Source organism: Rhodococcus sp. IEGM 1366 (assembly GCF_033142425.1).
Taxonomy (GTDB): domain Bacteria; phylum Actinomycetota; class Actinomycetes; order Mycobacteriales; family Mycobacteriaceae; genus Rhodococcus_F; species Rhodococcus_F globerula.
Genome location: NZ_JAWLRZ010000004.1, coordinates 57,672 through 115,342, shown reverse-complemented (window position 1 = coordinate 115,342; position 57,671 = coordinate 57,672). Strand labels below are relative to the sequence as shown.

Sequence of the window (57,671 nt, the reverse complement as noted above, 5' to 3'; positions counted from 1 at the left end):
TCGTGGTCGGTCAGTGAAGAGTCCGTCGCAGCGGCTGATCGTTTCCTCGAGGGCGACATTCCTCCCGCGCTACGTCGCCTTGTCGTGGAGGGCCAGGCCGGTGTAGTTCGATCGCTCACCGCCCGAAAGTTCGACGCCAGCTGATACAAAAGGCCGGTGCCCGCCTCGAGGAAATCGAGGCGGGCACCGGCCCTACTGCAAGGACTGCGAACTACGGCGCAGAGATTGCTGCTGCCATGACACGGATTCCGCTGATCAGTCCGTCGATCAGGTTTCCTTCACTGATGGAGCTCACTGCTGCGGTTGCGCCGAGCTGCGCAACGCGGTCGGTGACCCGATCGGCAACGACGCGGCCACTGCGGACCTCGACGACACGCTGGTTGGGCGATACGGCGATGAGAACCGAACGCTCCGCCTCAGGTGTGGTCGGGAACAGTGCGTCGGCACCGGCGGCCGGGTCTGCGCCCAGGTCGCCGACGTACGCATTGAAACGCACCTTGGTGGAACGGGTGGCCTCGGTCAGCGCGACGTCGAGGGCTACCAGGTCCTTGGTCGTGAACGGAAGGTCGTCAACGAACGGCTCTCCCACACGATGCACGCCGGAGATACGGCCACTGGTCGTGATGACGCTGCCGACGGGCAGGTTTTCGGGCGCTACTGCGACCGCTGTCGAATGATCACCACTTGCCACTTGCGGTTCCTCCAATCAGATCAGCCGAGCCGGCTTCGATCGCGTGTGCGCTGCCGTGGTGACCGCCGCGAACGGTCACTTCGTCGACAGCACTCCACAGGATGGGGGCGTGATCCCACGACTCACCCAGATGGAACGCCGGCGGAACCGGACCCGGCGTCTTCTTCCCGAGGAAGGACGCACCCGCGAAGAAGGCGGTGATCAGGGCCGGGATCCCAACGTATATCAGTACTACCTCGAGAATGCTCACACCAGATAACGTAGCCCAGAACGCCAGGAAGGACAGCGTCAGGGCCACAAATTATCGAGCAATTTGTTCCGGGCAGTTCGAGTCAGGCGGCACCGACACCGAGATACGGCACCCACGACGGGTGCAGTTCCTTGGTTGCGGCCAACAATCGCCAGTGCGGACCGGAGGGCGGAACCAATTCCGCGCGCAGTGTCCACCCCAGTTCGCTGAGCATCTTGTCGGCTTTGCGGTGGTTGCACGGCGCGCAGCACGCCACACAGTTCTCCCATGAATGCCCGCCGCCGCGACTGCGCGGTACCACGTGATCGATGGTCTCGGCCTTTGCGCCGCAGTACGCACATCGGAAATGGTCACGATGCATCAGTGCCGCGCGGGTCATGGGAATACGGGCGCGGTACGGGACGCGCACATAAGTTCGTAGGCGAATGACCGATGGCACCTGCACCGACCAGTCCGCAGAGTGGACTATGGGTCCGAATTCGTCTTCGTGAACCGTGTCGGCTTTACCGCAGGCCATCAAGACCACGGCCCGTCGTGCCGGCAGGGCCGTCAGCGGTTCGTAGGTGACATTGAGTAGTAGCACTCGGCGTTTGATCCACTCGGGGACCACGTGATCCGTGGCGAACTCGGTGGTCTGACCGAATCCGTCAGGAACAACTTCCAGAACAGCCCCTGACGCGTGCTCATGCCGCGCGTCTGCGCGAGCGATGGCACCACGGCCGCCAGCGGGCTGAAGTTGTCGGTGATTTCGTGCAGCGTGTCGGTTCTTCATAGGACCTCCGGGAGACTGCCCCCAAGTTGACCACGGATATTCCGGTTACGCACTCCCATTTCGCACAAAATTGCTCGGATTGCCGGTGAATTTCGGGTGAACGGACCTCCGGTCGACCCGGAAACCGACCACGCCCGCCGTCAGGCACAATGGAACACGCCATGAATGACGTACAGCAGACCTTCTACGACGCCGTCGGCGGAGCCGAGACGTTTCACAAGCTCACCGCGCGGTTTTACGAGGAAGTCGCGAAGGACGAGGTTGTTCGCCCGCTGTATCCGGAAGAGGATCTCGGTCCAGCCGAGCGCCGCATGCGGATGTTTCTCGAGCAGTACTGGGGCGGCCCGCACACCTACTCCGACGAGCGCGGACACCCTCGCTTGCGGATGCGGCACAATCCGTTCGTGATCGGCCCGATCGAGCGGGACGCGTGGCTACGCTGCATGCACGTTGCGATCGCGTCCATCGACGAGAAGACCTTGGACGCCGCACATCGCCAACAGTTGATCGATTACATGGAGATGGCTGCAGCGTCCATGGTCAATTCCGCCATCTGAACCGCTAGCGTCTGACCATTCGTCCGAGCTTGCGGACAGCCCGAACACCGAACGACACGCTCGGGTGCAGCGGCACGCTCAGAATCGCGTGTTTGCGGACGTAATCCTCGACGTGCCATTCCGACCAACTGCCGGCGCGGAAGAGCGCGGCGTCACCGACAGACAGAGTGCGCTTCTCGACCCCCGCGGACTCGACCGTCACCGATCCTTCGAGGATCTGAACGATCTCGTCGGCGCTGAAGTACCACCGGAACCGCCCTTTGGTGCAGTCCCACACGTGCGTTGTCGTGGTGCCGTCCTTGCTGGCAGACCATTGCGCGGCGCGGGCGACCGGATCCCCGGAAATGATCCAGTCCGCGTTGATCGGATCGTCGTTCAACGGAAGTTGGTCCAGACTCACTGCTTCGATTGCCGACAAACTCATGATTTTCCCCCCTCGAGAAATCGGTAGCGCAAAGATTGCCGACGGCAGAGTCTTCGCTCCTGGAAAGTACACCAAGGTGAGGTAAAGAACCACCAAACAGCCGTGTCCAAGTCGTGCGAGTGCTCGAGGTTTGGCACTATGAGAACTTGTGAGTAGCCCCGCGGATTCGACCGTTACCAACCCGTCCACTCCGCCTTGGTGGAACGAGGCAGTTTTCTACCAGATCTATCCGCGATCTTTTGCCGATTCCAACGGCGACGGCATCGGTGACCTCGGCGGAATCGAGGACAAACTCGGGTACCTGGAACTGCTGGGCGTCGACGCCCTCTGGTTGAGTCCGGTCATGCGCTCGCCGATGGCCGATCACGGGTACGACGTCTCAGACCCGCGTGACATCGATCCCCTGTTCGGCGACATTGCCGCGATGGATTCACTGATCAGCGCCGCACATGAGCGCGATATCAAGATCACGATGGACTTGGTCCCCAACCACACCAGCGACCAGCACGAATGGTTCCAAGCTGCGCTGGACTCCGCACCAGGTTCCCCGGAACGATCCCGCTACATCTTCCGCGACGGCAAGGGCGAGAACGGCACCGAACCACCCAACAACTGGCCAAGCATCTTCGGCGGTCCGGCGTGGACCCGCATCAGCGGTGCCGACGGAAAACCGGAGCAGTGGTACCTCCACATCTTCGCGAAGGAACAGCCTGATCTGAACTGGGACAACCCGGAGGTTTTCGAGGATCTGGCCAAGACTCTGCGCTTCTGGCTCAGCCGGGGTATCGACGGATTTCGGATCGATGTCGCCCACGGAATGGCCAAGCCGGAGGGTTTGCCGGACCATGACTGGGACCTCAACGAACTCATGCGCAACGACGACGACGACCCGCGATTCAACAATCCGGAGGTCCACCAGATCCACCGCGGAATCCGCAAGGTCATGAACGAATTCCCCGAGGCTATGACCGTGGGAGAGATCTGGGTTCGCGACAACGAGCGCTTCGGTGAGTACATCCGTCCGGACGAGCTTCACCTCGGATTCAACTTCCGGTTGGCAGAAACCGAGTTCGCGGCGGAATCCGTGCGGGCAGCGGTGGAGAACTCCCTCGCCGCCGTAGCCGAGGTCGGCGGTGTTCCCACGTGGACGCTCTCCAATCACGATGTCGAACGTGAGGTCACCCGCTACGGCGGAGGCCAGATCGGAACTCTGCGCGCACGGGCGATGGCCTTGGTCGAGCTTGCACTGCCCGGTGCCGCCTTCATCTACAACGGCGCCGAACTCGGACTGCCCAACGTCGATCTTCCCGACGACGCCCTGCAGGATCCGGTGTGGGAACGCTCCGGTCACGCCGAGCGTGGTCGCGACGGATGCCGAGTGCCGTTGCCGTGGGAAGGAGCCGCTCCGCCCTTCGGATTCACCACAGCCTCGAGCACGTGGTTGCCGATGCCACCCGAGTGGTCGACGCTGACGGTCGAGGCTCAACTCGAGGACGTCGATTCGATGCTCTCGCTGTACCGCAGCGCCCTCGAATTGCGTTCGTCCCGGCCGGAGATCTCGGGTGCCGACATCGACTGGTACGGGAGCCCTCCCGGGTGCCTGGCGTTTCGTCGACGGGGCGGTCTGATCTGTGCCCTCAACACGTCGGATGTGCCTATTTCCCTGCCCGCCGGCGACGTCATCCTCAGCAGCGCTCCCCTGGTCGACGGTCTGTTGCCCGTCAACACCGCTGCGTGGCTGATCTGAGTCGGACCTCAACTCACCGGGGATCGGTCCTGGCCGTTGTAGCCGCGGCCGTGCTGTTCGGAACCACAGGAACCGCACAGGCCTTGGCCTCGGAAAGCCTCGGATACGACCTCGATCCCCTGGCCGTCGGTTCCGCGCGGGTGGTTCTCGCAGGCCTGATCCTCGCGGTGTTTGCGTACGCGCGCGGCGGCCTCGGGTTCACTCGCTCGACCAGCCAATCCGCGCTCACGGGCGGATTCGGTGTCGCCGCATATCAATTGGGGTTCTTCACCGGAGTGCAGGCAGCGGGAGTTGCGGCAGGCACGATGATCGCACTGGGATCAGGTCCGGCGTTCACCGGCGTACTGCAGTACCTGGTGGACCGCCGCATGCCCGGCCCGCTGTGGTTCCTCTCGACCCTGGTCGCCGTCGCCGGTATGACGCTCATCGTCGCCGGCCAACCCGGCGACGGATCGGCGAACGTACTCGCCGGCGCGGTGCCGGCACTCATCGCCGGACTGGGCTACGCGATCTACACCGTTGCCGGCGCACACATGATCACGGCGGGAGTGTCCACGCAGGGCGCGATGGGTCAGATGTTCGGCATCGGCGGGATCCTCCTACTACCGATCCTGATCTGGCAGTGGCCAGGTGGGCTCGATACCGGCGCCGGGACAACCGCGGTGGTGTACCTCGTTGTGGTTCCGACCGTGTTGGCCTACCTGCTCTTCGCGGCGGCACTGCGGCACCTCAACCCGGCAACCGTCGCAACGCTGACGCTGCTCGAGCCGGTAGTCGCAGCTATTCTCGGCGCAGTGGTTCTCGGCGAGACCATCACCACAGTGGCCATGCTCGGCATGGCCACCGTCGTCGCGGCCCTCGGCTTGTTGACGGCAGGGACACTGCGTAACAGCTAGCTAGCGAGCCACCATCAACGGAATCGACCCGCCGCGGTGGCGATAGATCGAACCGAAGCGCGCGTCGAGACGAATCCACGATCTACTGGCCCGAACCCGCACCAACTCCGTCTCATTGATTCGGTTCACATCGACGAATCCCATTGCGGTCAGCGCAAATATCGCCCGCATCGAGATCCCGGCCGTGATGCTCGGCCCACTGACCTCGAGCACCTCTTGATCGAGCAACGAGACGGGCGGTCCCGAACTGCTGCCGTGCTCCTGCGCCAAAGCATTTCCGCGCTGGGCCAATTCGATCAAGACGTGCGCCGGGACATCGTCGAGGTGCTCGAATCCTTCGGCCGGCGGCAGCGCTCCACGCCACGCCGAGTCCATCGAGAATCCCGGATCGATCAGTTCACCGGACGCGTGGGACAGTGCAGCCAACAAGGTATCCCCGGCCGCCGAGGTGTCGTCGGGATTGACGGTGCCGACGATAGTGCGCGTCGCCAGGGCGTCGAACCCTGTTGCTGCCCACACACTCACGTGATCCGGGCCGCGTCGACGCATCCTGATGACGGCCGATTCGTCCAACCGCAACGCGTGCCCGATGAAGCCGGCCAAGTTCTTGCGCTCGGCTTCATCGGGCACGGTCAGCATTCGCTCATGCACGCTGCCAACGCTCCAGGTACCCACGCTCGGGACCACTGAGCCGCCGCAGTCGTTGCGTATCGATATCGAACGCCGCGATCTGCGTCGACGCGACTATGGACGGCGCGACCGAGAGTCCCGCCGACTTGGGGCGCACCTCGTATCCGATCGTAAAGTCCACGGCTCGAATCTTTTCCACCCACATCAACACGTCGAGCGGTGAATCGTCGTGCCGCAGCTGCCCCCGATACCGCACATGCAGATCCGCGACAACCGCACCGTCACGCAATGACACCGTCGGACATCCGTCGTGGAACAGCCACGGAATCCGAGCTTCTTCGAGCAGTGTCACCATGCGCGCATGGTTGACGTGTTGGAAGACGTCCATGTCGGACCATCGAACCGCCACGTCGGCATGAAATCCTTCGCTCAACGCCCTACCTCCGATCGGGTGCCCATGCTGCGCACCATGCTGCGAACCTGCCGCGCCGCTACCGAGAGCGTCGCGAGGTCAAGCGTCCCAGACTCGAAGATCTCACCGAGAGCGGCCCTCGCCCGGCTCAGCCTCGACGCGTTGGTCGCTTCCCATTCGTCGATCTTTTCCTGCGGCGATTCTCCCGGCTCACCGCCGACGAGCACTTCCATCGTGAGCTGCCGCAACGAGCTGTACAGATCGTCACGCAACGCCAGCCGGGCCAGTGAATGCCAGCGATCCCCACGCTCGAGTCCGGACACGGCCGTGAGCAGCCAGTCGATTCCGAGATGCGCGTCAAGCGCGTAGTAGAGCTGCGCGACTTCCGCGATGTCGTGCTCGGCGATGTCGGCGATATCCGCGATGTCGAGGAGGCAGTACACGTCCAGGAGCCGGAAGACTTCGAGCGCCAGAGCTTCGGGGGCCCCACGGTCGATGACTGATTGGGCTCGGGAAAGCAGATCCGTCAATTGATGGCCGGCAAGCAAATCGGGAACAAGGGGCGCCGTCGAACGGTAGGCCGCGGAGTAGCGAGACACTTCTGCCCCCACCGCGATGGGCTGTGGCCGATTGGCGAGAAACCACCGCGAGGCTCGGTCGAGGAGTCTGCACGTTTCCACGATCAGATCGTTCTCGAGATCAGCTGCGAGTCCGGCCGAACGAATCCGCCCCCACACGTCGTCGAGCGCAAACACCTCACGGACGGCTGCGTACGCCCGAATCGAATCCGTACTGCTGGCGCCGGTTTCCTCCGCAAGCCGGTACGCGTAGGTGATTCCGCCGTTGTCGATGACCTCGTTGACCAGCATGGTCGCCACGATCTGTCGGCGCAGTGGGTGGTCCTTGATCTGTGCGGCAAACCGATCGCGCACCGCACTCGGGAAATATCCGGGAATCTGTTGCGCGAAGTACTCGTTGTCCGGCAACTCCGTGGCGAGCAGATCGTCCTTGAGCGCGAGCTTCACATGCGCGGTGAGAGTCGCCAATTCCGGTGACGTCAAACCGGATCCGATAGACAGGCGCCGATCGATTTCCTTGTTGGACGGTAGTGCCTCCAGTGCGCGATCGAGTCCGCGCGAGGAGCTCAGATCGCTGATCTGCCGCCGGTGGACGGCAAGCATTTGAGGGGCGGTGACCCGCGAAATGCCCAGCAGAGCATTCTGGGCGATGTTGTCCGCCAGAACGAGGCGCGCAACATCGTCGGTCATCAAGGCCAACAACGGGTTCCGCTCATCTGCGGGGAGCGCGCCCGAGCGAACCAACGTGTCGAGCAGGATCTTGATATTGACCTCGTGGTCGGAGCAGTCCACCCCCGCCGAGTTGTCGATCGCGTCGGTATTGATGTGTCCGCCGTTGGCACTGAACTCGATTCGCCCCAGCGCCGTCACACCGAGATTGCCGCCCTCGCCGACCACCTTGACCCGTAGGTCAGCGCCGTCGACACGGACCGCATCGTTGCTTTTGTCGCCGACCTGCGCGTTGGTTTCGGCCGACGCCTTGATATAGGTACCGATGCCGCCGTTCCACAGCAGATCCACCGGTGCGGACAGGATCGCGCGCATCAATTCGGGCGGCGAGAGTTTGGTGACTCCCTCGTCCAACCCCAGGGCAACGCGCACACTTTCGGCGATGGGGACGGACTTGACGGTACGGTCCCACACACCGCCGCCGTCGCTGATCAGGCTGGCGTCGTAATCCGCCCACGACGATCGCGGAAGTTCGAAGAGTCGGCCACGCTCGACAAATGATCGCGCGGCATCCGGGTTGGGGTCGAGGAAGATGTGCCGGTGATCGAATGCCCCGACCAGTCGGATGTGACGGCTCAGCAACATACCGTTGCCGAATACGTCGCCGCTCATGTCCCCGACTCCGACTACGGTGAAGTCCTCGGACTGCGTGTCGACACCGATTTCCCGGAAGTGCCGCTTGACGCTTTCCCACGCGCCGCGAGCGGTGATCCCCATTCCCTTGTGGTCGTATCCCACCGAACCACCCGAGGCAAATGCGTCGCCGAGCCAGAAGTTGTACTGCGCAGCAACGGAATTCGCCAGGTCCGAGAATGATGCCGTCCCCTTGTCCGCGGCGACGACCAGGTATCGATCCTCGTCGTCGAGTCGCACGACCCGATCCGGCGTCACCACTTCCCCGGTCTCAGGATGAACGTTGTCCGTGATGTCGAGCAGACCCGAGATGAAAGTCCGGTAGCAGGCTTTGCCGGATTCGAGTGTGGCACTGCGATCGGTTGCCGGATCTCCGGTCGGGACCGGCGGGTTCTTCACGACAAATCCGCCCTTGGCACCAACGGGGACGATGACCGCGTTCTTGACCGCCTGCGCCTTCACGAGGCCAAGCACTTCGGTCCGGAAATCTTCCCGACGGTCCGACCACCGCAGACCACCACGGGCCACCGCGCCGAACCGCAGGTGCACTCCCTCAACCTCCGGCGAGTACACAAAGATCTCGAAAGCCGGCCTGGGCTTGGGCAATTCACTGATCCGAGAAGGATCAAGCTTGATCGACAGATACCCGCGCGAGCGCCCATCCGTATCCAGGACATAGAAGTTGGTGCGCAGGGTTGCCTTCACCAGCGAGAACATTCCCCGCAGGATGCGGTCGGCATCGAGGCTGAGAACTTCGTCGATCGAGGCTCGCAGTTGCGCCTCCAACTCCTCGATACGCTTCCCACCAGTCAAGTTCGGATCGAACTTCGCTTCGAAAAGTTCCACCAGCGCCGCCGCAGTCCGCGGGTGCGACAGTGCGATCCCCTCGATATGAAACTGACTGTACGGAAAAGTAGCCTGCCGCAAGTATTTTGCGTAAGCCCGCAGGATGACTGCCTGCCGCCACGTCAATCCTGCCCGCAGTACCAGTTCGTTGAACCGGTCAGCCTCGGCGCGCCCGAACCACACCGCACCGAACGCCGCGGTGAACCGCTTCTGCACCTCTGTCAGCGCTACCGTGCTGGTTTCGAGTGGTACTTGGGTGTCGAGGTCCGACTGCACGGATGCCCGCAATTCCGCCGGTACAGACAACCCGAAATCGTAGATCCAGCACTTCACCCCGTCGAGTCGCTGGACCACGTGTGGCCGTTCGTCGAGCACCTCGACACCGAGCGACTGCAGTACCGGGAGAACCTGGCTCAGCGAAATGGCGTCGCCGCCGACGAACAGCGTGAACCGCCACTGACCTGGTTCGGAATCCTCACCGCGATAGAGCAACACGTCGATCGAACCGGGAGCCAACGCTTCGAGCCGAGAGATATCGGACAACGCGCGAGAGGGCTCGAAGTCCTCCTTGTATCCGTCGGGAAGAACCCGGATGTACCGCTGCACCAATTCCAGATCGAGGTCGGAGCGCTCACGGACGAGATCGGTGATGCGGTCGTCCCAACTACGACTGACTTCGGTCAGCAGCGCCTGAACGCGTTCACGGTTTTCTTCGGACACATCGAGTCGAATCGGTGCGCTGCCAGGCTCACGCCGGATCGTCACATGCAGCAAAGCAAGGTCGTTCTCACTCACCCTGGCTGTGTAATCCACTGTGCCTGGACCGAATTCACTCCAGAGCGTGTGCTGCATCGCCAACCGGACACGCGTTGTGTAGCGGTCGCGTGGCAGGTACACCAGGCAGGAGACAAACCGACCGAACGTGTCTTCGCGAACGAACAGCCGCACCTGACGACGCAGGCCGATGCTGTGCACCGCGTGAACAGTCTCGAACAAGGTGTCGGTGTCGCTGGAGAACAACTCCGTGCGGGGGAAGGACTGAATGACCTCGAGCATCGCCTGGCCGGAGTACGAATCGAGGTCGACACCGGCGCGGCTGATCACCTCGCGCACCCGGCGCTCGATCAGCGGAATGGCAAGAACGTTTTCGTGGAGGGCCACCACGGTGAAGACGCCGAGGAACCTGTGCTCCCCCACGATGTTTCCGTCGTCGTCGAGTATCGACACCCCGACGAAGTACGGATACACGGCGCGGTGAACGGTGGCGGGGAACGACCCCTGGGTCAGGACGAGCAGCGGCCGATCTGGGAGATCGGCAACGGGCGGCAGGCTCATCGGACCGTCGGTGACGGCGTCGGATCGCAGTACACCGAGTCCACTACCGTCCACCGTGCGGGAGCCGTCCGCGGTGCCGACGAACCGTCGATAGCCGAGCACGGCGTAGTTGCCGGCAGCCATCCACCGCAGGAGGCCTGCCGTGTCGGAGAATTCTTCCGACGAGACGCGGCCGGTAGCCGAGGCTGCCGACGCCTCGAGTTCGTCGGCGATACTCAATTGCAGGGCAGTCATGGACGGGGTGTCGTCGGCGACGACGCGGACATCGGCCAACACCTTGCCCAGGTGTTCTTCGATGGCGTCGAGTTCGAAATCCTGCGCTGCCGCGTCCAACTGCACGTGCATCCAGGATTCCTGGATACCGGTGTCTCCCAAAGACTTCAAATTGCCCGAATTGTCCCGATCCGCTCGAAGGATCGGATGGGCGTACTGACTGATACCCACACCTAGGCGATTGAGCAGCGCGGTGATGGATTCGACCAACAGCGACATGTCGTCGTTGACGATCTGGATCGCCGCACCCAACTTCGCCGGATCCCAGGGCCGATAGACCCGCCACACCGCCGTGCCCGGCACCCGAGTGCGCCCGAGTTCGAGATGCGCTTTCAGTACGCGATTGGATCGGCCGTTGATCACATCGCCGCTGTCACCCTCGTCGATATGTGTGAAAAAAGCCTCGCGAAGGCGCGTGAGTAACGTCGCTTCGTCGAGGCTTTCGGAATTGTGTGGTGCTCGGTCGGTCATTCCTGGCTCACATCCTGTGGGTTCTGATCACCGCGGCCAATCTCATGCTCGAGACTAGCCGCGGTGACCGCTACCTAGGGTGAACTACGCCGGAACAAGCGCTGCTTCCAGCACCAAACGCTCGCTGTCAGCGAGGGGTCTGGACTTTTCGGACACAGTGTCGAATCCGACCATCAATGCGTCACCGGATGCGCACTCCGCTCCGGTGTTGTCGCGGACGACGTGCCGGACCGTGAACGAGGAAGTCCCGACATGAGTCGTGAAGATCTCGACATTCAAAGGACCCGAACGATCCGTCACCGGCTTGAGGAACTCGATGGACATCTTCCGGACAACGACGTATCCCGGACGGCCACCATGGGCGGCAAGCTTCGACGTCAGGAACTGAATGCGAGCTTCCTGCATGTACTCGGCATACCTGGTGTTGTTGACGTGGCCCAACCGGTCGGAATCACCCCACCGAACCTGAACCTCACACGTGAATACGTCCGACACCGATCAGTCCCTCGTGAGCTTGCGGTGCGTGACGCGGTGCGGACGCGCTGCGTCGGGGCCGAGACGCTCGACCTTGTTCGCCTCGTAGCCCTCGAAGTTGCCTTCGTACCAGTACCACGCAGCTTCGTTGTCGCCGAAGCCGCCTTCCCACGCGAGGATGTGAGTACACGTGCGGTCCAGGAACCAGCGATCGTGCGAGATCACGACGGCGCAGCCGGGGAACTCTTCGAGAGCGTTCTCCAGCGAACCGAGGGTTTCGACGTCGAGGTCGTTGGTGGGCTCATCGAGCAGGATCAGGTTGCCGCCCTGCTTGAGCGTCATCGCCAGGTTGAGGCGGTTGCGCTCACCACCGGAGAGAACTCCGGCCGGCTTCTGCTGATCGTGGCCCTTGAATCCGAACGAGCTGATGTACGCACGCGACGGGAATTCGGTCTGACCGACAACGATGAAATCGAGCCCGTCGGACACGGTCTCCCAGACCGTCTTCTTCGGGTCGATGCCGGATCGGTTCTGGTCGACGTAGCTCAGCTTGACCGTCTGACCGATCTTGACCTCACCGGCGTCTGGCTCTTCGAGGCCGACGATGGTCTTGAACAGCGTCGTCTTACCGACACCGTTGGGGCCGATGACGCCGACGATGCCGTTGCGCGGCAGGGTGAACGAAAGGTCCTTGATCAGGACACGGCCGTCGAAGCCCTTGTCGAGGTTCTTGACCTCGACGACGACGTCACCGAGACGCGGCGGTGCCGGGATCTGGATCTCGTCGAAGTCGAGCTTGCGGGTCTTCTCGGCCTCGTTCGCCATTTCCTCGTAGCGATCGAGACGAGCCTTGTTCTTGGCCTGACGAGCCTTGGCACCGGAACGAACCCACGCGAGTTCGTCCTTGAGGCGCTTCTGCAGCTTTTGGTCCTTCTTGCCGGCAACCTCGAGGCGTGCGGCCTTCTGCTCCAGGTAGGTGGAGTAGTTGCCCTCGTACGGGTAGAGGCGACCGCGGTCGACCTCACAGATCCACTGCGCCACGTGATCGAGGAAGTAGCGATCGTGGGTGACGGCGAGGATAGCGCCGGGGTATGCAGCGAGGTGCTGCTCCAACCACAGAACCGACTCGGCGTCGAGGTGGTTGGTGGGCTCATCGAGGAGCAGGAGGTCGGGCTTGCTCAGCAACAGCTTGCACAGCGCGACGCGACGCTTCTCACCACCGGAGAGGTGGGTGACCATATCTTCCGGCGGCGGGCAACGAAGCGCGTCCATGGCCTGCTCGAGCTGGGAGTCGATCTCCCAGGCGTCAGCATGGTCGAGCTTCTCCTGAAGCTCACCCATCTCTTCCATGAGCTCGTCGGAGTAGTCCGTAGCCATGAGCTCGGCGATCTCGTTGTATCGCTTGAGCTGAACCATGGTCTCGCCGAGGCCTTCTTCGACGTTCTCGCGAACGGTCTTGGTCTCGTCGAGCTGCGGCTCCTGCATGAGGATGCCGACGGATGCGCCGGGGGCAAGGAAGGCCTCGCCGTTGCCCGGCTGATCCAGCCCGGCCATGATCTTGAGGATGCTGGACTTACCAGCGCCATTGGGTCCGACGACACCGATCTTCGCGCCGGGGTAAAAGCTCATCGTGACGTCATCGAGGATGACCTTGTCACCGTGCGCCTTGCGCACCTTCTTCATCGTGTAAATGAACTCAGCCATGACCGCCAGCCTATCGGTGTTTGTCGCATTACCCACATTGCGTCGACGGGTTCACACGCTCTGCAGTTCGGTCGGCAGTTCCAAGGCTTCGCTGGAAGAAGCTGCGAGAAGCTGCGCGTACCGTCCGCCTTGTTGCACCAGTTGGTCGTGTGTGCCCTTCTCGACGACAAGACCCTGATCCAGAACAGCGATCAGATCCGCGTCACGGACCGTGGAAAGCCTGTGCGCCACAACCAAAGTGGTGCGTCCGACCATCAGTTCGTCGAGTGCGTCCTGCAGCGCGCGCTCGGTGCGGTTGTCCAACGCACTCGTCGCTTCGTCGAGAACGAGAATCGGCGGATTCCGCAGGACTGTCCGTGCGATGGCGATGCGTTGCTTCTCACCTCCGGAGAAGCGGTAACCGCGCTCACCCACCATGGTGTCGTAACCGTCATCCAGGCCGGAGATGAACTCGTGAATCTGGGCGATCCGCGCAGCTTGCTCGATCTCCTCATCGGTTGCATCCGGCTTTGCGAACCGCAGATTCTCGCGAATCGTCGTGTGGAACAGATATGTCTCCTGCGATACGACGCCGACCAGATCCGAGACCGTCGCCAGATCGAGGTCCCGCAGATCGACGTCGTCGATCCTGACCGATCCCGCCGTCGGGTCGTACAGCCGCGCGGCCAGGTAACCAAGGGTGGTCTTGCCAGAACCGGTGGAGCCGACAAGCGCCAGTGTTCCGCCGGCCGGGACTGTGAGGTCGATGTTGTCGAGAGTCTTGCGCTCTGTTCCCGGATATGAGAAGTCGACATGATCGAATCGCAGTTCGCCCGACAGTGCCGATACGTCGAACTCCTTCGACTCTTCCGGATCAGCGATGTCGATCGGCAGGTCCAGGTACTCGAACACGCGACTGAACAATGCCATGGAACTCTGCACCTCGACGCCCGTGTTGAGCAGCATCATGGTGGGCCGGAACAACTGAGTCTGCAAGGTCGTGAACGCGACCAGCGTGCCGACGGTGATGGTGTTGCCGTGGTCGAGCGTGAATCCCGCAAACCAGTAGACCAGTGCCGGCATGGCCGCAAACGTGATCGACATCGACGCCATGCGCCACTTACCGGCCATCATCGCTCGGAGTTCGACGTCGGCGACCTCGGCCGAGCGTTCGGCGAAGCGGTCGGTCAACGCGGACTTCGCACCGGTTGTCTTTCCCAGCAGAATGCCGCTGACCGAGAGTGATTCCTCAACTTGAACGGACAGATCGCTGAGCAACTTCTGCCGCTTGCCTGAGATCTTGCGGCGCTCGTTACCGATCTTGCGGGCGATCCGGATGAACACCGGCAGGATCGCCAGCGAGAAGATCGCCAGTCGCCAGTCGAGCAGGAAGAGCGCAACTATCGTCGCTGCAACGGTGGTCGCGTTCTGCGCAATCGACGTGGCTGTGTTGGTGACAACCGATTGCATTCCGCCGATATCGTTGGCGATACGTGACTGCACCTCACCGGTCCTGGTTCTCGCGAAGAACCCCAGCGACTGATTCTGCAGGTGCGTGTACACCCGGACACGCAGTTGGTGCATCAGTTTCTGGCCGATGCTGTTGGACATCCACGTCTGCACAACACCGAGGCAACTGGTGATCACGGCAATCGCGATCATGCCGATTGCCAGGATGCTGACCAGTCCGAGGTCCTTGTCCGGGATTGCCTTGTCGAGCATTTCGCGCAGGAGCAGTGGGCTACCCAAGGCCACAATGGCGCTGAGCGTGATGACCGCCGTGACGATGGCGATCTGTGTCCGATACGGCGTGAACAGCTCGAGGACACGTCGTGGTGATACGGGGTCCGCCGGAGTGGTCTCGACAGCGGAATTTTCGAAATCTCTGATGTGATCTGGTTTCACGTTTACCTCCTGGAGGCTTTCTCACCTTAATTTCATATTGATGAGGTTACCTCACTATGAGGCTGACACCAACAACGCTAGACTGACGCCATGCATTCCCGAGAGCGCGAACTCACCGATGTCGTGTTGTCCGTGGCGCGAACCATTCGACGACGCCAGGTCGCGGCCCTCGAGCCATTCGGACTCTCCCCGTCACAGAGTCGTGCTCTGAGAGTGCTCACCCGAGTAGGCGAACCGGTCCGATTGGGCTTTCTCGCGGAAAAGCTGCGCATCGTTCCCCGCTCCGCCACGGATGTCGTGGATTCCCTCGAAGCGGCGGGATGGGTGAAGCGAACTCCCGACCCCCATGACCGACGAGCAGTGCTCCTCGAACTCACCGATGCCGGCGCTGCCCTGGCAGCCGAGGTCGCCCGGGCGCAACGGCGAGAATCCTCGGATATCTTCGACGACCTCGACAAATCCGAACGAGCTGTTCTCACCGAATTGCTCGAGCGAGTAGACGCGGGGCACGACCACGGCCGCCCCCGCGACTGCCCGAAAACTCGCGCCTAAACCTACGCCGCCGCAGTCTCTGTCTCTGTCGGTTCGTCCCCTGACACAGGTTTGCTGTGCCGCTCGATTTTTGCGATGCACCGGGCAAGATCGGGCCCCACTGCAGTTGCTCTCATCTCCAGATCGGAACGAGCAATCCCCTCCTTCGTGGTGTATTCGTTGGTGCGCAACTCCCCCGTCGCCATCACCGGATCACCCTTCATGATGGATGCGCCGACGCCGGTGACCAGCCGCCGCCAACACGTGACCGTGAGGTAGAGCGTCGCGCCGTCGGTCCATTCCCCGGTCACCGCATCCTTACGTCGTGCGTTGCTGGCCATCCGAAAGCTCAGCACCTCTTCACCATTGGCGGTTTGCCGCTTCACCGGATTGGTGATGACGGTGCCGACAACCGTTGCAGATGTCTCGTACATGTTGATCCCCTCGAATCCCATAAGCCACGCGCCGATCGATCGTCGGCCCTTCGAGTCTGGATCAGGAATTGCGGACTGCGCGGAACCAATTTCCATCTGTGCATGAATGAGGTTGCTGTGGAGAAACAGCACTGCCCGGGCCTTGTGGCCCGGGCAGTGTCGGTGCCGGATGTTAGAAGCCCCGCGAGCTACAGTCCGAGCGCATCCTCCATCTTGTCGGCGGTATTCCAGTCGGGAATATCGGAACCGGGCGCCCACGTCGAATGCGTTCCGCTCGAGACCCGTTCGGGTAGTCGCACCCGGGCTATGGGACCATCGCTCAGTCGTTGCGCGTCGAATACCAGACATTCCGAGATGTCCCTGTTCATATCGGAGATGATGGTGATCAGGTAGCCGTCGTCTTCGCAGGTCGAACCGATGCGCGGCGCCATCGCGGTTTCACTGCCGTAGATGCCTTCCCCGAAGGAATACGTCTCTTCTTTACCTGTCAGAGTGTCGTGTTTGACCAGTCCACTGAACAGGAACCAGCCCGGAACCGCCTGTGCCGCATAGGTGTACCGATGCTTGATACCCCCCTGGTTGGCGTTGATCATGCCGAATTCGGTTACGAGATCCGAAAGGTGCTCTTCCCGAGTCGTTCCTGTTCGCATGTTCAGTCGCCAGCGATGCAGACGTGTTCCCATCCGTTCCTGTGACAGGAACCGGAATGCACGTTGATACGCGGAACCGATGCCGTCGTCCGCCGGCTCGGGGTTGTCCTCGTAGAAGCCGTCGAGAACAATTTCCTCCCCCTCCTCGTAGGCGTTGACGAAGTGCAGCACAAATGTCGGGTCTGCCTCGAACCACTTGATGTCAGAGGTGTTTCCACGTCTAGGAACTACCGCGATCCGCAAGGGAATGTCGGGATAGAAGCGGGTGGCGTGCTTCCCTTCAGCGAGCGCCTCCGGGATCCAGAACAACGGGCAGTCATTGAGAATTGCGTAGTTCTCGGTGAACGCCATGTCGTGCGGTAGCCGAGGCCCGGGCAGTGGAATATCAATGTAGTGAACCAGCTGCTCCGCAGCGTCGACGACTCCGTAGTGCATGTACGGTTCGTCTTTGCCGTAGTTGAAGAACAGCATTTCACCGGTACGTGTATCGATCTTAGGATGGGCAGATACCCCCACATCGGAAGGGAATTGGCCGTTCCAGTCCGCCTTGCCCAACGTTTCCAGGGTGGTGGGGTTGAGCTTGTACAGGTCACCGCACTGATAAAAACTGGTGAGCGCCACACCCGCATGCAGGGTCACATCGGTACTGGAAGAATCCTTCAGTCGCCCGCGTGCACCCCAACCGTCCTCGCGAATCGACTTGTTCGGATTGCCCACGATACCGGTCCAGAGCGGTCCGCCGGATTCCTGTTCTGCCAGAAATCCATCAGTCTTGACAAACCGATTGCGGTAGAACACCTTTCCATCACGAAAACCTACAACATGAACCATTCCGTCACCGTCGAACGGATGGTAATTACCCAACGACGGATGGACCGGGTTCTCGGTGTTTCGTAGATAGACCCCATCCAGATCTGCGGGAATCTCGCCTTCGACCACCAGGTCGGTTGCCGACCACTCGGTGGTTTGCGGACGCCACGGACCAGTACGGTAGGGGTGATCGTCGTCGTCCGGAATCGTGGACAGAACGCGGCCCAGAACTTCGATGTCCATAACTGGCACTCCTTCGATCAGCAGAAAGTATGAAAGTTGTAACTAAGCAAGCGTGTTCGGAAAAAGACCGGCGAGAGTGCGCAGTGTTCGCTCGCCCGCAGGGTCTACGTCGGTCGCCGAGGGCAGAAACACGATGTCGTCCACTCCTGCGTCGATATACGCCTCGACGCGCGCCCGTGCCTGATCTCTGTCGCCGACCACACTGACTGCCGCGACAAGCTCGTCAGGTACTCGGGCGAGAAGGTCTCGTGGATGCGGACGGGTGCGGGCATACGCCACCACGTCGCCAAATCCTGCTCGCTCGAACATTTCCGAATAGCCCGGCGCGGCCAGGTATCCTACGACAGCACGTCGAATCTGGTCGATCGCAGGCTTGCCCGCATCCACCGCGGCTGACAACCACACGGCAACCCTCGGGCACGATCGGTCTAGTGCCGCCGCCTCCCGACGTAGCTCCGAAATCAACGCTCGCACAGTTTCGACGCTCACCAGATTGAGAACCATCCGATCCGCGTACCGTGCCGCGGTTCGAATAGCCGACGGTCCGAAAGCAGCCACCGTCAAACTCGATTTCGGCGCCGGAAGCCGTAAGTGATAACCGCGACTGCGAACCACTTCGCCATCCAGGGAAGACTTTTCGCCATCCAGCAACGGACGCAGAGCTCGAGCCGATTCGGCGAGGGCACGCGCCGAACGGGCCCGTGACCGACCGTGCCACTCCTCCACAACAACCTGACTCGATGTCCCCAACGCCACATCGACGGTCCGTCCGGACAACGACGCGACAGATGCCACGCCCATCGCGATCATCATCGGATCACGAACAGCGACAGCAAAAGGCCCAAGGGTAAGACTGATCCGTTCGGTACGTGCCGCAACCGCCATTCCTAGTGCGCACGCATCGTAGGTGGCCATCTCGCCGATCCAGAGAGCCTGGAATCCCAATCGGTCGGCCAGGGTCGCCGTCTGAAGCGCCTCCTCGGCCGGGCGGTCCTGCCATAGTCCGAGCGAGACTTCCATGCGCGTGTTCATCCAACACGCTCGAGCAGTACTGCCGATCCCATTCCGGCAGCGCCGCTGACCGCGGCCACACCGTAGCGTCCTCCGGACCGGCCCAGTTGTTCAGTGGCCTGCCCGACGAGGATGGCACCCGTCGCGCCGAAAGCATGGCCCATGGCGATGGTTCCGCCGTTGACGTTGAACCGCTTGTCGTCGAAGTGCATGTCGCGCTGAATCTTCAGGCACAGTGCGGAGAATGCCTCGGCGAACTCGATTACATCGAGATCGTCTGGTGTATGCCCGGTCCGCTCCAGTACCCGTTCGATTGCGTGCTGCCCCGCGAGCAGCATCCGCACGGGATCCGAACCCGAACTTGCCGCACTGACCACTCGCGCCTGCGGTGTCAGACCCGCGCGCTGCGCTGCTTCCACCGTTCCGACGACCACCAGTGCGGCAGCATCGGCGATGGACGGCGAGGTTCCGCGCGTGTGCAAATGCCGGATCTCCCCCAGCTCAGGAAGGTGCCGCAGCACCAATGCGTCCTGGCCGGAAGCACCGAGTTCAGCGAATGCCGGTGGGAGTTCAGCCATCTGGTCTGCGGTAACGGAGGCTCGTACGTGCTCGTCGTGAGCCAGCGCCACCGCGCCCGCACCGTCAAGTACGGGTATGACCGTCGAATCGAAGAACCCGTCGGCCCACGCGGCGGCAGCGCGGTGCTGCGTCCGTAACCCGTAGGCATCGAGCTCTTCGCGTTCGTAACCACCTTCGGTAGCAGCGATGTCAGCGGCAATACCCATGTGCACGCTGCCGATGGATTCGATGACGTCGGCATCAGCCCACAGAGGTCCCTTGTCTGCGAACATCGGTACGGACGAGGAAGATTCAACGCCGCCGGCAATCACGAGGTCCGCCTGGCCCGAGCGCACCATCGCCGAAGCAACGGACACTGCGTCGATACCGGAAGCACAGAACCGGTTGACCATCAAACCTGGAATATGTTGAGGCCAACCCGAAGTGAGAATGGCGGTGCGGGCGATGTTGCCGCCCTGCGGCCCCACCTGAGAAGCGGAGCCAAGGACAAATTCGTCAACCACACTCGGGTCGAGACGTAGCCGTGCGACCAGTCCGTTCAACAACTGCTCAACCAGTTGCAGTGGACTCGTCCCAGCCAGACCGCCTGACGCAGAAGACTTCCCACGCGGAGTTCGGAGAGACCCGAGAACATACGCTTCGCGATCACTACTCATCGGACACCTCGCGTCACCACAGTGGACACGGCAGTGGTGAAAGACCCACCGATGTTGACCGTCAAAGCAGTACGCGCACCGTCGATCTGGTGTTCGCCGGCCCGCCCCGTCACCTGCTTTGCAGCGTCGAGAACCATCCGCACACCGGTTGCCCCCACGGGATGCCCGTTCGAGAGAAGGCCGCCGCCGGGATTGACGGGCAAGCTGCCCTCGCGGCCGATTATCTCTTGCGTGACGGCTTGACCGCCCTTACCCGGAGCCGCCACTCCGATGTGTTCGAGCGTGACCAAACCGTTGATGGTGAAACAGTCGTGAATTTCTGCCACGTCGAGTTCTTCTACGCCCGCGATGCCGGCGCGCCGGTAAGCATCCTCAACGGCACCGCGCAGGTGCGGGAACATGTAATCGGCGTCGGCGCTCTGCTCCAACTTGTCTGCGAGTAGCAGTGTCGCTGTGCGATGCCCGAAGCCCGCGATGTTCGCTTCGTCTTCGAGTGTGCGGCCATTGCGCTCAGCCCATGCCTGAGCAAACTTCGGCCCGGCAAGGATGACTCCGGCGGCACCATCGGTGATCCGGCCACAGTCCGTCTTACGAAGCAATCCTTCCACCACCGGGTTGACGTCGTCATTCTCGTCGAACGACCCGTCAGGAAAGTCCCAATCACGCGTCTGAGCCAGCCGATTCGTTCTTCCGTTGGCGAACGCGATCTCAGCGAATCGTCCCAGTTCGACATGATCCAGTCCGTAGCGCCGGTCGTACTCGGTAGCGATCTCGGCAAAGAGTGCCGGCCATGGGAACGTTGCATCTACTGCCTCACGGCCTGACCAGGCTGCCGAACCCAGGTGTTCGGCAGCGGTCTGTGCCGAAACATTGCGCATCAATTCGACGCCTACAACCAAAGCCACGTCGTAGCGTCCGGCCTGGATATCCGCGCAAGCTGCCAGAATGGCCGTACCGCCCGACGCGCATGCTGCCTCGTGGCGAGTGCTCGGCACTCCGTCCAATCTCGGCTCAGCTGCGACTACCATTCCGCCGAGCTGTGCCTGACCGGAAAATAGTTCTCCGGCAAGGTTTCCCACATGGACAACTTCCACCTCAGACGCGTCGACTCGGGCATCGGCCAGTGTTGCCGGAAGAATCTCTGCGAACATCTCGAAGAGGCCGAGACCTTCTTTGGTCCAGTTACGAGCAAAATCTGTCTGGGCTCCGCCCAAAACATATACGGGATCGGTCATCGGTCGATCTCCTTAACTCTTTGACGCACTCGACGGGACTGCGACGACCATCGTCCGAAGTTCACGCTTGGTGACCTTCCCGACGGGGTTTCTCGGCAATTCGTCGAGCACAGTCAGCGATTCGGGCAATTTGTACGCCGCAATATTTTGTGCGCGAAGGAAAATCAGAATGTCTTCGAGTGTCGGATCGACGTCGCCGGATGCCACCACCACTGCCGCGACGCGCTCGCCCATCTCAGGATCGGGAATTCCGATCATGGCGGCCTCTGCCACCGCCGGGTGACCGGCAAGCATCGACTCGAGTTCCGCTGGTGAGATGTTCATGCCGCCGCGCACAATGAGGTCTTTGGCGCGGTCGACGTACTGGAGGTAGCGCAGGTCGCCGGTCTCGTCGGCGACGTACTGGAAAATATCGCCGGTAGCGAAGTAGCCTTGTTTGTCGAAGGGATCCGAAGACGCTGTTCCGGCAAGGTATCCCGAGAACACCTGAGGCCCCTTGATGCGCAGTTCTCCGGGGACGCCCGCAGTCGTGATCTCTTCTTCCGTCGCGAGATCGACCAGGCGATTATCCATCCCGAGCGACGCCGTGTTGTCCCAGGTGTGGTCGGGCGAACCGAACCGCGGGAAGTAGACCGCCCGACGGTCCAACTCCGGCACAGTCACCGGATCGCCGACAAGACACGTGCCCTCGTTGGAGCCGAAGCAGTTGTTGATCTCGATATCGAAACGTTCTTTGTACTCCCCGATCATGTGAGGAGACAACGGAGCCGAGCCCGAACCGATAACGCGAACACTGTCGAAAACACCCGCGGACGCAGCGTCACTGGCGAGTGCGCGGGTCAGTAGCGCCGGCGGTGCGACGGTGTACGTGACTTTGCGCTGCATCAGCTGGCCGAAGAAGGTAGGCGCATCGAACGGATGGTGCTGCACCAGCGTCGCACCGGTCAGAAGCCAGGGCAGGAACATGCCGGCAATTCCAGCCATGTTGACCATCGGGAAGGGGTTGAGCAGCACATCATCTCGCGAGAGAGCCGCAGCAGACACACTTCCCATGGCGGAGCCGTACCAGTCGTTGGGGCACCGCGGAACCGCCTTGGGCGTCGATTCCGTACCCGACGTCCAGCAGATCGTGACGCAGTCGTTCGGGTCGGCGGTGAATGTGGCACGGTGATCGCGCAGAGCGCTGAAATCAGTTACCTCTGCCGACACTTGCCCCATGTCCACGGCACCAACTGGGAGGCTGTCACCGAACGCGAACACTGTCGTAAGGCTGGGCACACTGCTTTTAACCGTCATAGCCGAGTCGACCAGCCGGTGACTGCTGACGCGACTGACCGTCACGAATGCACGGAACTTCGCTAGTTCGGCCAGCTGTTCGAGCTCGTACTCGCGGTACTGGACAGGCAGCGGCGAGGCGATGGCGCCGATACTGGTGATCGCGAGCAGCGACGCCGAGAGCTCGACCGAGTTGGGCAACTGGACGCCCACCACGTCGTCAATACCGATTCCCGCGTCCAGCAGCGCGACCGCGAGTCGATCTACCAGGTCTGAAAGCTCCGCCCACGTGAGTTCTCGCGGCGGGCCGTCCGTGATGGCTTCCCGATTTGCCGGGTCGACGATGGAAATGGCATCGGGTTGTGCGGCAACGTTCTTTTCCAGCAACACGTCCCACGTGTCCTGCCCCCACAAGCCAGCTCGGGTGTACTCATCCACGGTCGTTTGGGGATGCAGTCTCATCGCTGTGCACTTCCTTCTCTGGAATCGTCCGCAGCATCTGGACAAGGAGCTGGGAACTCGGTTGCCGACATCACAATCACTTGTTCCGAAGATTAGCGTCTTGATCCGATTACTTCAATACCCATAGTGACTATGTCTCGTTGGCTTTCGGACTTTTAGACGACTTACGAGGATTATTTCCAAATGAACCCGTCAGAATGAGAGTCCTTTCACTCCATGAGGGCAAAGTCAATACTTCGTTTACAAGAGTGATGTCTGAGTCAGAGACTGCGGCGAGCCGGTCGAACGCGGGAACAGAGGTTTGCAATGATGAAGCCATGTCCACGAAGCTGCCTGCCACTCCGAGCGCGCCGCGCCCCGCGTCGTCCGCCTTGGGGCACGCGCTCCTGATCGCCGGCGACAAATGGAGCCTGCAGATAATTCGCCACACTTTGGGCGGCGCGCGACGCTTCCGGCAATTGGGTGACGATTTGCAGATCTCCGATGCAGTCCTGTCACAACGACTCACCCGATTAACGGCTGATGGCATTCTTGCCGCACGTCAGTACTCGATCGCACCGCCGCGAAACGAATACGTGCTCACCGAATCCGGCGAGCAGCTCTGGCAGACATTTGTTGCACTCTGGACCTGGGACCGTGCTTGGGCGCCTCGAGTGAGCCGGAAAACCGAGACTGCGCTTCGGCATCTCACCTGTGGGCATCTGATCGCACCCGTATTCGGTTGCGGAGAATGCCATGCGATCGGCGTGTCGGCCCGCGATGTCTACACCGCGGTCGACGACAGACTACTTCTCGACGTCAGTGATCGTCGATCGCGCCGATCCTCCGCCAACGATGTCGCAGCCAACATGGACTCGACAAGTGTTCTTGCCGACCGTTGGTCCACCTTCATCTTGTCTGCCGCATTGCAGGGCATCCGCAGATTCAGCGACTTTCAGGACGCGCTCGGCTCGATCTCCCCGGTCACCCTGGCCGACCGACTCACCGTCTTCGTCGGGAACGGAATGCTTGCGCGGGTCCCTGTGACAGACGGCGCCCGCCGTCAGGAGTACCGGACGACGCCCAAGAGCCTGGACTTCTTTCCGGTGTTCGCGGCACTCAACGAGTGGGCCAAGGATCGACTGTCCCTGGACGGACTGTCGGGGCTCGAGTTCTTCCATCGAGCCGGCGATCACATCCTTCTCCCCCGGTACACCTGCAACGCCTGCAACATCGAGATCAGTCGAACCGACGTGGCATTCGAGGCCACGAAAATCTCAGCACTGCACTAGATTTCAATATTCGAAAACATGTGAGCGGTGGGGAATCCGAAAGAAGCTCAGACCCCACCGCTCACCTGTACTGCAGATCAGCTACCGATTCCCAGAACCGTTCCGTCCGAGACGAACCGCTGCTCGGCTGCGCTCCACGTCAGCGCGGAGAATCCGTTGAAGCCTGTCATCTTCTCGGGCGTGCTCTCCCACATGACGCCGTCGATCAGCAGCGGCGAGGCGTAATTCTGATCGCGTGCAGCCTCGATGATGCTCAGTCGGGTAAGACCTTCCGGTGAGGCTGCTGCCTGCTGGAGCGTATTCACCAGAAGATCTGCCCCGGTCCACCCACTCGCAGTCACGGCGTTGCTGGGATCGGAGATGCCCTTGACCTGATCGAGGTACATCTTGACACCGGCGTCGTCCGCGAAGTCCGGCGATCCTACAAGCTTGAGGTATGCCGGGACCTTGACGCCGTCGGCAGCTGCGCCCGCAGCGATGTACTCGGATGCCGCAACGCAGTTGCTCGGTTTGAGTACCAGCTCGGGCTTGTAGCCGATCCGCCCCATCGCCGTGTCGAGGACACCACAACTGCCCACGATGCCTGCGTGGTATACCGCATTGACGCCGGCCGCCTTCAATACAGTCGCGGCGGCGTTGGGGTCGGTATCGGGAGTAACCACCTCGATGTCGAGCCCAGCTTCCTTGGCCGCAGCCTTGAATGCCTCGCTGTAGTTCATGCCAGAGGCCGTCTGGTTCTCGGCGACGCCGAGCTTGACTCCATCGGGGAACGTCTTCTTGATCAGGTTGACCGCGAAGCTCGCTTCCGATGTGGCGGACGGCAGGAATTGCACGGTCCACGGGTAGTCCGCGATCACACTGAACTCCGGAGCGGAAGAGCTCGGGTAGAGCATCGGCACACAGGCAGCATTCTGGTCGGCGGCCATCGCGCCGAGTGTGCCGGCGCCAAAGGTGCTCAGCCCGTCTACCTTCAAGCTCTCTACGAACTCGGTGACGTTGGCCTTGGCCTTGTCGGGCTGGAAGCCGTCATCCTTGTAGACGACATTGATCTTCACTCCGTCGATGCCTCCGGCTGCGTTTGCCGCATCGATGCGCGCCATGTATCCGTCGGATGCCAACTTGACCGGACCCGCCACTGGGCCTGAAAGCGGCGCCGAATATCCGAGCGTGAACTCTCCGGTGATCTTCTCGTTCACCGACTCAGGGTTGGTGCAATCGTCGACGTTGACGCCGGATGCAGTCTGAGCGCCCGCACTGTCCTGGGCGCCGCCGCACGAACTCAATGCGAGAGCTGCGACGAGACCGACCGGAAGCGCAGCATATTTCCAGTGCACTGAAGTGGAGGAAAAAGACATGGCTGTGCCTTTCGTAGGTGGTGAAAGTGAGATGTCAGGCTTGCTTTGATTGGTCGCCGCTCGGGGCGGAAGGGATGAGTGCAGGGGGCGGATCTACCGGCTGCACAGTGACAAAACGAGCGAGTCCACGGCGGACCGCACCGGCGACGCCGTCGGGTGCCACAAAGATCACGGCAATCAGGATTACTGCGAACAGCACTGCTGCGCCCTGCCCCTGACCGATATCCGACGTGTAGTAGGGCAGGTAAACCACGATGAGCGCACCGATCAGTGGGCCCATCTGGGTCGACGAACCACCGATCACAAGTCCGATGAGCAGCGTGATACCCGCCAGAAGCGTGAACGAGCCTTCCGCATACAGGCTGCCCATGTACATTGCGAACAGGCTTCCGGCCACGCCGGTGATGGCACCGGAAACCCCGAACCCGGTGGTCTTGACACTCGCGATGTTGATTCCGGATGCCGCCGCAGCGATCTCGTTGTCACGAACGGCCAGCATGGCCATTCCGTAGCGACTACGGACCAGGTTACGGATAACCCAGGCAACGACCAATAGCACGACTACTGACAGCCAATACAACCACTGATCCTTCTCGCCGAGCGTGAAACCGGACCAACTCGGTGGACGCAGGAGCGCTCGTGGGATCGTCATGCCCTTGGAACCGCCGGTCAAATCGCTGAAGTACGCGATGATTTCGGGGAAGGCGACGCCGAAGGCCAGTGTCACCGTGGCGAGGTAGAGCCCTTTGATGCGCAAAGCGGGGAGCCCGACGACAAGGCCGACGACAAAGCAGATCAGCAGCGCGGCAGGCATAGTGGCGAGCGGAGACCATCCGTACTTGACCACCAACACACCGGTGGTGAACGCTCCGAGTCCGAAGAACGCCGAGTGTCCGACCGAGATGAGTCCGAGGTAGCCGGTGGCGATATTGAGACCGGCAATCGCGATCGCATAGATCGCTACTCGGGTGAGCTGGCCCTGCTCGAACGGCCCAAGCGAGCCACCCCACGCGATCACGCCGGCCGCAACTGCGAAGCCGACTCCGAGCAGTATCCGGTAGGTAGTAGATCCACGCTCGATCAGTCGCGGGCTCCGCTTACGTTTAGCTCCAACCGGATTCGCGACCAAGGTTTCCTCGGTTGCGGACTTCTCAATCGCAGTAGTCATACTCTCTCCACTTGACGGGCACCGAAGAGACCGGTGGGCTTGAACACGAGGACACCGACGATGACCAGTAGGGCGATCGTCAAGGACAACGATCCGTGCAGGAACGTCGCATAGCCATTGAGTAGGGACAAACCGACGGACAGGCCCAGGCAACCCACGACAGCACCCTTGATGCTGTCCAGACCGCCTAGTAGTGCCCCTGCAGTGGCAAAGATCAGCACGTGGAACATGCCGCTCAGTCCGAGTTGGCCCGGCGGCAGGATCGGGATGATCATTGCGCCCGCCAGTGCGCCGATAGCAGCCGAGATGCCCCAACTGAGCGTCAGAATTCGGCCGACTTTGATGCCACACAGCGCCGCAGACTCCGGATTGGTTGCTACAGAACGCATCTGCAGCCCGAGATCGGTTTTGGTGAACATCACGGTGACCGCGATCACGACGACTGTCGTGACCGCCATAATCAGGATTGAGTCGTAGTGCAGGCGAGCCCCGGCAATCGAGAAGTAGTCGTTCTCACCGTGCGGGAACATCCGCGGAAACACCTTGTCCTCCGATCCCCAGATCCAGCCACTGAGCCCATTGAGACCGGTAAACAAGGCGAGGCAAACGATGAGGACCGCACTCTCGTCCCTTCGTCGCACCGGGCGAACCAGCCACCGCTCGGCGAGTGCGCCCATCCCGAAGCCCAGCACCATGATCGGGATCAGCGCGATCCAAATCGGAACTCCGTGACCGTTGAGCCACCAGGCGACATATGCAGTGAACAAGGCGAATTCACCCTGTGCGAAGTTGATTGTCGACGAACTCCGGAACACCACCACCAGGGCAAGAGCGATCAAGATATAGAGCGCGCCCGCCGTGGTTCCGGCAAACAGGCGTGACAGCAGAATTTCCATGATTCCGTCCTAGTAACCGAGATATGCCTGGCGGATGGAGTTGTTCTCACGGAACGACTCCGTGGTGCCCGACGCGGCCACAGAACCGACCTCGAGCAGATAGACCTGTGAAGAAATGTCCAAAGCGAGTTCCGCGTTCTGTTCTACGAGCAGCAGTGCAGTTCCCGACTCTTCGTTGACCTGGCGCAGGCGGTCGAAGAGGCCCTGCACGATCAGCGGGGCAAGTCCCAGACTCACTTCGTCACAGAGCAGCAGTCTCGGACGGCTCATCAAAGCCCTTGCAACAGCCAACATTTGTTGCTCTCCACCAGACAGCGTGCCGGCGATCTGCTCGCTGCGCTCAGCCAATCGAGGGAAGATTTCGAACCAGCGCTCGAGGTCCGCCGCGATGCCGGCGCGGTCCTTGCGACTGACCGCGCCGACGCGAAGGTTGTCCCGCACACTCATCGTTGTCAGCGTTCCACGTCCTTGCGGGATCAGACTGACCCCGTGGCGCAGCATGATGTCGGGACGTGAGTTCGAGACGTCGACGCCGTCGATGCTGATAGTGCCGGTATGGGGCAAGGTGCCGGCCAAAGCTCGCATGAGCGTGGTCTTACCCGCTCCGTTCGCCCCGAGCACTACGGCGACCTGCCCAGGTCGGACAGCCAGGTCTATGTCTCGCAGAACAGCGGCAGCGCCGTAGCCGGCTGAGAGTCCTTTAACTTCCAATAGCGGAGTCGCACTCATGCTGCCTTCCCCAGGTATGCCGCCACGACGGCAGGATTACGTTGCACTTCGGCTGGTAGTCCGTCGGCGATCGTACGACCGAACTCCATTGCCACCACGTGATCGCAGATACCCATCACCAGCCCCATATGATGCTCGACGAGCAGTGCACTGAATCCGAACTCCTTGCGCAAGTTCAGGATCAACTGACCGAGGTCATGAACTTCGGCATGCGTCAGTCCGCCGGCAGGCTCGTCGAGCATGAGCAGTTCTGGATGACTGATCAGTGCGCGTGCCAGTTCCACCCGCTTAAGGGTTCCGAACGGGAGTCCCTCGGCGTGATGATGGGCGACATCGGTGAGGTCGAGTAGCTTCAGCAGTTCCCACGCCTCTCCTTCGAGTCGACGTTGAGCCGAGCGCGTTGTCGGCCACAAGATCGCCGAGGGTAGCAGTCTCGGGGTGTGTCTGCTCTGCGCCCCGATGACGGTGTTCTGCAGGACCGTCAGGCTGGGAAACAATGCCAGATTCTGGAACGTACGGGCAATCTTGTGTTCGACGATGCGGTGACGCTTGACCAGAAGAAGGTCGGTGCCGTTGAACTCGACCGATCCCCCGCTGGGCTCGTACATGCGTGTCACACAGTTGAACAACGATGTCTTGCCCGCGCCGTTGGGGCCGATGAGTCCACAGATCTCGTTGTCGGCCACCGTGAAGCTCACGTGATCGAGGGCTGTGATGCCACCGAAGCGCATCGCCAGGTCGGAGATTGTCAGCACCGAATCACCTTTCGCATCGATGAATTTTGAATAACTATCACTAGCACAGTGACTGCGCTTGCTACAGTAAAGCATGTGAGGGGCATCACTACCACTCAAATCTTTGAGAATTACCTTTCTGCAGTAGATGTATCACACCTCAACAAGACCAATACTCGACCTGATACTCACCCCGCAGCGTCAACCGGCATCAAGTTCAAATCTTTTACTACGCTAGCGAAAGCTTGATCTCACAAGGCGCCACATCGACACCAGTAAACCGGGGATGACCCAGACCGCGGTACAGTCACTGCTGCACTCTGCACAGTGACATTTAGCGTGGTCTTGACCCTGCAACGCACGCAACACGTTAAGATCGTGGGTGTCCGCGCGGTGCGCGGACAGATTCAGGAGTGGGTCTCGGCATCACCGATCTACAACGAAGAGGGGTGCAACGTGGCCGCAAACAACAAGCCGACACTCGCCCAATCACCAACGGACAGTATCGATCACGAATCCAAGTCGGCCCTCGGCCGAGCGCTTGTCACGCTCGGCGACATGTGGACTGTGCGAATACTGCGTTCCGTCTTCCTCGGAACGCGACGGTTCCAGGAACTTCGGGACGAACTGGACATATCCGACCCGGTACTCTCACGCCGCCTGCGCAACCTTGTCGAAGCCGGACTGCTGGAGCGAGTCCGCTACCAAACCAACCCGACCCGACATGAGTACCTACCGACCGAGTCCGGCACCGACTTGTGGCGCATCATGGTCGCGATCTGGGCATGGGACCGTACCTGGGCGTCGCCGCGGCACCGCGACGCCCATATCGAACTAACGCACCAGGCATGCGGACACCAGGCCCAACCGATATTCGGCTGCGGACACTGTGGCGCAATAGGATTGACTGCTCGCGACGTCCGCGGGTCCGTGGACGATCGACTTCTCCTGGACGTACGGTCTGAGCGCTCGCGTCGATCACCTGTGATGAGCACCCCGATCGATGCCTCCGAGGTTCTCGGTGACCGATGGTCCACCCTTGTACTCTCCGACGCTTTGACCGGCTCTCATCGGTTCGGCGATTTCCAGGACAGGATCAACATCTCACCCGTCACGTTAACCGATCGACTCAACCTGTTCGTCGAAACCGGACTGATGAGCCGGGAAGCCATTTCCAGCGGCGCCCGCCGCCAAGAGTATCGCCTCACTCCCAAAGGCTTGGACATCTTCTCCGTGTTCGCAACCATCAACTCCTGGGCTCGTCAATGGCTGTCCGAGAACGGGTCTACCGGGCTGTCCTTGACCCACATCTCCTGCGGCAGCGAACTCGAACCCCGTTTCACGTGCAATACGTGCAACGGGGTTCTCGTCCTGGAAGATCTGCACTTCGAGGCAGCCGACCGATCAGAGGTCAACGACCGGTGAACACCGGTGCCCTCTTGCTGAGGAAGGCTGCGACCCCTTCCTTGTGGTCCTCCGACAACTGACACTCGGTCAGCGCCTCGATGTGTGCGTTGAGGTGCTCGTCGCGGGTACGCGAAGGCGCTGCATTGAGCAACTCCTTTGCTCGCTTGATTGCGAACGGAGCACCAGTGCACACACTTTCAGCGAGCCGACGCGCCGCCGCGGGTAGGTCTTCCGGCTCCACAACCTCGAGGACGAAACCGATGTCAGCAGCCTCTTCCGCAGAGATGAACTCGCCAGAGAAGACAAGACGTTTCGCCTGCTGTGGACCCACCTGCTGAGGCAGCAGCCACGTGCCGGCTCCGGTGTCGGGAATCAGACCGCGTTGGACGAAGATCCAGGAAAAACGTGCACGCGTCGAAGCGATACGCAAATCACCCTGCGTTGCGAGCTCGACTCCGAGGCCGGCTGTGGGTCCGTCAATTGCGATGATCGTCGGCTTGCTGCAGTCCCACAGGAACCAGTGCCGACCGTCGGTGTGCCCGACCCGGTCGGAGCCTGTCGTGCCGGGTTCTACGTCATGCAACTCTGTCAGATCTGTACCTGCGCAGAACTGTCCAGGAACTGCGGTCAGGATAATAGCTCCGACCTGCGGATCTGCATCTGCCGCCGCCGTGTAATCGCGGATCGCGTCGTACATGGCGTAGCTGAGCGCATTACGTTTCTCGGGACGATCGATGGTGATCGTCGCGATGCGATCGCTGACCTCGTAGTGAATGAATTCGCTCATACGTTTTCTCCTTCTGCAACAAATCTGAATTCGACCCCACCGAGGATCACGCTCTCCCCGATTCGGGCTGGGTCGGTGGCGATGACATCTACTGCCGTCAGGCCTTTGCGGCCGTCGGCCGGAACAAACGTGATACTCCCCTTCGCAAGTTCAACTGTCGCGTTTCCGAGGACCGGCGCACCGACAACCTGAGACCACTTCTGCGCCATCACTTTCGGGTCGTCTGTGGATATCTCGGCACCGATGATGTCTCGGGCCACGTCGGTGCATGACGCTTCGAAGATCCCGGGTGCAAAGTGCCAGGTGTCGTGCGGCTCTACCTGATCGAATTCTGCGAGCGTACCCAGCGTTTTCGGATGCCACTGGGAGATTCGGTGTCCCTCGAAGCCTTGGACGAACAACGGCGCGATGTCGAGTCGGCCGGCACGGTCGACAAGTTCGTCGAGGTTCGCGACCTGCACGTCCACCATGTAGCCACCTGCGCCCTGACGGGCGACCATCTGACCATGCGGAGAGTCAGCGTCGATCGGAGCGACAATTTCGATGAAAGTATCTGCGAAACTGAAGATCTCATGAATGAAACCCAGTTCTTCCATCGCTTCTACGTCACGAGTGCACGAGGTGAAACCGAAAATTTCGCGAGCCCGTGCGACGGCCTCGCCGAGGTCGGGGACGATCAGGACGATCTGTCGTAAAGCTGGCAGTTTAGGCATGGCGTGTCCTTCGTTCAGGCCGGGGTGGCCGCGGATGTCAGACGTTCGCGCAACTCTCGCTTGAGAATCTTCCCAATAGCGTTGCGCGGCAGAGTTGAAACAATTTCGAGTCGCTCTGGCAGTTTGAACTTCGCCACATCCTGATCAATCAGACGCGAGATGAGAGATTCCAGAGTTGGCGGCGTGGACGGATCTGCCGGTACTACGAACAGGCACATCCGCTCGCCGAGTCGCTCGTCCGGCATCGCCACCGCAGCTACTTCGACGATCTCCGGTTCAGCGATGAGCATGCCCTCGATCTCGGCGGCAGAGATCTTGTACCCACCGCGGATGATCAGGTCCTTTGCCCTGTCAACATGCGTCAAGTAGTCGGGGTTGTGGGTCGAGATCTCGAAGACGTCGCCAGTGCAGAACCAGCCCTGTTCATCGAATCCAGAACGTCCAGCGTGCCAGTATCCAGAGAAAATGGTCGGGCCTTTGAGACGGAGTTCACCGGCTCGGCCGGTTTCGGTAATCTCCGTGCCGTCTTCGAGGTCGACCAGTCGCGCCTGCATCGCTGCAGCGACAGCCGTCCGATAGGGCATACCGGGCACACCGTACCGAGGGAAGAACCGACCCCGCTCGGCCGGATCCGGAACCGTATCGGGATCGGCGTACAACACCCCACCTTCGTTTGATCCGAACAGATTCAGCACCTCCACCCCTCGGTTCGCCTCCCAACGGTGAATCATCCACCCGGACAAAGGCGCCGACCCCGACGACACCGCCCTCAGGGTTGAAATGTCGCGACCTGCGACAACGGAGTCGTCAGCTACCAGCGCATCCAACACCATCGGCGGTGCACACGTGTACGTGACGCCATGGGCCTCGATCTGGTCGATGAAGACGTCAAGAGCCAACGGGTGGTGCTGGATCAGCGTGGCCCCGAGGATCATCCAGGGCACGAACATGCCTGCAAGGCCACCCCCATTGACCATCGGAAACGGATTCAACAAGATGTCGTTCGAGCACAGCTTCGGCGACTGAATACATGATTCGCCCAACACATCCCAGTCTCCGTATGCCCGGGGCACCCCCTTCGGTACGCCCTCCGTTCCGGAGGTCCACACCAGGGTGATGCAATCATTGGGATGCCGCGACAGAGAGCTCACATACTCGTCGAACAGCGGATCCGGTTGCTGCGCAGCCAGATGCGAGTCGATCAGCTCGTACCCCTCGCCGGCCTCCTCACCGAAGGCCAGAACATGGGCTAAAGTGGGAACGTCGAGCGCTGCGGACTCTGCGGCAAGTGGCCGCGAGACCGCTTGTGCCGCAGTCACAAACACCTGCATACCAGCCGCCGTTCCCATGCGCTCGAGCTCATGGCTGCGATACTGCACTGGAAATGGAGTGACAATGCCCCCGAGCCTGGCGACAGCCAGATAGATCATCGGAAGTTCAACGATATTAGGCAATTGGACGCCCACCACTGTGCCAGCCGAAACACCGTGAGCAAACAACACGCGGGCGAGTCGGTCCACCTCGGCTCCAACGTCTGCCCAGGTGAGGCTACGCGGCACACCTGTGGTGAACGACAAGCGATTCGGTGCATCGACCAGCGCTAGCACGTCGGGGCGCTCACTGCTGTGTTCATCGAGTCGGTCGGACCATGTACGTCCGCTCCACCAACCATCGCGCCGGTAACCCTCGGCAACCTCGTCCGTGAACAGTCTCATGCTTAGACCTTCTCCTCGTTCAGAGCGAAACAGCCGTCGTACCCACTCACACTTCCCTGTGAGTCATTTGTGAATATACTATTACATAGGAAGTGACTTGTGATCCACCTCTCATGATGAAGTTTTGTCGAAACATCCAGGTCAGTATGCATATATTCGTGAAAATTGAGAACTTCATCCCCACAACAACTCCGAATGATCCCAAGACTCTGAGCGTTTCTTCAATAGAAGTAGCAACAGATGTTTGCCAAGAAGAGACAGAAAGGTGCACTGTATGAGCGATCTCGTCCAGGTAGACATCCACGACAACGTCGGCGTAGTCACCCTTAACCGACCGCATCGAAAGAACGCGTGGACAGTGCCGATGCAACGCGAATATTTCGACGCCCTACAAACGCTCACCGACGATCCACGAGCGCGGGTTCTCGTCCTGACCGGCGCGGGCGGATCATTCTGTCCAGGCGCGGACACCGAGGCTTTATCCACCTATACCGAAACCGGTACAACCAACCCCGAAGCCGAGACCATCGCCCAACCAGAATGGTTTCCAATCACCGTGCCGAAGGCGGTGATCGCAGCGATCGAAGGACCTTGCGCTGGAATCGGATTGGTGCAGGCGCTGCAATGCGACATTCGCATCGCGTCACCGGCCGCTCGATTCTCCACAGCATTCTCCCGTCGCGCACTACCCCCGATGCATGGCGCCGTGCCACTGCTCGAGCGAGTGGCTGGTGCCGCCACGGCCGCGGAACTACTGCTGACAGGACGGACATTCGATGGACGCGAAGCCGCACACCTCGGCGTCGTCCACCATCTCGCCGACGACCCCCTGGGCGCCGCGATTGAACTGGCCCATGACATGGCCTCACACTGCTCTCCTGCCTCACTCGCACGCATCAAATCAGATCTCTGGGCACCCCATCTGGATCGCATCGCCACTGCTGTCGAGCAAGTCGACGCGATTCTCCCCGAAGTACTCAGCTCAGCCGACTTCCGCGAAGGCGTCGCCAGCTTTGTCCAACGTCGCGCTCCCCGGTTCTCTCCCCTACCAGGGGAATTCGAAAGGACATCATGAATTCTCTTCTACCCCAGCCGCTTCGACTACCCATCGTATCGGCGCCGATGTTTCTGGTCTCCGGCCCCGAGCTCGTTGTCGCAGCCAGCACGTCCGGCATCATCGGCTCGTTTCCCGCGCCTAACTGCCGCACATCCGAGGACCTCGACGCCTGGATGGGAACTATCAACGACGGCGTCAACCGTGCCCGACATGATGGCATCGCGGCCGCGCCGTGGGCACTGAATCTCGTCACCCACAGCACCAACCAACGCCTCTCCGAGGACCTAGCCCTGGTGGCTGAGCATCAGCCACCGATAGTCATCACTGCCCTCGGATCGCCGGCGCCGGTCATGGACGTCGTCAAGAATTACGGTGGCCTTGTAATCGCCGATGTCGTCAATATCAAGCTTGCGCACAAAGCTGCGGGGGTCGGCGTCGACGGTCTCGCCTGCATCTCCGCGGGCGCCGGAGGCCATACCGGGCATCTCTCCCCGTTCGCGTTCGTTTCCGCGGTGCGCGAGTTCTTCGACGGCTTGATAAGCGTCGGCGGCGGCATCAGCGACGGTCACGGAGTGGCAGGCGCAGTCGCGGCCGGAGCCGACTTGGTCTACATGGGCACACGATTCCTCACCGCAGCTGAGAGCATGGCTCCGGCGGAGTACAAGCAGATGGTTGTCGATCATGGCCCCGACGACCTCATCGTGAGTGCCGGCATAACCGGAACCAACGCGTCCTGGCTACGGCCGAGTCTGATCGCCAACGGCCTCGATCCCGACGCACTCATCGGACCGGCACCCCGGGATTACAACTCGACCGCCGGCGCGCACAAGAAGTGGAAGGACGTCTGGGCAGCAGGCCAAGGACTGGGGACAATTCGCGGCGTCGAACCCGTCAGCCAGATCGTCAACCAGCTCGAGGCTGAATATCGAGAAGCCGCGGCGCGATTCGGCGCTCTGGTTTCAGCTTCTGTATGAATCTCAGGCCAGTTTGTCCAACGGTCGACGGCCCTGTGAAACAGCACTGCCCGGGCTGCAAAGCCCGGGCAGTGTCGGCGCTTGCTGCTATCGCGAACTTCCAGCCTCCCTTCCCAAATGGTCAGGAATTGAAGTGGGACGCAGCGCGAAATCGTCGAGCGATTCTCGACGTAACAGAGTCACTACTCGCGCAGTTCGGATGTTCCGGCTGATCGTCGGGAACGTCGAACTGATGATTGCGTACGACAACGCCACCACGGATTCACCAGCCGAAGAAATCAATGCCGTCTGGCATAGTCACGGCCTCGTCGCAACCGTGGTCGCACAATCCTGAGGGATCAGCCCTCACTCCGCTGACGAGGAGTCCTCCGACTTCTTTTCGCGCGGGCCCCAGCCCTCACGGTCGCGCCTGGCTAGTTCGGCAAACATCGCATTGTGCGCGGCCAGGTCTGCGTCGTGATCGCGTTCGGCTGCGCGGTCCGTTCGCACGGCCGTTTTCCGGTCGGAGCGTGACCACTGCACCAGCAGGGCGAGCATGACCACCATCAGCGGGATCTCACCCGTAGCCCAGGCGATACTGCCGCCCAATTTCTGATCGCCGAGAAGATCGTCGTTCCAGCCCAAGCCAAGTGAACGGAAGAACTCGCCGCCCATGATCGTGGTGGTGCTCATCAAGGCGATACCGAAGAACGCGTGGAACGGGAGCGAGCCGAAGACCATGGCCAGTTTGGTCACGGGTTGGAGTTGGCGCGGCGACGGGTCGACACCGATCGCCACCCAGTAGAAGAGATAGCCGCTGAGAATGAAGTGCAGGTTCATCAGCAGGTGCGCGCTGTGGGAATCGACCGTGGCTCCGTAGATACCGCCGAGGTAGAGCACGTAGAAGCCGCCGACAAAGAGAACCGCAGCGACAATCGGGTGAGTGATGAATCGCGAGAACGGACTGTGCAGGGCAACGAGAATCCACTCACGAATGCCGGGTACACCGTCCTTGCCCGCGGGTTCGAGAGCGCGCAACGCCAACGTGATGGGCGCGCCCAAAACCAACAGAACGGGCGCCAGCATCGACAGCGCCATGTGTCCGGCCATGTGAACGCTGAACACCGCGGTCGCGTATTTGCCCACGCCCGACGAGGTCGCGATCAGCAGGACCGCGCATCCGATCATCCAGGAGATGGTGCGGCCGACAGGCCAGGAATCGCCACGCTTCGACAGCTTGCGCAGGCCGAGAAAATACAGAACCGCAGCGACGATCGCGGCTGTGCCGAACATCAAATCGAAACGCCACTCGGTTACGAATGCCATGAACGACGGCGGGTCCGGCAGGTTGTAGCCGAGTTCGACCTCGGGAATGGTCGGGATGCTCGTCGGCGGAGGCGGCGGTGTGCGGCCTAGTCCGATTGCCAGCCCGATGGTGGCAGCAAAGATGATGCCTTCGCCGCCGGCGAAACGGATCAGCGCCGAGCGGGAGTTCGGGTTCTCGGCGAGCGCAGGCAACGCGCGACTGCGCTGCAACCACCCGAAGAATCCGAGGACGATCAGCGCAACGATCTTCGCGACGATCAGGCGACCGTACGTCGTCGTGAACAGGTCGTCGAGTGGGAGACGCACAATCGCGTTGATGACACCACTGAAACCCATGACGACAAAACAAATGGTGGCGACCGTCGAAAAGCGCTGAGCAGCGACATCCGTGTGATCACCGCCGCGGCGAGCGTGGGCCAGGAGCGCAAACAATCCACCAGCCCACAGCGACGCCGCAACGAGGTGCAAGATCAGGCTGTTGGTAGCAATGTCGTGCGAGCCCCCCGACGACGAGTGCCCGGTGAGAGCGAGGGGCATAAGGCCGAGCAAGCCGACCACCAGCAGCAACGGCGTCCACCACCAGCGCAGTGTCAGCCGAGCCAGAATTGCCAGGACCACAGCTATGACGGCCGTCCAGCGCCAGGCACCGGCGATTTCCACCTGATCGAGTCCGGACCACAGATTTGCCGGTTTGATCGCTTCCGAGAACGGCTGACCCGACGTATCGGAGAGCGTCAGCGGAATCAGCACCAGCGAACATGCCGCCCACACGATCGCGGCGTGCGATGCCGTCCGGACCGCTCGATAGCCGTCGACGTCGAGCACACCGGACTTTTGTGGTGGCACGAAAAACGCCGCTAACAGAAGGGAGCCGATCGCGATGACAGCGGCAACCTCGGCAACAGCGCGAACTGCGGGCAGCCCATATGTCGTGATCGCGCCGGGGTCGGGAATGCCGAGCAGGGTCAACGCCTGAGATGCGGAAAACCCGACGACGAGAGCTGCGACCATCCCGGCAATCAGTCCACAGACCACGAAGATTGCGGTCGAAGAAGCGCGGACGCTCGTTTGTGGAGGGGACTGCGTCTGCGCAAGGTCGGGTGTAGCCATAGCTACCAGGGTAGGACCTATGGGATCGTCGACGACAATCCACCTACTACTGTGCGTCGGAGATGGACGTGAACAAGGCCCGCAGAGCGGTCAATCGATCAGCCGGGAGCACGGTGTCGCAGTAGGGCAAGGCCGCTGCCATGGAACCGGTCAGGGGTTCGAACCCGGTCGCACCTGCACGCGGATTGAGCCACACGACCCGGTGGGCGCGGCGCCGGACTCGGGCCAGAGCGCGCACGAGAATGTCGGGATCGTCACTATCCCAACCGTCGGAGGCGATGACGACTACCGCCCCTCTCAAGGTGTGTCCGTGATGTGAGGCGAGCAGTGACGCAAGAGATGTTCCGATGTGGGTGCCGCCGTACCGATCGACAACTCGATTATTGGCTTCGGCGATGGCCGCGTCGGCGCTGCGATGCGCCAGGATCGGAGTGAGCCGGGTCAACGTGGTCGAGAATGCAAAAACTTCGGCGTCGCCGCGCCGGGCGGCGACTCGCATCAGATGTAAATACATGTCCGCGTATCCGTGCATCGAGCGACTGACGTCGCACAGCACCACAATCGTGCGGGGCCGCTGCTGTGGGCGGGCACGGGCGAGGCGGACAAATTCGAATCCGGTGCGCCTCGCGATACTCATACTTGCGCGCAGGTCGACGGTTCCGCGCCGGCCGAGTCTGCGTCTTCTCCGGCGGCGCCGTGGCCAGTCCGACTCCGCTTGTTCGATCCACTGCCCGAGGAGTGCAAGATCGCTCGGGCTCAACTGAGCAAAAGGCTCCTCGGATTTCCCGGCAAGGGCGCTCGGGAGTAGTAGACCCGGCCGAACCTGGTCCGGCACGGCTTCTCGCCCACTCGACGTCGCACGCCCGATCCACGGCACGTCGATGATGTCCGCGCCCCCACTAGAAACACCAGCAACAGGAAGAGTCGCGTCGCCGACCGTGCGGTCACTGCCCACACGCCGCGCAATCGGGTCCAGGCCCAGAGTCGCACCGACAAAAACTCGCTCAAACTGCGCGTCGAAGACCTCGAGATCTTCCTGACGGTTGATCAGAGTTATCCGCGCGGTCCAGTACAACTGTGTCCGGGTGCGTGGCGAGTGGACATGCACGGCTTCACTGAAGTTGGCGGCCCCGACGGCCGACACTCCAACTCCGTGCCGACGCAACAGGTCGACCAAGGCGGTCGCGAAGGCAGCAACATCCACACCGCGCAATAAAGTCGCGCCCGCGTCAGGAATCATCTGCTTCGGCGACGCAGCAACACAAACACGACGATCGCCGCAGCCACCGCAACAAGAAGTGGCAGAGCACGTTTCGCGACGGACCCGCCGGCGAGTTCGACTAAGTCGAGAGGTTCGGCATTCGGTGTTTCCACAGCTTGTGCCGGTCCGGCTAGTTTCTCTTCCAACGATTCCGCGAACTCCCCCATCAACTTCTCCGATACTTGCGTGATCATGGAACTGCCGAACTGCGCCAGTTTTCCGACGATCTTCACATCGGTGTCCACACTCACTCGTGTCTGCGCTCCTTCGGGATGTAGCTGCGCGGTGATGGTGGCGCTCGCATTTCCGGATCCGCGCTTGTCACGGCCGCGGGCATTGATCACAGCCTTGTGTGTTTCTTCGTCCCTCTCCACGAATGTTGCGCGGCCGGCAAATTCGCTGAGCACCGGACCCACTTTGACTGTCACGGTGCCCAGGAAATCGTCTCCCTCGCGTCCGGTCATCTGAGCGCCTGGCAGGAGCGGCGCGATTCCTTCGAGGTCGGTGAGGGTTGTCCACGCCTCCTCGACGGGTGCGGTGACGGTGAATTCGTGTGAGATCTTCATGGTGGCCCTTTCATCAACTCGCCGCGCAGTACCGCGCGATCGTCCGGAGTTTTTGCCAATGCGCCCAAGCTGACAACGACGTCCTCCCGAACCAGATCAGCCACCCCCAAAGTCACAAGAGCCGATACCCAGTCGATGGTTTCGGCGACGCCCGGCGCCTTGTCGAGATCGGCGCCTCGAATCTGTCCGACAAACGCGGTGGCGTGCTCGATCAATGCCAGATTCGCCGACGGCACCATGCGTCGTACGATCGCAACCGCACGCTCCGGCTCGGGATAGTCGATCCAGTGGTAGAGGCAACGCCGCCGGAGCGCGTCATGGAGATCGCGGCTGCGGTTCGACGTCAAGACCACTACCGGAGGGCGCATGGCTGTGAACGTGCCCAGTTCGGGAACCGTGACGGCCGATTCACCCAGAAACTCGAGGAGCAACGCCTCGAATTCGTCGTCCGCACGGTCGATTTCGTCGACGAGCAGCACAGGAGCTGCCGGCCCGCGGTGCCGCACACATCGCAGAATCGGGCGTTCCTGCAGGAACTCCTCGGTAAACAGATCGGCTTCGTCGAGCGCATCCCCACGCGCTTCGGACAGTTTGATCGCCAGCAGCTGACGTTGGTAGTTCCAGTCGTAGAGAGCTTCGTTGGCGCTGAGCCCTTCGTAGCACTGCAACCTGATCAACGGCGCATCGAGCGAGAGCGCCAAAGCCTTTGCCGCAGTGGTCTTCCCCACTCCCGGCTCACCTTCCAGCAGCAGTGGCCGCCCCAGTTCCAGAGCAAGATACAACGCCGTTGCCGTGCCCACATCCAAGAGATAGTCATATGCGTCGAAGCGGCGGATCAACTCCGCGACATCGGAGAATTCGCCGCTCATGTCTTCTCGTACTTATGCCGACAACCCGGTGAACAGAACCACACGTCGACGCCGTCATCCTCGAGATGTGGTGTGTCAGCATTGATGGTGACAGTCATTCCACAGATCGGATCGAGGGCCGTCTTCGCCACCGGGTCATTCCGCGCAACACTCACACCATCGAGACGGATAGCGCGGACCACGTCGACAACGATGGAAAGTGCGATCTCTGCTGGCGTTTTGGCGCCGATGTACATCCCGACCGGGGTGTGAACTCGCGCTCGCTCCGAATCCGTCAACTCCAGTTGTTCGAGCACCGCGGCGCCCCGCACTCGGCTTGCGACCAGGCCGATGTACTGCACTCCGGCATCGAGCGCAGCGCGGATCGTCAGTGCCTCTTCGCCGCCGAGGCTTGCGATAATCACGGCTGTTGCATCCTCAGTCACGGCTTCCGCCGCAGAACTCCGCACAACGTCGAGGTCAAGCACACGGGCAAACTCGACCACCGCATCCACGATCGGGGTATCGCCGTACAGAGACAGCACATGTGCCGGCAGCGTGGGTTCCAAGAATATTTCCATCGCGCCACCGGACAGACACGGGTTGACCACCACGTCGGCACCGCTGGTTTTCGGAAATGGCGGCGCTCCATCGGGAAGTACTCGCAGCAGCACACTTTCACCGCTGTCCAAAGCACCTCTCGCTGCTTCGCGTACCGAATTCTGAGCACATTGCCCGCCGACAAATCCTTCGATTGTTCCGTCCGAGAACACTATTGCCGTATCTCCGGGATGTGCCGACGTGGGTTGCTGGGCCCGGACGACGGTTGCGGTCACAAAGGGGCGCCGCTCACCGATCAATTGCTCGGCGCGCAATCGCACGTCGTGAGTGGTGCCGTTCATTGCCCAACCCTTTCTCAGATCCAGCCTTTCTCAGATAGGTGGCCTACCTCGACCATTCATCGCTTCCCACACCCGCGACGGTGTCAACGGCATGTCCGCGTGCCGAATCCCGAAGGGCTTCAACGCGTCGACCACCGCATTCACGATGGCCGGCGGCGAGCCGACGGTTGCGCTTTCCCCAATTCCCTTGGCACCGATAGGATGGTGGGGCGACGGGGTCACGGTGAACCCGGTTTCGAGGTTGGGTACTTCCATCGCTGTCGGGATGAGATAGTCCATGAGGGAGCCGCCGAGGCAGTTGCCGTCCTCGTCGAAGCTGATGATCTCCATCAACGCCATGCCGATACCGTCGACGATACCGCCGTGCACCTGGCCCTCGATGATCATCGGATTGATCCGGGTTCCGCAGTCGTCCACCGCGAGGAATCTGCGAACAGTCACCTGCGCGGTACCCGGGTCGATGTCGACCACACAGAAGTACGCACCATAGGGATAGGTGAGATTCTCGGGGTTGTAACAGATTTGAGCTTCGAGACCGCCTTCGATCCCCTCGGGCAGATCGGCGGCACCGTGTGCCCGCATCGCAATGTCCGCGATGGTGACCGCTGCCGACGGATCGCCTTTCACATGAAAGGACCCCTTCTCCCATTCGAGGTCCGCGACGGACACCTCAAGCATCCCCGACGCGATGATCTTGGCCTTGTCGCGCACTTTGCGTGCAACCAGCGCAGCGGCGGCACCGGAAACCGGCGTTGATCGACTGCCGTAGGTGCCCAGCCCGAATGGAGTGTTGTCGGTATCGCCGTGCACGACGTCGATATCGTCCGGCGGAATCCCGAGCTCTTCAGCCACGATCTGAGCAAACGTCGTTTCGTGTCCTTGCCCTTGTGTCTGAACCGAAATCCTCACTACCGCTTTACCTGTAGGGTGTATTCGCAATTCGCAACCGTCGGCCATTCCCAGCCCGAGGATGTCCATGTTCTTGCGCGGACCCGCTCCGACGGCCTCGGTGAAGAAGGACATGCCGATGCCCATCAATTCGCCGCGCGAGTGCTTCTCCGCCTGCTCGCGCCGTAGGGCGTCATAGCCGATCATGTCCATCGCTTTGCGCATGGTTGTCGCATAGTCGCCCGAATCATATTTCCAGCCGGTCTTACTCGTGTACGGAAACTGGTCTGGCGTCAACAGGTTTTTCAATCGCAGTTCCGCGGGGTCCATGTCCAGGTCGAACGCCAGGCAGTCGACCAACCGTTCCACCAAGTAGACCGCCTCGGTGATCCGGAAGGAGCACGCGTAGGCAACTCCGCCCGGAGCCTTGTTCGTGTACACCGCCGTCATTGCGCAGTATGCAGCCTCGAGGTCGTAGCTGCCGGTGAAGACGCCGAAGAAACCGGCCGGGTATTTGGTGGGCGCCGCCGTTCCGTTGAATGCGCCGTGGTCGGCCAGCACATGAGTACGAATGGCCTGGATCTTGCCTTCCTTGGTTGCCGCGATCTCCCCGAGCATGATGTAGTCGCGGGCAAATCCTGTGCTGGTGAGGTTTTCGCTGCGATCTTCCATCCACTTGACTGGTTTCCCGGTCACGAGCGAAGCGACTATCGCGCACACATACCCCGGATAGATCGGCACCTTGTTTCCGAACCCGCCCCCGATATCCGGGGAAATCACCCGGATCTTGTGCTCGGGTAAACCTGCCACTAGAGCGTACAGAGTGCGATGCGCGTGCGGCGCCTGACTGGTGGACCACAAGGTCAGCTTTCCGGAGACACGGTCGTAATCGGCAACTGCCCCACAGGTTTCCATCGGAGCCGGGTGCACACGCGGATAGACGATTTCCTGTTTTGTCACAACGTCGGCTGCAGCGAACACCGCGTCGGTGGCAGCTTTGTCACCGGTTTCCCAGTCGAAGCAGTGATTGTCCGTCTTGCCGTCGAGATCGGTGCGGATCACCGGTGCGTCCGGCGACAATGCAGTACGCACGTCGATCACCGGATCGAGGATGTCGTATTCGACTTCGATCAGCTCCAAGGCGTCCCGCGCCGAGTACCGATCCTCGGCCACCACAAATGCGACCTCCTGCCCTTGAAAGCGCACTTTGTCTGTAACCAGTACCGCCTGCACGTCGCTGGACAGCGTCGGCATCCACGCAAGACCTTGCGCGGCCAGATCCGCTCCCGTCACCACCGCCTTCACCTTCGGATGTTCCTGCGCCGCAGTGGTATCGATGCTCACCAGCCGAGCATGTGCCACCGGCGCACGCAGAATTGCGAGATGCAGCATGCCAGGCAGTTGCACGTCGTCGACGTAGTGACCCTGACCTCGAATGAAGCGGGGATCTTCCTTGCGGAGCATTCGCCCATGCCCGCACGGCTTTCCGTCGTTGACCTCCAACTCAGGCGCCGAGTCCACGCTGGTCATGACGCACCTCCTACCGGATGCGCCGCTGCCCACTGCACTGAGCGCACGATCGTCGTGTATCCCGTGCAGCGGCAGATCTGACCGGAAATCGCTTCCCTGATTGTCAGTTCGTCAGGGTCAGGATCGCGATCAAGGAGCGCTCGCGCGGTGATCATCATCCCGGGAGTGCAAAAACCGCACTGCAATCCGTGGCAGTGCATGAATCCCTCTTGAATGGGGTCGAGCACACCATCTCGTTCAAGACCTTCGACGGTTCCGATCTCGTGACCGTCGGCCATAACCGCGAGCATGGTGCACGACTTCACCGGTTCCCCGTCCACCGTCACCACGCAGGTCCCACAATTGCTGGTGTCGCATCCCCAGTGAGTTCCTGTGAGCTGCAGTTGGTCTCGCAGGAAATGCACCAACAACATGCGCGGTTCCACGTCTTCCGACACCGGCTCACCGTTGACCGTCATCGATACCCGCATATCAGTCTTCCCCAATCCTGGTCACAGCGCTTCGCAGAGTGCGGACGGTCAGTACGCCGGCGAGGTGGCGTTTGTAGTCGGCACTTCCGCGCTGATCGGTGACGGGCTCGCAGGCCTGCTCGGCCATCTCCCCGGCGCGCCGGTAAACCTCCTCGGACGGCGCCTTGCCCTCCAGATATCCGGAAATCGCGGCCAGCGCCTGCGGATCGGAATTGACCGCAGTAAGGCCGAGCCGTCCTCTCCTAATCGCGCCGCCTTCCATCCACACCGATGCACCCGCAGCCGTGATCGCCCAATCCCCCACGCGCCGTTCCACCTTTGCGTACGCGCTCGAACTGTTGGCCCTGCTCGCAATCCGAACCTCGACCAGAATCTCGTTTGTGCTGAGGGCCGTCTCATAGGGGCCGACATGAAATTCCGCCATCGGAATGTCGCGGGTTCCCGAAGGACCACGTACGACGCACGTCGCCTCCAACACCGAGCACACGGTGCTGAGGTCTTCCGCGGGGTCGGCCTGACACAACGAACCGCCGATGGTTCCGCGGTTTCGCACCACCGGATCGGCGATCACTTTTTCCGCGTCTCGAAAGATCGGGAAGGCGCCGGCAAGGTCGTCGGATTCGAGTAACTGACGATGACGCGCCATCGCGCCGATCCGAACGTGTCCGTCCCCGAACGTGATGTAGCCAAGTTCCTCGGCCAAGTCGTTGATGTCGATCAGATACTCGGGGTTTGCCAGTCGCAGCTTCATCATCGGAAGCAGGCTGTGTCCGCCCGCAACAACGCGCGCCTGATCGCCCAGTCGCTCCAGCAATCCGATGGCGTGGTCGATACCGGTTGCCCGCTCGTACTCGAACGGCCCAGGAACCTGCATGTGATGCACCCCACATTCGACTGTCATCTCAGCTTCTGCCGAGCGTCACAGCGAGTCAAGAGTGCCACAGGCGGTCGTGCATTTCCCCAGGTCAGCGGCTCTCGGATTCCCCTGAACTGCGGTGAATCGGGCCCTCCAACCCGCTCAGCGGCTTGCCCTCACCACCCCACCGGAGCGCGATGATCTCCGCCGCGATCGACACTGCGGTTTCCTCCGGCGTTCGCGCGCCGAGGTCCAGACCGATCGGACTCGCCAGCCTCGCCAACTCGAGGTCGGTGACACCTGCCGCCCGCAATCGTTCGAGCCTGTCTTGATGTGTGCGACGCGAACCCATCGCGCCGACAAACCCGACTTCCGGTAGTCGGAGCGCAACCTCGAGCAGGGGCACGTCGAATTTCGGATCGTGAGTCAACACGCAGATGACCGTGCGTGAGTCGATTGCCCCGGCTTCCGCCTGTGCTGCCAAGTACCGATGCGGCCAGTCGATCACCACTTCGTCGGCTGTCGGAAACCGTGACGGAGTCGCAAAAACCTCGCGGGCGTCACACACCGTCACCCGGTACCCGAGAAATGAACCTTGCTTGGCGACCGCGGCCGCAAAATCGATGGCGCCGAATACCAGCATCCGGGCGCGGGGAGCGTAGCTCGCGACAAAAACCCGCATCCCCTCACCTCGACGCTCACCGTCCGGTCCGTACGTCAGCACTTCCGTACGTCCTGCCGCCAACAGGCCACGAGCGTCGTCGGTTACCGCGGAATCCGCGCGCGCCGATCCGATCGAACCGTCCGTGGTGTCCGGTCGTATCACCAGGCGTCGGCCCACCCATAGCGGATCCTGGTGAGCAATGACGGTTGCCACCGCTACCGGGCGATGCTCCTCGACATCGGCGGCCACACTCTCGAGACTGTCGAACGTCTGCCTCGACACAGCTTCGACAAAGACCTCGATCGTGCCGCCGCATGTCAGCCCCACCGCAAAGGCGTCGTCATCGGCAACGCCGTACCTTTCTAGGGTCGGTACACCGGATTCGATTACCTCCGTGGCTGTTTCATACACGGCCCCTTCGACGCACCCACCCGACACCGAGCCGGTCACCGAACCGTCCGGGGCCACCAGCATCGACGCGCCCGGCATCCGGGGAGCTGACCGGAACGTCCGCACCACTGTCCCGACACCTGCCGTACCGTCGGCTCGCCACACCTTCATCAGTTCGGACAGAACATCCCGCATCTGCAGCTCCCATTCGGTGTCTTCTCCTATCGAGCGTATTCCAGACGGGGGTGATCGAGCGCTGTCACGCGGGAAGGTAATATCGTCTCCGCGCCTCCGTAGCTCAGGGGATAGAGCAAGAGCCTTCTAATCTCTTGGTCGCAGGTTCGAATCCTGCCGGGGGCACCATACTTTCTGGTCAGAACGGTGGTGGCTCGTTCACCACGTGGGATGGAATCGCAGCGCGAGCAAGTGGTCGCCGTCGCCGCCATCCCGCCACCGTGGAATCGAGCATGAACTCGAGATCTGCCTCGACACCCCGGCCATGGCATCGGAACAATCGCTCGACCACATGACTTTCCGTAAGCCGGAACCGCTCGACTTCATCGGACTGCACATCGGGATCACAAAACGCACCCCGCGGCTTCGTCACGACAAGAGAACCAGTCGGTGCGACCCATTCGAGTTGGCCACCTCCGATCTGCCGCACGGTCCAGTACCCCCAGGTCTTGAGCCGATGATGCTTGCGGCACACGGATGCCAGATTCTGCTCCGTGGTGAGCCCACCGCGGTCAGGATTCTCGTGATTGAACGCCACCGTGTGATCGAGATCGCAATTCTCGGCCCGTACAACACAATTCGGGAACCGGCACGTACCGTCGCGGGTCCGGACCGTCCGCGCAAGCGCAGCCGAAGGTCGATACGTCCACTCCTCCCGGTACCGCTTCCGCGCTGCAACGGCGGCAGGTGACACTAATGGTGCGCTCGACCGCCTACCCACTCCGAGTACAGGTCCGCCAGTCTTGAAACCATGTGTTCCCGTGAGGTTTTGGCAGAGAATCTGACGATCCTTCTCCGAGAGCGTCAGCACTTGCCGCCACACACCGTCGGCCGCGATTTCCCGCGCCAACTCCGCATCGATAGCACCGTATCCATGCAGAAAAGCCGGCAGATCATCAAAACCGAGCAACGTGGAAACATTGACGCCCACCAGAATTGTCGCTTGCGACGGGGCTGATGTCGGCTCCACATCCCGCCCGCAATCAGTGCCACATGCACAGGCGAGAACTGCCCGCCCCTCCGACAGCGCTACCAAGGCGTCGGCGCGACGTTGCGCCAAGGTTCGAGGATCGCGCGCACATACCTGCCGCGACATCGTCTGCAGCTTTGCCGCCACGATGTGCGCACCAACCGCCGGCAGCACACCGTCGAGCGTCGACATACCGTCGACACCCGCACTGATCCGCACATCGCGGTCTTCCTGCGCGCGCCGCCGCCGAGCGCGCACACCTTCCGGATCATGGCGTGCGATCAGGCTGCGCGCTCGGGCCTTGAGCCTGCTGCTGCTGCATTTGTCGGCGCCGTCCAGAAGTAACTGTTCAATGAGATCAAGTGCATCATCGGACACATTTGCCAGCGCATCCGAAAGCGCTGTCGCCTTACCGAGATCAATCACTCCCGACGCAAATGCCGCAGACACCCGATGCAACCGCAAGCGCAGATCGCACCCCAACGAGATCATCCGCGTCGCCGCATACTCGGTGATACTCAGAACGAACGCAACTTCGACATGTACGAATTCACCCTGAACCGCGGCATTGCGACCGGCATTCTCATCCTCGGAACACCGCTCGAAGTACAGCGACGTGACGGCATCAACTTCGAGGAACTGGGCGCGCGCAATGGACGCATGTCCTTCGACCAATGCATCCACAATGCCGCTCATCAACACCCCCAAGTTCGAACGTATATTCGATTCTAGCAGCAATCAATACCTATGGGAATATCTGCGTCACAACACTTTTGAATAAATCAGCGCCGGCGCGGCCTTCTCCAACCTGTCCAGGGCCGCAACCAACCGCACAAAATGATCGGTGTGCGTGTGAGCGTCCAGGTGTGCTTGGGATTCCCATTCCTCCACCAACATCAGCTCACCGGGATTGTCGCTTTGCTGCAGCAATTCGTAGCTGATGCAGCCGCTCTCCTTGCGGGTCTCGCGAACAAGTTCGCGATAGATACCTATGACCTCCGCGAGATTTTCCGGTTCGACCGCACTGCCCACCAACACCCTGATCGCTGACATTCGGCAATCCTGCCCGAACCCACCGACAAGTCGAGGGCAGGCGCAATGTCTGTGAAACATTCCCGATACAGAAGGTTCGTAAAGTGATCGGCAATCGGGTCGCAACAAGCTGCCCTGGGCCGCGCGAGGGGTACGTAGATGAGTGGAAATGCAGTTCGTCTGCAAGCGATCAAGGACGTCGAGGCCTACACACCTCCCGTCGTGAGTTTCTCAGGCGACGAAGCTCCCGGCGAGGTGTTCGGCGCCAACGTGTTCAACAAAGTGGTGATGCAGAAGCGCCTGCCCAAGCAGATCTACAAGTCCGTGATCGCCACGATCGAACAGGGCAAGCCCCTCGACCCGGCGGTTGCAGACGCCGTTGCATCGGCCATGAAGGACTGGGCACTCGAGAAGGGCGCCACCCACTACGCGCATGTCTTCTACCCACTGACCGGACTGACGGCCGAGAAGCACGACAGCTTCTTCGAGCCGGTCGGCGACGGGTCTGCGCTCGCCGAATTTGCGGGCAAGACACTCATCCAGGGTGAGCCGGATGCCTCGAGCTTCCCCAACGGCGGCCTGCGCAATACGTTCGAGGCTCGCGGTTACACCGGCTGGGACGTCACCAGCCCGGCATACGTTCTCGAGAACCCCAACGGCAATACCCTCTGCATCCCTACGGTTTTCGTATCGATGACCGGCGAAGCGCTCGACCACAAGACTCCGCTGCTCCGTTCGCAGCAGGTGATGGGCGTGCACGCCGAACGCATCCTGAAGCTGTTCGGCCACACCGAACCCGAGCAGATTGTGTCCTTCTGCGGTCCCGAGCAGGAGTACTTCCTGATCGATCGGCACTTCTTCCTCGCCCGCCCCGACCTGCTCAATGCCGGCCGGACACTCTTCGGCACCAAGCCACCCAAGGGCCAGGAGTTCGACGACCACTACTTCGGCGCCATCCCCGAGCGAGTCCTCGGCTTCATGATGGATACTGAACGCGAACTGTTCAAACTCGGCATTCCCGCGAAGACCCGTCACAACGAGGTTGCTCCCGGCCAGTTCGAGATCGCGCCGATGTTCGAGCGCGGCAACATCGCCGCCGACCATCAGCAGCTGTTGATGACCACGTTCAAGACCGTCGCCAAGAAGCACGGCATGGAGTGCCTGTTCCACGAGAAGCCGTTCGACGGTGTCAACGGCTCGGGCAAGCACGTCAACTTCTCGTTGGGTAACTCGGAACTCGGCAGTTTGCTTGTCCCAGGCGATAATCCGCACGACAATGCTCAGTTCCTGGTGTTCTGTGCAGCTGTGATCCGCGCCGTCCACAAGTACGCGGGACTCCTGCGCGCCTCCGTGGCGTCGGCTACCAACGATCACCGCCTCGGCGCCAACGAGGCTCCGCCCGCGATCATCTCGATCTTCCTCGGCGACCAACTGGCCGACGTGTTCGAGCAGATCGCCAAGGGTGCTGCGACGTCGTCGAAGGACAAGGGCACCATGATGATCGGTGCCGACACGCTCCCCGTTCTCCCCACTGATCCCGGCGACCGCAACCGGACCAGCCCATTTGCCTTCACCGGCAACAGGTTCGAGTTCCGCGCTCCGGGTTCCATGCAGACCGTCAACGGTCCGATGGTCACCATCAACACGATCATGGCCGAAGCTCTCGACTACATGGCAACCGAACTCGAAACGGCAGTTGCCGACGGTGCCGATTTCGACACCGCTGTCCAGAACCTGCTGACCGACATCATCACCAACCACGGTGCAGTCGTCTTCAACGGTGACGGCTACTCGGAAAACTGGCAGATCGAAGCGGAGGCACGCGGACTGCCCAACCTCCGGACCACGTTGGACGCTTTGCCCGAACTCATCTCCGAATCCGCTTTGGAGCTCTTCGACAAGTACAACGTCTTCAACCATCGAGAGATGCACAGCCGCTACGAGGTCGGCCTCGAGCAGTACGCGCTGAGCATCGGCGTCGAGGCACGCCTTGCGGTTGAGATCGGCACGACGCTGATCCTGCCCGCCGCAGTCCGCCATCAGACCGAGATCGCGCAGAACTTCGTCGCATTGAAGGCTGCCGGCCTCGAACCGGATTCAGCACCGCTGACCGAGGTTTCCGAACCGGTGACCGCTCTTCGGGCAGCACTTGCCGCTTTGCGCGCGGCGATCAAGGAAATTCCCCACGACTCGCCGCTCGAAGCTGCCACGCATGCGCAGGAGGCATTGATGCCGGCCATGGCGGATGTTCGCACCGCTGCGGATCTCCTGGAAACCATGGTTGCGGACGACCACTGGCCGCTTCCCACCTATCAGGAAATGCTCTACATCCTCTGACGACAGAGAATATGGCCTGCAACCGAATTCCGGTTGCAGGCCATATTGCTATGGCATATTTCTATTCCATATTTCTATTCTGCGGGCATTCTCATCTCCAGGAGCTGAGCCTCACCGGTTGTCGCGGGGTCCGGCCGGTCGCGCGAATCCGACGACGACATCTTCATACCCGTCAGGTCGGTCTGCATATAGATCACGTTGTAGCGATCCCACGTTGTAGCGACAAACTCGAGAGTGTTGCCGGTTCGAGAGGTCCACGGGTGCATGAACCCGCCGTACAGGCTCGGCAGGGTATATCCGCTCAGAAGGGTCTGCGTGCCACTCCACGGCCCCTCGGGATGATCGGCCTGCCGAATCACCAGACTGCCGTCCGCGCTGGTGTACATCGCGACGTACTTGTCGAGATAGTCGTTCCACTGCACCGCGAGTTCACTGACCGGGGCCTTGATGACCTGCACCGCGTCGTCGGAGTTCGCACTCCAACCCGAACCGTCCCAATACGTGTAGGCAAGGGGATTTCGCAGTTCTGCACCGAGGACACGCGCCAAAACTGCCTTCCCGAAGCGTCCCGACGGGGTGCCGTACTCGTAGATATAGCCGTCGCCACCGTCGACGAACGCGCTCTGCTGAAAGTTCTCGTTGATCGAGGACACAGCCGGAATTCCCGGAATGTCGAGGCCAGGAGTGTTGGCGCGTACCGTCACGGGATCGATGTCCCAGTTCTCGCCGTTATCCGTCGAGTAGGCCAGCGCCGAGTAGTTGGTTGTCCAGGCGCCCGGCTCGTCCCACGTACGAACCGACATGAACCGGATGTATTGCACACCGCCGTAGGAGATGCCGGCCGTCGGGATCGTGGTGAACTCGAACGGGATGCCGAATCCGGGGATGATCTCCTTGGAGTGATTCGGAAGGTCCTTGGGTGAACTGTCGATCCGAAGCCGGTCCTGGAAATCGGTGTTACTACTGCGGAAGAGCACATTGCTGCGCCAGTCGTCGCCGTCGACCTCGCAGTCGCCGACAGTGTCACCGAATGCCATCAGTACGTTGTGGTCAGCTCCGGAAAGCCCGTTGTCCCACATGATTCCAAGATCTGTACCGGAGACGTTGAACCGGTTGATCGTGTCGTTCGGGCTGCCAGGGCCGGTCACCATTTCGATTGCCTTGGTCCGGCCGGTCAATACGGGCAATGCGCCGTTCGGTGCGCCCGTGATCCAGGGCAGCGAATTGACCAGCGATCCCGTGCCGGCAGAGCCAGAGAGGGACCCCGTCATCGAACCTGTCAGCGAGCCAAGCGAACCGGTACCGCCTGCCCCACACGGTCCACCTATCGCCGATGCCGCTGGGGCTGACGCGATGGTTGCCGCAATCGTGACTACACCTATGGACAACAACGCTGACACAGACCGTTTCGAGCGCACACGCATCCCCTCTGTCTATTTGTTCGCTCCGCCAGCAAACCACCAGCGCAGTGTTAACAGAGTGAAAGAAGAGCAAATCGTTATAAAACGGTCACTTGATTTCCAGGAAAAACCCGGTGTGGCGGATTTCACCTTCACCCAACGGATGCCGGATTGGGCAACAAAGGCGCCTACTATGTAACGGAAATGTAAAAAAGTACTCACAATGTCAGGTAGGTGAGCGGTGTCCGTACGTGACCGCGTAGCGCAGATTTATGATCAGGTGTTGGTTCGCAATGCAGGTGAGCCGGAGTTCCACCAGGCTGCAGCCGAAGTTTTCGAATCTCTCCACGTCGTACTCGAGCGCCACCCGCGCTACGCCGACGCCGGGCTGATCGAGCGCCTCTGCGAACCGGAACGCCAGATCATCTTCCGCGTGCCGTGGACCGACGACAACGGCAATGTTCACGTCAACCGTGGCTTCCGCGTCCAGTACAACAGCGCACTCGGCCCGTACAAGGGCGGCCTGCGGTTCCACCCCAGTGTCAACCTGGGCATCGTGAAGTTCCTCGGCTTCGAGCAGATCTTCAAGAACTCCCTCACCGGCCTGCCCATCGGCGGCGGCAAGGGTGGATCGGACTTCGATCCCAAGGGTCGCACCGACGCAGAGGTCATGCGTTTCTGTCAGTCCTTCATGACGGAACTGCAGCGCCACATCGGTGAATACACCGATGTTCCGGCCGGCGACATCGGCGTCGGTGGTCGCGAGATCGGTTACCTGTTCGGCCAGTACAAGCGACTGACCAACACCTACGAGTCCGGTGTTCTCACCGGCAAAGGCATCACCTGGGGCGGGTCTCAGGTCCGCACCGAGGCCACCGGCTACGGCGTTGCGTACTTCGTCGCCGAAATGCTCAAGGCCAAGGGCGAAGACCTCGAAGGCAAGAACGTCGTGATCTCCGGATCCGGCAACGTCGCCATCTACGCGATCCAGAAGATCCACAAGCTCGGCGGCGTCGCGATCGCCTGCTCCGACTCCTCGGGGTACATCGTGGACAAGAAGGGCATCGACCTCGACCTCCTCAAAGAGATCAAGGAAGTTCGCCGCGGCCGCATCAGCGAGTACGCCGACGCCGTTCCGCACGCGCAGTTCATCGCCGGCGGTTCCATCTGGGACGTGCCGTGCGACGTTGCACTCCCCTGCGCAACCCAGAACGAGCTCGATGAAGACGCCGCAAAGACCTTGATCGCCAACGGCGTTCAGGCTGTTGCCGAAGGCGCGAACATGCCCACCACCCCCGGTGGCATCGCACTCTTCCGCGACTCCAACGTCGCGTTTGCTCCGGGTAAGGCAGCAAACGCCGGTGGCGTCGCCACCTCGGCTCTCGAAATGCAGCAGAACGCGTCACGCGATTCCTGGAGCTTCGAGTACACCGACGAGCGTCTCGCCCGCATCATGCGTGGCATCCACAGCCGCACCATCAACACGGCTGCCGAGTACGGCAAGCCTGGCGACTACGTGCACGGCGCGAACATCGCCGGCTTCGTCAAGGTCGCCGACGCCATGATCTCGCTGGGCGTTATCTAAGAAGTACCGTCTAACCGGCAAAGGACGCCTCCACTGAGTGGGGGCGTCCTTTGCGTTGACGAAACAGTGTTGACGGATCAGCGTTGCCGAATCAGCGTTGCCGGATCAGTTAAGTCGGTGGTTCGGTTGTGTCGTCGGCGGCGGCTTTCTTTGCCGCCTCACGCATTTCGATTCCGTCGGATACCCAGTCCCCGATTTCCCGCGTCACGTCGCGGACTGCACCGGCGATGATCATCGCGATGGATCCGACGTGCGTAGCCGCCGATTCCGTCAATTCCTGGACGGTGTCTTTGCGACGTTCAAATTTCCCGACCATCACGTGTGCGCCTCTCAGGCTACGGTTCTCTGGCGTTCGACAATAACACCGGTAAGACTCTGTGACTTGATCATTCCAGGCGGCAAGGCAAACTTGAAGATCTTGCCCCATACCGATCCGATCTGCTTCCAGAAGCCACCCGTGTTGTACGGCAAACCGTACTGCGCGCACAGCGCCTCGACATCAGGCGCAATCTGCGGGTACCGATGTGCCGGCAGGTCCGGGAACAGATGATGTTCGATCTGGTGGGACAAGTTGCCGGACATGATGTGGAACAACGGACTGCCTTGGATGTTGGCACTGCCGAGCATCTGACGGACATACCACTGCCCCCGAGTCTCCTCGGCCGTCTCGTCCTCCGTGAAACTCTGTACGCCGGTGGGGAAATGGCCGCAGAAGATGATCGAGTAGGTCCATACGTTCCGGACCAGATTTGCGGTGACATTTCCTGCCAGAGTGGTGACGAACAGCGGTCCGGTGAGAGCCGGGAAGATAACGTAGTCCTTGAGGACCTGCTTACCTGCCTTCTTCCACCAACCCTTGATCAGCGGTTTGACGTCGTACCATTTCCGCTTGCCGGCGAGGACATTCTCGATCTCCAGATCATGCATCATGACGCCCCACTCGAAGAGCATCATCAGGGCAAACGCCCACACCGGATTACCGAGGTAATAGGGGTTCCATTTTTGGGCTGGGTCGATACGCAGAATGCCGTATCCGATATCCCGGTCTTTGCCCAGAATATTTGTGTAGGTGTGATGCATGTAGTTGTGCGAGTGACGCCACTGGTCCGACGGACACACCGTATCCCATTCGAACACTTCGGAATTGAGGCCTGGTTCACGCATCCAGTCGTACTGACCGTGCATGACGTTGTGCCCGATCTCCATGTTGTCCAGGATCTTCGAGATACTCAGCGCGCCCACCGCTGCGAGCCACACCGGCGGCAAGAAGCCCAGATACATCAGACCTCGACCGGCAACCTCGAAACCACGCTGCGCCTTGATGATCCGATAAATGTATTCGCGGTCCTCGGCGCCGAGCGATGCCACCGTGCGATCCCGGATCGCATCCAACTCACGGCCGATTTCCTCGACCTGGTCGTAGGTGAGTACTACCGGAGCGTCGGGGTCCTTATCAGGTCCGTTGCCCAGGAAAGGAAGTGTAGAAAGGGAAAGTCCAAACATGACAGTCTCCAAAAAGTGTAGGTGTCTTCGCTCAGATATCCACGGCGACATCGCCGACGGGTGCGCTGACACAGAGTTGGATCTTCTTGTCGGGTTCGTCGTCGGTCTCACCGGTGCGAATGTTGCGTGTTCGGCCGAGCTTCTTGACGGAGGTACACGAGAAGCAGATGCCCATCCGGCAGCCGTATTCCGGACTCAGCCCCGCGGCTTCCGCCTGTTCGAGGAGGGTTTTGCCTGAGTTTTCGGCCGCCACTCCACTTTTCGTGAACGCTACTTCGCCGCCTGCGTCGCCGGGTTCAGCTGCGGCGGGTGCAAACTCCTCGGTATGGAGCCGGTGCTCGATGTCGAGTTCACGAAAGACCTCGCGCACTCCGTGCATCAGTCCGGGTGGTCCACAGAGATATGCCTGCGCATCTGCCGTTTCCGGATCGGCAATCCAGGGCGCGACCGCGCTCAGGTGCGTGTTGTCGAAGAAACCGTCCAGGTCTCCCCCACCGGATTCGGTGTACACGAGTACCAGTTTCACATTCCGATACTGCTCAGCGATGCCCTTCAACGCGTGGAGATACGACACATCCTTCTTGGTGTTCACGTAATGCAGGAACACGATCTCGCCGCGATGTTCTGCGTCGACGAGGGTGCGCAGCATCGACATCACCGGGGTGATTCCACTGCCACCGCTGATCAGGAGTATGTGGGAGGGCCGTTCCATGGGGAGCGTAAAAACACCGTCGGCCTGCGACAAGCTGACTACTAGTCCCGGTTCGGCATGCGCATTCAAATACTGCGACACCAGCCCACCGGGATGGGCTTTCACTGTGAGTTCGATAAGGCCATCACGGCTGGACGCAGAACCAGCCGGCGAGTAGCAGCGGGTATGACGCACCCCGTCGATCACGACGCCTACCTGGACGAACTGTCCGGCAGAGAATCCGCGCCACTGGCGCGTCGGACGCAGGGTCAATGTCACTGAATCAGCGGTCGGATGGTCGACCGATACGACCTGCGCGCGAATGTCGCGCACCGTCGCCATGGGATTGACGAGTTCGAGGTAACGATCGATCTGATGCGGAGCAGCCATGGCTTCGATCAGGGCCAGCCCGCGTCTGGCCAGAGTCTTGGAGGTTGATGCCATTGTCAGCCACTCTTTCCAGGTTGCATAATTTCAGTGTACAAATGTTCACTGATAATAGTGTGACAGGTGCACACAGGTATATGTCAAGATGAATGTGACGTGAGTTACGCGATCCACAGAAAGAGTCCACCGTGCCGATATCTACACTCGTACATCGTGACCAAGGCTGAGCCGGAAAATCGCGCAGCCAAGAAGGAGCGCACACGCCAAGCGCTGCTCGATACCGCGATGGATCTCCTCGCCGACCGGAGTTTTGCCGGCATCAGCCTCCGCGAAGTGGCCCGCGAGGCGGGCATCGTCCCCACGGCCTTCTATCGGCACTTCGCCTCGATGGAAGACCTCGGAGTCGTCCTGGTCGAGGAGAGCATGCGCATGCTTCGGCAAATGTTGCGCGACGCCAGGCGCGACCCCAGCCCCAAGAACGCCGGAACCTCACTCGATATCCTTGTCCGCCAGGTTCATTCACACGAGCGCGAGTTTCGCTTCCTCTGCCGCGAACGCTACGGCGGCATCAGCGAGATACGACGCGCCATCAACACCGAGATGCGATTGTTCGTCAGCGAACTCACCGTCGACCTCTCCCGAATGGCTGGGCTGGAAAACTGGCGACACGACGATCTTGAAATTGCGGCCGACCTGATCGTCGGCGTGATGTTCACCGCCGTCGTGGCACTCCTCGACGCAGGC

The 57,671-nt window shown here is 61.1% G+C and carries 52 protein-coding genes and 1 tRNA gene (2 of these 53 cut by a window edge); 14 read left to right on the top strand and 39 right to left on the bottom strand.

The window, feature by feature from the left end; translation table 11 throughout:
- On the top strand, positions 1–144 hold the 3' portion of the coding sequence (pepN, locus tag R4P64_RS13295) for an aminopeptidase N (RefSeq protein WP_317821193.1). Its footprint begins 2,436 nt before the window's first position; only the last 144 of its 2,580 coding nucleotides appear in the window; its start codon lies off the left edge, out of view; its stop codon occupies positions 142–144.
- 67 nt (positions 145–211) lie between these two features.
- Here pepN and R4P64_RS13290 read toward each other — a convergent pair whose 3' ends face one another.
- From R4P64_RS13290 to R4P64_RS13280, 3 genes are all read right to left on the bottom strand, one after another.
- Positions 212–691, bottom strand: coding sequence for a DUF5130 family protein (locus tag R4P64_RS13290; RefSeq protein WP_033232840.1), 480 nt, complete (start codon positions 689–691; stop codon positions 212–214).
- Positions 678–941 (bottom strand): hypothetical protein, encoded by a 264-nt coding sequence (locus R4P64_RS13285; RefSeq protein ID WP_033233164.1) that lies wholly within the window; start codon positions 939–941, stop codon positions 678–680. Before R4P64_RS13285 ends, R4P64_RS13290 begins: the two co-directional genes overlap by 14 nt.
- A gap of 82 nt (positions 942–1,023) precedes the next feature.
- On the bottom strand, positions 1,024–1,713 hold the full coding sequence (locus R4P64_RS13280) for an HNH endonuclease (RefSeq protein ID WP_172936716.1): 690 nt from the start codon (positions 1,711–1,713) through the stop codon (positions 1,024–1,026).
- Positions 1,714–1,874: 161 nt separating this feature from the next.
- Between R4P64_RS13280 and R4P64_RS13275 the strand changes: the two genes are divergently transcribed.
- Positions 1,875–2,270 carry a globin gene (locus R4P64_RS13275; RefSeq protein ID WP_033233162.1) on the top strand — a complete coding sequence of 132 codons (396 nt, stop codon included), beginning with the start codon at positions 1,875–1,877 and terminating at the stop codon, positions 2,268–2,270.
- A 4-nt stretch (positions 2,271–2,274) separates the two neighbouring features.
- Here the strand turns inward: R4P64_RS13275 and R4P64_RS13270 are convergent, their stop codons facing one another.
- Positions 2,275–2,694, bottom strand: a complete 420-nt coding sequence (locus R4P64_RS13270) for a cupin domain-containing protein (RefSeq protein WP_033232838.1) — start codon at positions 2,692–2,694, stop codon at positions 2,275–2,277.
- Positions 2,695–2,842: 148 nt separating this feature from the next.
- Between R4P64_RS13270 and R4P64_RS13265 the strand changes: the two genes are divergently transcribed.
- Both R4P64_RS13265 and R4P64_RS13260 read left to right on the top strand, forming a co-directional pair.
- Entirely contained in the window at positions 2,843–4,441 is a 1,599-nt protein-coding gene (locus R4P64_RS13265) for a glycoside hydrolase family 13 protein (RefSeq protein ID WP_317821189.1), read from the top strand.
- The gene (locus R4P64_RS13260; protein WP_317821188.1) at positions 4,429–5,337 is read left to right on the top strand and encodes a DMT family transporter; all 909 of its coding nucleotides are present in this window, start codon (positions 4,429–4,431) and stop codon (positions 5,335–5,337) included. Before R4P64_RS13265 ends, R4P64_RS13260 begins: the two co-directional genes overlap by 13 nt.
- Here R4P64_RS13260 and R4P64_RS13255 read toward each other — a convergent pair whose 3' ends face one another.
- The 6 genes from R4P64_RS13255 to R4P64_RS13230 form a co-directional block, all read right to left on the bottom strand.
- Entirely contained in the window at positions 5,338–5,988 is a 651-nt protein-coding gene (locus R4P64_RS13255; protein WP_033232834.1) for a hypothetical protein, read from the bottom strand.
- Complete coding sequence (locus tag R4P64_RS13250; protein ID WP_033232832.1) at positions 5,981–6,400, bottom strand: acyl-CoA thioesterase; 420 nt, start codon at positions 6,398–6,400, stop codon at positions 5,981–5,983. The genes R4P64_RS13255 and R4P64_RS13250 overlap by 8 nt, the downstream gene beginning before the upstream one ends.
- A complete protein-coding gene (locus R4P64_RS13245) occupies positions 6,397–11,244 on the bottom strand; it encodes an NAD-glutamate dehydrogenase (RefSeq protein WP_317821186.1) in 4,848 nt (1,615 codons plus the stop codon). The genes R4P64_RS13250 and R4P64_RS13245 overlap by 4 nt, the downstream gene beginning before the upstream one ends.
- Positions 11,245–11,328: 84 nt before the next feature.
- On the bottom strand, positions 11,329–11,739 hold the full coding sequence (locus R4P64_RS13240; RefSeq protein ID WP_033232828.1) for an acyl-CoA thioesterase: 411 nt from the start codon (positions 11,737–11,739) through the stop codon (positions 11,329–11,331).
- 3 nt (positions 11,740–11,742) lie between these two features.
- On the bottom strand, positions 11,743–13,422 hold the full coding sequence (gene ettA / locus R4P64_RS13235) for an energy-dependent translational throttle protein EttA (RefSeq protein ID WP_033232826.1): 1,680 nt from the start codon (positions 13,420–13,422) through the stop codon (positions 11,743–11,745).
- 51 nt (positions 13,423–13,473) lie between these two features.
- Entirely contained in the window at positions 13,474–15,306 is a 1,833-nt protein-coding gene (locus R4P64_RS13230; RefSeq protein WP_317821184.1) for an ABC transporter ATP-binding protein, read from the bottom strand.
- A gap of 90 nt (positions 15,307–15,396) precedes the next feature.
- Here R4P64_RS13230 and R4P64_RS13225 point away from each other — a divergent pair, with 90 nt between their 5' ends.
- A complete protein-coding gene (locus tag R4P64_RS13225) occupies positions 15,397–15,858 on the top strand; it encodes a MarR family winged helix-turn-helix transcriptional regulator (protein ID WP_317821183.1) in 462 nt (153 codons plus the stop codon).
- Positions 15,859–15,860: 2 nt separating this feature from the next.
- Here the strand turns inward: R4P64_RS13225 and R4P64_RS13220 are convergent, their stop codons facing one another.
- The 6 genes from R4P64_RS13220 to R4P64_RS13195 all read right to left on the bottom strand — a co-directional run bounded on the left by R4P64_RS13220 (position 15,861) and on the right by R4P64_RS13195 (position 23,192).
- Positions 15,861–16,271 carry a single-stranded DNA-binding protein gene (locus R4P64_RS13220; protein WP_317821601.1) on the bottom strand — a complete coding sequence of 137 codons (411 nt, stop codon included), beginning with the start codon at positions 16,269–16,271 and terminating at the stop codon, positions 15,861–15,863.
- A gap of 188 nt (positions 16,272–16,459) precedes the next feature.
- The gene (locus tag R4P64_RS13215) at positions 16,460–17,974 is read right to left on the bottom strand and encodes a carotenoid oxygenase family protein (RefSeq protein WP_317821182.1); all 1,515 of its coding nucleotides are present in this window, start codon (positions 17,972–17,974) and stop codon (positions 16,460–16,462) included.
- A gap of 42 nt (positions 17,975–18,016) precedes the next feature.
- Positions 18,017–18,994 (bottom strand): LLM class F420-dependent oxidoreductase, encoded by a 978-nt coding sequence (locus R4P64_RS13210; protein WP_317821180.1) that lies wholly within the window; start codon positions 18,992–18,994, stop codon positions 18,017–18,019.
- A gap of 8 nt (positions 18,995–19,002) precedes the next feature.
- Positions 19,003–20,220 (bottom strand): acetyl-CoA C-acyltransferase, encoded by a 1,218-nt coding sequence (locus tag R4P64_RS13205; RefSeq protein WP_317821178.1) that lies wholly within the window; start codon positions 20,218–20,220, stop codon positions 19,003–19,005.
- Positions 20,217–21,455 carry an acetyl-CoA acetyltransferase gene (locus R4P64_RS13200; RefSeq protein WP_317543366.1) on the bottom strand — a complete coding sequence of 413 codons (1,239 nt, stop codon included), beginning with the start codon at positions 21,453–21,455 and terminating at the stop codon, positions 20,217–20,219. The genes R4P64_RS13205 and R4P64_RS13200 overlap by 4 nt, the downstream gene beginning before the upstream one ends.
- Positions 21,456–21,467: 12 nt before the next feature.
- Positions 21,468–23,192 carry a class I adenylate-forming enzyme family protein gene (locus R4P64_RS13195; protein WP_317821175.1) on the bottom strand — a complete coding sequence of 575 codons (1,725 nt, stop codon included), beginning with the start codon at positions 23,190–23,192 and terminating at the stop codon, positions 21,468–21,470.
- Between the two features lie 317 nt (positions 23,193–23,509).
- On the opposite strand from R4P64_RS13195, the gene R4P64_RS13190 reads away from it, so the two are divergent.
- Entirely contained in the window at positions 23,510–24,463 is a 954-nt protein-coding gene (locus R4P64_RS13190; protein WP_317543363.1) for a helix-turn-helix domain-containing protein, read from the top strand.
- A 77-nt stretch (positions 24,464–24,540) separates the two neighbouring features.
- Here R4P64_RS13190 and R4P64_RS13185 read toward each other — a convergent pair whose 3' ends face one another.
- From R4P64_RS13185 to R4P64_RS13165, 5 genes are read right to left on the bottom strand one after another with little or no spacing between them, the layout of a single operon-like run.
- Positions 24,541–25,818: an ABC transporter substrate-binding protein gene (locus tag R4P64_RS13185; RefSeq protein ID WP_317543361.1), complete on the bottom strand. Its 1,278-nt coding sequence runs from the start codon at positions 25,816–25,818 to the stop codon at positions 24,541–24,543.
- 34 nt (positions 25,819–25,852) lie between these two features.
- Positions 25,853–26,986, bottom strand: coding sequence for a branched-chain amino acid ABC transporter permease (locus R4P64_RS13180; protein WP_317543360.1), 1,134 nt, complete (start codon positions 26,984–26,986; stop codon positions 25,853–25,855).
- Entirely contained in the window at positions 26,983–27,882 is a 900-nt protein-coding gene (locus R4P64_RS13175; RefSeq protein WP_317543358.1) for a branched-chain amino acid ABC transporter permease, read from the bottom strand. Before R4P64_RS13175 ends, R4P64_RS13180 begins: the two co-directional genes overlap by 4 nt.
- Positions 27,883–27,891: 9 nt before the next feature.
- Positions 27,892–28,611, bottom strand: coding sequence for an ABC transporter ATP-binding protein (locus R4P64_RS13170; RefSeq protein ID WP_317543356.1), 720 nt, complete (start codon positions 28,609–28,611; stop codon positions 27,892–27,894).
- The gene (locus R4P64_RS13165; protein ID WP_317821169.1) at positions 28,608–29,366 is read right to left on the bottom strand and encodes an ABC transporter ATP-binding protein; all 759 of its coding nucleotides are present in this window, start codon (positions 29,364–29,366) and stop codon (positions 28,608–28,610) included. Before R4P64_RS13165 ends, R4P64_RS13170 begins: the two co-directional genes overlap by 4 nt.
- Positions 29,367–29,723: 357 nt before the next feature.
- Here R4P64_RS13165 and R4P64_RS13160 point away from each other — a divergent pair, with 357 nt between their 5' ends.
- Complete coding sequence (locus R4P64_RS13160) at positions 29,724–30,770, top strand: helix-turn-helix domain-containing protein (RefSeq protein WP_317821167.1); 1,047 nt, start codon at positions 29,724–29,726, stop codon at positions 30,768–30,770.
- On the opposite strand, the gene R4P64_RS13155 is transcribed toward R4P64_RS13160, so the two are convergent.
- Genes R4P64_RS13155 through R4P64_RS13145 form a run of 3 tightly spaced genes read right to left on the bottom strand, consistent with a single transcriptional unit; the run spans position 30,757 to position 33,967 of the window.
- Positions 30,757–31,539, bottom strand: a complete 783-nt coding sequence (locus R4P64_RS13155) for an enoyl-CoA hydratase/isomerase family protein (RefSeq protein ID WP_317543348.1) — start codon at positions 31,537–31,539, stop codon at positions 30,757–30,759. The two genes, R4P64_RS13160 and R4P64_RS13155, sit on opposite strands and share 14 nt — an antisense overlap.
- On the bottom strand, positions 31,536–32,252 hold the full coding sequence (locus tag R4P64_RS13150) for a VOC family protein (RefSeq protein WP_317543346.1): 717 nt from the start codon (positions 32,250–32,252) through the stop codon (positions 31,536–31,538). Before R4P64_RS13150 ends, R4P64_RS13155 begins: the two co-directional genes overlap by 4 nt.
- Before the next feature lie 14 nt (positions 32,253–32,266).
- A complete protein-coding gene (locus R4P64_RS13145; protein ID WP_317821165.1) occupies positions 32,267–33,967 on the bottom strand; it encodes a class I adenylate-forming enzyme family protein in 1,701 nt (566 codons plus the stop codon).
- 274 nt (positions 33,968–34,241) lie between these two features.
- Between R4P64_RS13145 and R4P64_RS13140 the strand changes: the two genes are divergently transcribed.
- The 3 genes from R4P64_RS13140 (at position 34,242) to R4P64_RS13130 (ending at position 36,332) form a co-directional block, all read left to right on the top strand.
- On the top strand, positions 34,242–35,042 hold the full coding sequence (locus R4P64_RS13140) for an enoyl-CoA hydratase-related protein (RefSeq protein ID WP_317821163.1): 801 nt from the start codon (positions 34,242–34,244) through the stop codon (positions 35,040–35,042).
- A complete protein-coding gene (locus tag R4P64_RS13135) occupies positions 35,039–35,998 on the top strand; it encodes a nitronate monooxygenase (RefSeq protein WP_317821162.1) in 960 nt (319 codons plus the stop codon). Before R4P64_RS13140 ends, R4P64_RS13135 begins: the two co-directional genes overlap by 4 nt.
- Positions 35,999–36,131: 133 nt before the next feature.
- Positions 36,132–36,332, top strand: coding sequence for a hypothetical protein (locus R4P64_RS13130; protein WP_317543338.1), 201 nt, complete (start codon positions 36,132–36,134; stop codon positions 36,330–36,332).
- 11 nt (positions 36,333–36,343) lie between these two features.
- On the opposite strand, the gene R4P64_RS13125 is transcribed toward R4P64_RS13130, so the two are convergent.
- The 9 genes from R4P64_RS13125 to R4P64_RS13085 form a co-directional block, all read right to left on the bottom strand.
- Complete coding sequence (locus R4P64_RS13125) at positions 36,344–38,413, bottom strand: cytochrome c oxidase assembly protein (RefSeq protein ID WP_317543336.1); 2,070 nt, start codon at positions 38,411–38,413, stop codon at positions 36,344–36,346.
- Between the two features lie 46 nt (positions 38,414–38,459).
- Complete coding sequence (locus R4P64_RS13120; protein ID WP_317821161.1) at positions 38,460–39,653, bottom strand: vWA domain-containing protein; 1,194 nt, start codon at positions 39,651–39,653, stop codon at positions 38,460–38,462.
- The gene (locus R4P64_RS13115; RefSeq protein ID WP_317821160.1) at positions 39,650–40,240 is read right to left on the bottom strand and encodes an SRPBCC family protein; all 591 of its coding nucleotides are present in this window, start codon (positions 40,238–40,240) and stop codon (positions 39,650–39,652) included. The genes R4P64_RS13120 and R4P64_RS13115 overlap by 4 nt, the downstream gene beginning before the upstream one ends.
- The gene (locus R4P64_RS13110) at positions 40,237–41,109 is read right to left on the bottom strand and encodes an AAA family ATPase (protein WP_033232804.1); all 873 of its coding nucleotides are present in this window, start codon (positions 41,107–41,109) and stop codon (positions 40,237–40,239) included. Before R4P64_RS13110 ends, R4P64_RS13115 begins: the two co-directional genes overlap by 4 nt.
- Positions 41,106–41,990, bottom strand: coding sequence for an XdhC family protein (locus R4P64_RS13105; protein WP_317821158.1), 885 nt, complete (start codon positions 41,988–41,990; stop codon positions 41,106–41,108). The genes R4P64_RS13110 and R4P64_RS13105 overlap by 4 nt, the downstream gene beginning before the upstream one ends.
- A gap of 30 nt (positions 41,991–42,020) precedes the next feature.
- Positions 42,021–44,408, bottom strand: a complete 2,388-nt coding sequence (locus R4P64_RS13100) for an aerobic carbon-monoxide dehydrogenase large subunit (RefSeq protein WP_116102823.1) — start codon at positions 44,406–44,408, stop codon at positions 42,021–42,023.
- Entirely contained in the window at positions 44,405–44,878 is a 474-nt protein-coding gene (locus R4P64_RS13095; RefSeq protein WP_092808723.1) for a (2Fe-2S)-binding protein, read from the bottom strand. Before R4P64_RS13095 ends, R4P64_RS13100 begins: the two co-directional genes overlap by 4 nt.
- Position 44,879: 1 nt before the next feature.
- Positions 44,880–45,752, bottom strand: a complete 873-nt coding sequence (locus R4P64_RS13090) for a xanthine dehydrogenase family protein subunit M (RefSeq protein ID WP_317821154.1) — start codon at positions 45,750–45,752, stop codon at positions 44,880–44,882.
- A gap of 91 nt (positions 45,753–45,843) precedes the next feature.
- Positions 45,844–46,983, bottom strand: coding sequence for an XdhC/CoxI family protein (locus R4P64_RS13085; protein WP_317543324.1), 1,140 nt, complete (start codon positions 46,981–46,983; stop codon positions 45,844–45,846).
- A 92-nt stretch (positions 46,984–47,075) separates the two neighbouring features.
- Here R4P64_RS13085 and R4P64_RS13080 point away from each other — a divergent pair.
- Positions 47,076–47,151: transfer RNA gene (locus R4P64_RS13080), tRNA-Arg, on the top strand.
- 10 nt (positions 47,152–47,161) lie between these two features.
- Here R4P64_RS13080 and R4P64_RS13075 read toward each other — a convergent pair.
- A complete protein-coding gene (locus R4P64_RS13075) occupies positions 47,162–48,688 on the bottom strand; it encodes an HNH endonuclease signature motif containing protein (protein WP_317821152.1) in 1,527 nt (508 codons plus the stop codon).
- Between the two features lie 66 nt (positions 48,689–48,754).
- Complete coding sequence (locus R4P64_RS13070) at positions 48,755–49,045, bottom strand: putative quinol monooxygenase (RefSeq protein WP_141486159.1); 291 nt, start codon at positions 49,043–49,045, stop codon at positions 48,755–48,757.
- Positions 49,046–49,183: 138 nt separating this feature from the next.
- Between R4P64_RS13070 and R4P64_RS13065 the strand changes: the two genes are divergently transcribed.
- Positions 49,184–51,361 carry a glutamine synthetase III gene (locus tag R4P64_RS13065; protein ID WP_033232790.1) on the top strand — a complete coding sequence of 726 codons (2,178 nt, stop codon included), beginning with the start codon at positions 49,184–49,186 and terminating at the stop codon, positions 51,359–51,361.
- Between the two features lie 74 nt (positions 51,362–51,435).
- Here the strand turns inward: R4P64_RS13065 and R4P64_RS13060 are convergent, their stop codons facing one another.
- A complete protein-coding gene (locus R4P64_RS13060; RefSeq protein ID WP_172936727.1) occupies positions 51,436–52,785 on the bottom strand; it encodes a DUF4185 domain-containing protein in 1,350 nt (449 codons plus the stop codon).
- Positions 52,786–53,002: 217 nt separating this feature from the next.
- Here R4P64_RS13060 and gdhA point away from each other — a divergent pair, with 217 nt between their 5' ends.
- Positions 53,003–54,346 (top strand): NADP-specific glutamate dehydrogenase, encoded by a 1,344-nt coding sequence (gene gdhA / locus R4P64_RS13055; RefSeq protein WP_033232785.1) that lies wholly within the window; start codon positions 53,003–53,005, stop codon positions 54,344–54,346.
- A 109-nt stretch (positions 54,347–54,455) separates the two neighbouring features.
- Here gdhA and R4P64_RS13050 read toward each other — a convergent pair whose 3' ends face one another.
- Genes R4P64_RS13050 through R4P64_RS13040 form a run of 3 tightly spaced genes read right to left on the bottom strand, consistent with a single transcriptional unit; the run spans position 54,456 to position 56,984 of the window.
- On the bottom strand, positions 54,456–54,662 hold the full coding sequence (locus R4P64_RS13050) for a hypothetical protein (protein ID WP_033232783.1): 207 nt from the start codon (positions 54,660–54,662) through the stop codon (positions 54,456–54,458).
- A 14-nt stretch (positions 54,663–54,676) separates the two neighbouring features.
- Positions 54,677–55,849, bottom strand: coding sequence for an acyl-CoA desaturase (locus tag R4P64_RS13045; protein ID WP_317821146.1), 1,173 nt, complete (start codon positions 55,847–55,849; stop codon positions 54,677–54,679).
- A gap of 31 nt (positions 55,850–55,880) precedes the next feature.
- Complete coding sequence (locus R4P64_RS13040; RefSeq protein WP_317821145.1) at positions 55,881–56,984, bottom strand: ferredoxin reductase; 1,104 nt, start codon at positions 56,982–56,984, stop codon at positions 55,881–55,883.
- 156 nt (positions 56,985–57,140) lie between these two features.
- Here R4P64_RS13040 and R4P64_RS13035 point away from each other — a divergent pair, with 156 nt between their 5' ends.
- A protein-coding gene (locus R4P64_RS13035) for a TetR family transcriptional regulator (protein WP_239654703.1) crosses the window boundary here: on the top strand, positions 57,141–57,671 show its 5' portion. It continues 102 nt past the right edge of the window; only the first 531 of its 633 coding nucleotides appear in the window; it begins with the start codon at positions 57,141–57,143; its stop codon lies off the right edge, out of view.

What these genes read in the sequence shown, in the direction of transcription:
- R4P64_RS13115 (WP_317821160.1), bottom strand. Translation starts at nt 40,240, where the DNA reads ATGAAGATCTCACACGAATTCACCGTCACCGCACCCGTCGAGGAGGCG.
- R4P64_RS13075 (WP_317821152.1), bottom strand. Translation starts at nt 48,688, where the DNA reads ATGAGCGGCATTGTGGATGCATTGGTCGAAGGACATGCGTCCATTGCG.
- R4P64_RS13210 (WP_317821180.1), bottom strand. Translation starts at nt 18,994, where the DNA reads ATGGAAGTCTCGCTCGGACTATGGCAGGACCGCCCGGCCGAGGAGGCG.
- R4P64_RS13090 (WP_317821154.1), bottom strand. Translation starts at nt 45,752, where the DNA reads ATGCAGGTTCCTGGGCCGTTCGAGTACGAGCGGGCAACCGGTATCGAC.
- R4P64_RS13185 (WP_317543361.1), bottom strand. Translation starts at nt 25,818, where the DNA reads ATGTCTTTTTCCTCCACTTCAGTGCACTGGAAATATGCTGCGCTTCCG.
- R4P64_RS13110 (WP_033232804.1), bottom strand. Translation starts at nt 41,109, where the DNA reads ATGAGCGGCGAATTCTCCGATGTCGCGGAGTTGATCCGCCGCTTCGAC.
- R4P64_RS13145 (WP_317821165.1), bottom strand. Translation starts at nt 33,967, where the DNA reads ATGAGACTGTTCACGGACGAGGTTGCCGAGGGTTACCGGCGCGATGGT.
- R4P64_RS13140 (WP_317821163.1), top strand. Translation starts at nt 34,242, where the DNA reads ATGAGCGATCTCGTCCAGGTAGACATCCACGACAACGTCGGCGTAGTC.
- R4P64_RS13045 (WP_317821146.1), bottom strand. Translation starts at nt 55,849, where the DNA reads ATGTTTGGACTTTCCCTTTCTACACTTCCTTTCCTGGGCAACGGACCT.
- R4P64_RS13215 (WP_317821182.1), bottom strand. Translation starts at nt 17,974, where the DNA reads ATGGACATCGAAGTTCTGGGCCGCGTTCTGTCCACGATTCCGGACGAC.
- ettA (WP_033232826.1), bottom strand. Translation starts at nt 13,422, where the DNA reads ATGGCTGAGTTCATTTACACGATGAAGAAGGTGCGCAAGGCGCACGGT.
- R4P64_RS13175 (WP_317543358.1), bottom strand. Translation starts at nt 27,882, where the DNA reads ATGGAAATTCTGCTGTCACGCCTGTTTGCCGGAACCACGGCGGGCGCG.
- R4P64_RS13270 (WP_033232838.1), bottom strand. Translation starts at nt 2,694, where the DNA reads ATGAGTTTGTCGGCAATCGAAGCAGTGAGTCTGGACCAACTTCCGTTG.
- R4P64_RS13105 (WP_317821158.1), bottom strand. Translation starts at nt 41,990, where the DNA reads ATGAACGGCACCACTCACGACGTGCGATTGCGCGCCGAGCAATTGATC.
- R4P64_RS13280 (WP_172936716.1), bottom strand. Translation starts at nt 1,713, where the DNA reads ATGAAGAACCGACACGCTGCACGAAATCACCGACAACTTCAGCCCGCT.
- R4P64_RS13050 (WP_033232783.1), bottom strand. Translation starts at nt 54,662, where the DNA reads ATGGTCGGGAAATTTGAACGTCGCAAAGACACCGTCCAGGAATTGACG.
- R4P64_RS13135 (WP_317821162.1), top strand. Translation starts at nt 35,039, where the DNA reads ATGAATTCTCTTCTACCCCAGCCGCTTCGACTACCCATCGTATCGGCG.
- R4P64_RS13195 (WP_317821175.1), bottom strand. Translation starts at nt 23,192, where the DNA reads ATGAGACTGCATCCCCAAACGACCGTGGATGAGTACACCCGAGCTGGC.
- R4P64_RS13125 (WP_317543336.1), bottom strand. Translation starts at nt 38,413, where the DNA reads ATGGCTACACCCGACCTTGCGCAGACGCAGTCCCCTCCACAAACGAGC.
- R4P64_RS13150 (WP_317543346.1), bottom strand. Translation starts at nt 32,252, where the DNA reads ATGCCTAAACTGCCAGCTTTACGACAGATCGTCCTGATCGTCCCCGAC.
- R4P64_RS13180 (WP_317543360.1), bottom strand. Translation starts at nt 26,986, where the DNA reads ATGACTACTGCGATTGAGAAGTCCGCAACCGAGGAAACCTTGGTCGCG.
- R4P64_RS13095 (WP_092808723.1), bottom strand. Translation starts at nt 44,878, where the DNA reads ATGCGGGTATCGATGACGGTCAACGGTGAGCCGGTGTCGGAAGACGTG.
- R4P64_RS13275 (WP_033233162.1), top strand. Translation starts at nt 1,875, where the DNA reads ATGAATGACGTACAGCAGACCTTCTACGACGCCGTCGGCGGAGCCGAG.
- R4P64_RS13245 (WP_317821186.1), bottom strand. Translation starts at nt 11,244, where the DNA reads ATGACCGACCGAGCACCACACAATTCCGAAAGCCTCGACGAAGCGACG.
- R4P64_RS13190 (WP_317543363.1), top strand. Translation starts at nt 23,510, where the DNA reads ATGTCCACGAAGCTGCCTGCCACTCCGAGCGCGCCGCGCCCCGCGTCG.
- R4P64_RS13040 (WP_317821145.1), bottom strand. Translation starts at nt 56,984, where the DNA reads ATGGCATCAACCTCCAAGACTCTGGCCAGACGCGGGCTGGCCCTGATC.
- R4P64_RS13070 (WP_141486159.1), bottom strand. Translation starts at nt 49,045, where the DNA reads ATGTCAGCGATCAGGGTGTTGGTGGGCAGTGCGGTCGAACCGGAAAAT.
- R4P64_RS13155 (WP_317543348.1), bottom strand. Translation starts at nt 31,539, where the DNA reads ATGAGCGAATTCATTCACTACGAGGTCAGCGATCGCATCGCGACGATC.
- R4P64_RS13205 (WP_317821178.1), bottom strand. Translation starts at nt 20,220, where the DNA reads ATGAGTAGTGATCGCGAAGCGTATGTTCTCGGGTCTCTCCGAACTCCG.
- R4P64_RS13100 (WP_116102823.1), bottom strand. Translation starts at nt 44,408, where the DNA reads ATGACCAGCGTGGACTCGGCGCCTGAGTTGGAGGTCAACGACGGAAAG.
- R4P64_RS13065 (WP_033232790.1), top strand. Translation starts at nt 49,184, where the DNA reads ATGAGTGGAAATGCAGTTCGTCTGCAAGCGATCAAGGACGTCGAGGCC.
- R4P64_RS13120 (WP_317821161.1), bottom strand. Translation starts at nt 39,653, where the DNA reads ATGATTCCTGACGCGGGCGCGACTTTATTGCGCGGTGTGGATGTTGCT.
- R4P64_RS13170 (WP_317543356.1), bottom strand. Translation starts at nt 28,611, where the DNA reads ATGAGTGCGACTCCGCTATTGGAAGTTAAAGGACTCTCAGCCGGCTAC.
- R4P64_RS13200 (WP_317543366.1), bottom strand. Translation starts at nt 21,455, where the DNA reads ATGACCGATCCCGTATATGTTTTGGGCGGAGCCCAGACAGATTTTGCT.
- R4P64_RS13060 (WP_172936727.1), bottom strand. Translation starts at nt 52,785, where the DNA reads ATGCGTGTGCGCTCGAAACGGTCTGTGTCAGCGTTGTTGTCCATAGGT.
- R4P64_RS13225 (WP_317821183.1), top strand. Translation starts at nt 15,397, where the DNA reads ATGCATTCCCGAGAGCGCGAACTCACCGATGTCGTGTTGTCCGTGGCG.
- R4P64_RS13085 (WP_317543324.1), bottom strand. Translation starts at nt 46,983, where the DNA reads ATGCGGGATGTTCTGTCCGAACTGATGAAGGTGTGGCGAGCCGACGGT.
- R4P64_RS13220 (WP_317821601.1), bottom strand. Translation starts at nt 16,271, where the DNA reads ATGTACGAGACATCTGCAACGGTTGTCGGCACCGTCATCACCAATCCG.